This is a genomic window from Rosenbergiella gaditana, assembly GCF_018494065.1.
In the GTDB taxonomy this organism is placed as follows: Bacteria; Pseudomonadota; Gammaproteobacteria; order Enterobacterales; family Enterobacteriaceae; genus Rosenbergiella; species Rosenbergiella gaditana.
This window is the reverse complement of sequence record NZ_JABBFR010000004.1, coordinates 57119-113607: the sequence shown is the minus strand read 5'-3', so window position 1 is coordinate 113607 and position 56489 is coordinate 57119. Positions and strand designations below refer to the sequence as shown.

The window sequence follows — 56489 nt, the reverse complement described above, 5'->3', positions numbered from 1 at the left end:
AATAACGGTTACGGTTAATAGTGTTGCCAAAGGCTGGCGCAGCATATCCGCCAGCATTCCTCGCCATGCATAATGTAACTGCTCTTGCCAACCGCCACGTAATGCTCGCTGCTTAGACACTTTCTTTTGTTTAGGTGCTCCCGGTTTTTTCAGGCGCTTATTTGACTTATTAACCGCTTTCATTCCTCGCCCCTGTATAACCGGCCTTGATTAAGATTCATTACATCATAGTTACGTCGTGCAATCAGAGAAATATCGTGCGTCGCCATTAACACCGTCACGCCAACTCGGTTAAATTCTTCGAATAGCCGTAAGATATCTTCAGAGAGCGCATGATCTAAGTTACCGGTTGGTTCATCCGCAAGCAGTAATGCAGGTTTATTTACCACCGCCCGGGCGATGCCTACACGTTGCTGTTCCCCTCCTGAGAGTTGGATCGGAAAGTTTCGCGCTTTATCCAATAGCCCGACTTTATCAAGGGCCGCAGAGACTCTGCGTCGAATATCTTCTTCACTAGCCCCAGAGATGATAAGTGGAATAGCAATATTGTCATACACCGTCCGATCCATCAGCAGATGGTGATCCTGAAAGATCATGCCGATTTGTCGGCGTAAGAACGGTATTTCACTATTTTTAAGGCGCGTAATATTGTGCCCACTAAACCATATTTGCCCGGCACTAGGTCGCTCAATTCCACAAATCAACTTCAGTAATGTACTTTTACCCGCACCAGAATGCCCGGTTAGGAATGCCATTTCTCCTTGGCGTAAATGAAAATCCACGCCCTGAAGGGCCTGACGTCCTCCTAAATAAGCTTTACTGACCTCTTCAAAGCGAATCATTCCATTATTCCTCTCGGGCGAATAGCGCCTCTATAAAATCTTCAGCCTGGAATGGCCGTAAGTCATCAATTCCTTCACCTACACCAATGTAGCGAATTGGAATACCAAATTGGTCAGCAATACTAAAAATTACTCCACCTTTCGCCGTGCCATCAAGTTTCGTTAAGGTAATACCGGTCAATCCAACCGCTTCATTAAATAATTTAGCTTGGCTGATGGCATTTTGTCCGGTACTGGCATCAAGCGTAAGCATCACCTCATGCGGCGCGTTTTCATCTAAACGGCCCATCACACGTGTGATTTTCTTTAGCTCTTCCATTAAGTGCGATTTATTCTGCAAACGTCCAGCAGTGTCAGCAATCAGTATATCTACGCCACGGGATTTTGCCGCCTGAATAGCGTCAAAAATTACGGAAGCAGAATCAGCACCAGTATGTTGTGCAATAACAGGGATGTTATTACGCTCACCCCAGACTTGTAGCTGCTCAACTGCCGCTGCACGGAACGTATCCCCTGCCGCTAACATTACCGATTTGCCCTCAGACTGATACTGCTTAGCCAGCTTACCGATGGTCGTGGTTTTCCCCACACCGTTGACACCAACCATTAGAATAACAAATGGATTTTTCCCTTCAACAGACAATGGCTGTTCAACTTTGTGCAAGATGGAGGCCATTTCTTCTTTAAGGATGCCATACAACGCTTCAGCATCTTTCAACTGTTTACGATTAGCTTGAGTAGTTAACGAACGAATAATTTTTTGGGTGGTATCCATCCCTACATCAGCGATAAGTAGTTGTTCTTCAAGCTCTTCGAACAACTCATCATCAATTTTTTTACCGCGGAAGAGCCCAACGAAGCCACTCCCTAAGTTCTGACGAGTTTTAACTAAACTGCGCTTAAGACGAGCGAAAAAGCCTTCTTTCGTTGGCCGTTCTTGCTCTTTAACCGGTACTATCGGGGCTAATTCAGTCACATCTTCCAGACTATTCTGAGGCTCTGACGTAGCGGTACCAAGAACGTCACTATTATCAATCTCGTCAATATCTTGAAGAGATTCAGTGACGTCAGCGGAAAGCTCTGGCTCTGGCTCTGGCTCTGGCTCTGGCTCTGGCTCTGGCTCTGGCTCTGTAGGAAGAGACGACTGTTCCATCGACACATTGTCAACAACGGGTTGGCCTTCCGGCTGCTCGGTTAATGCTTCTGGTGTTGAAGGTTCTGGATGCTGAGCGGAATACTCCTGCTCTAATGCTGTCGGCGTGACATTATCGTGTTGCGCCTCACTATGCTCACTTTCGTTAGGCGTGCCGCTTTTTTCTGACTCTAGTGTCTGAGTCTCGTCCTTAGCAGGCTGTTTCTCTTCGTCTTTGCCGAAACCTAACCAGGAAAAAAAGCCACGTTTTTTTTCTTTTGCCATTGTTAGACAATACTCCTTGCCAAGGCCGCCCAGAACAGTCCGCTGGAACAATAGCCATTAAAAATTATTTGTATCAGTCAGTAATTAACTACTGTCATACTGCGACACTAATGAGATAATCATTTATTCTACCATTTAACCCATACTGCATCACAGTTTCGTTTCTGCGTTTATTCAACGGACAGCAGTAAAATTCAGTAATAAATTATTGTAAGTATAAACTATGAGCAAATCGGCAGGAAAAATTGGTCAGATACGGATCATTGGGGGTCAGTGGCGTGGCCGTAAATTATCAGTGCTTGATAGCGAAGGGTTGAGACCGACTACCGATCGTGTGCGGGAAACCCTTTTTAATTGGTTAGCTCCTTGGTTACCCCAGGCCAACTGTTTGGATTGCTATGCAGGGAGTGGAGCACTAGGCATTGAGGCGCTTTCGCGCTACGCGGCACAAGTGACCCTGATCGAGAAAGAGACTCATGTTGCTCGACAGCTCCAAAAAAATATCCAATCGCTTAATACTTCGCAGCTAACTTTACACCGTGCTGACACCTTACAATTTCTTACCCAATCACGCCCGGTTGCCCCTTTTAACATCGTATTTATCGATCCTCCTTTCCGTTGTGGGCTATTGGAACACACTATCCAGTTGCTTGAATCGAATCATTGGTTAGCGGAAGATGCCGTGATTTACACTGAAAATGAAGTGGAACAAGGTATACCGACTGTCCCGGCTAACTGGATACTGCATAGAGAGAAAATTGCAGGTCAGGTGTGCTATCGTCTCTATCGTCGTCAATGATTAAGGATATGAGTAATGTTGATTAACTGTGGGCGAGTGTTAATGCTATTCATTTGGGTCGTTCTATTACTTAACTTGGTTCACCCCGCCACAAAACCGTTAAAATATTTTATCGATGTCGCATTAATATTTATGGTTGTAATGCATGGTTTACAGTTAGTGTTGTTGAAAGCCACACAAACGAGTAATGGGCCAACAATGACGAAGAAAGAAGAAATTAAATTATTTATTTTTGGCGTCTTCGAATTACTTTCATGGCAAAAAAAGCATTTCCCTAAAAAATAAAAAAACTAAAAGAGAGTGTAATCTCTCTTTTAGGATTTATTAACTTAATGACATGTGACGGTAAGACGCAATACAGTGATTAGCTTTGTTATAACCGACAATACCGCTGCTAGCTGCTGAGGCCATTAGCCCCGCTAATTAAGCAATATCGCCGATTAATCACGCCCCCGCACTAGAGACTGTAGTCATCTCTATTAGTGAAGTTTCTTTCAAATTTTGAATTATCAATAGTAGTTAATAAGCTTTAAAATTCTATTTAATAGATAAGAGTTGAATTTTTTAATACAACAAAAAGATATAAAAACTCTTTATTATTTATATTTTAAACTGACTTTAATATGGAGGTAAATCATAGCAACTACTTATCGATAATAATTTTAAGCCATGCAACTATTACTCGCTAATGGGTAATCGACGAGAAAGATAACGCTCGTACATCTATCAGTCAGTCGCATTATGCCTACTTGACCTTGAAGAACACGACTCCTGATTCTCACCATAAATATAGAGTCTGAACAAAGAGAGGGAAAAGGGATGAAACACGCCAACTCAAATAATCGATCAGTGGCGATAGAGACCGACTTAACACCCCTTTTTAACGAAAAATACGTAAGGTATTTCAGTGAGTTGTGCGCTAAGTAAAGTATGCTCCATAAACTCACAAAATCCTGGAATGTCACGCTTTGTGGCCGGATCATCGGCAATTATTTTTACGACTTCACCCTCTTTCATGCTACGAACCATTTTTCTAACCAGCATGACGGGCTCTGGACAACGCAAACCACAGGTATCCAATAAATGATCGTAATTTTCTAACTGGGTATTCATCATACATCTCTCGGGGATAAAAATATCGCAGTGTACTCCGCCTTGGCACCACAGACAATTTTTGCCGCACAAGTGGTATAACGCAGACTCAGGCAATCGTTCCTTGCATAATTGTCGTATCTCAGTAAGATGCAGGCCATCGTTTTATTAACCGTACTATTTTTAAACAATTGGGTTCCCTCACCCCATTCCACTAAAAAGGCTACAAATGAACAGTTTCACAGAAAAACAGCGTAAAAGGCTGTTATTACTATTAGCTATTTTTCACCTTATTGTCATTACCTCCAGTAATTACTTGGTCCAACTCCCGGTAAGTGTGTTTGGGTTTACCACTACTTGGGGAGCATTCAGTTTTCCCTTTATCTTCCTCGCGACTGACCTCACTGTACGAATATTTGGCGCACCATTGGCTCGGAAAATTATTTTTTCGGCGATGATCCCAGCATTATTACTCTCGTTTATTATCTCGAGTCTCTTCTACCAAGCCTCTTGGCAAGGTTGGCAAGCGCTAAGCAGCCTCAACACTGTCGTGATTCGGATTGCTATCGCAAGTTTTGTCGCTTATGCACTGGGACAGTTATTGGATATTTCTGTTTTTAATCGCTTGAGAAAGGCAAAACAGTGGTGGCTGGCCCCCGTAACCGCGATGTTTTTTGGGAACCTCAGTGATACCTTCGCCTTTTTCTCAATTGCTTTCCTTCACAGCAGTGACCCTTTTATGGCTGCCCACTGGCAAGAAATTGCTCTGGTTGACTATAGTTATAAGGTTTTGATCTGTCTTATCTTTTTTATTCCTGTTTATGGTCTACTTTTAAATACCATTATTAAGCGCTTGCTTGGCGAAACACGGTTTTATTCTCTTAACACTGATAAGCGTTAACCGTTTTAAGACGAAATGTGAAACACAATACTGTTTGCAATACCGAACTATTTCCGCTTTGATAACGATATAAATTGTAAGGAAGGGATTACTATGCGACATATTACACAATACATGGGTATCTTATTAGTAGTACTCGGTCTAGCGGCTTGCGATCAAAAGAAAGATGATCCGCAAACTCAGCAAGAAAACCAAAGTGCTTCTCAAAGTCAGCATCAGAATATCTCGTTACTAGAGGGCAAACTGACCTTTAGCCTGCCACAAGGAATGAGTGACCAAACAGGTAAACTCGGTACCGAGTCAAACAATATGCATGTCTATGCGAATAACAGTGGTCAACAAGCGGTGATTGTTATCATTGGTGATGAAACAGCATTGACCTTGCCGCAACTCTCTCAAAAACTACAAGATCAACAACGAAACCGTGATCCCCAACTTCAAGTTGTTGCGGATAAGTCTATTACCTTAGGTCATACTCCTGGTCAACAATTGGACAGCGTCGTGTCCACGAACAACCATAGTAATTGGTCTACAGTGGTTCTTGCTAAACTCAATAATCAACTGATCACCTTACAGATCTCTCTGCCGGCCGATAACCAATCTCAATCACAAAGTATCGCTTCACAGATTGTACAATCTATCGTTATTCATTAATTTAGTTGAGGCCGTTATCAAGAATAGCGGCCTAATTATCTGCCCTTTTTCTTCATCTCAGCTCTGCCCAATCTTATGTATTCTGAAAGCTCGTCCTTGGTCAGAAAACAATCCGAATGTGACTTCCATCACAGATATACAGTATACTTAGCCGCTTATTGGTATAATTACGCTGATAATTGTTGAAGGTAGATTGCTTCAAAATTCACAATTTCTCATGTAATTTTACTACCAATCTACACGTGCTTTTAAACGACTGCTTAGCAAATTTCCGTCACATTATAGGTAAATTTATGAAATTACGTAGGAAGCGTATTAAACCCATCGGAATTAATGACGTTACGATCATTGACGATGCTCGTTTACGTAAAGCAATCACTGCTGCTTCATTAGGAAATGCAATGGAGTGGTTCGACTTTGGGGTTTACGGGTTTGTCGCTTATGCTCTGGGTAAAATCTTCTTCCCCTCAGCAACGCCTGGTATTCAGATGATTGCCGCTTTGGCAACCTTCTCCGTTCCCTTCTTAATTCGTCCTCTGGGTGGACTCTTTTTTGGTATGCTTGGTGATAAATACGGCCGCCAAAAAATACTTTCTGTCACTATCGTTATTATGTCGATCAGTACTTTCTGTATCGGGCTTATCCCTTCCTATGCTTCAATTGGTATCTGGGCGCCGATCCTCCTACTGATTGCAAAAATGGCTCAAGGTTTCTCCGTGGGTGGAGAATATACCGGCGCCTCAATCTTCGTAGCAGAATACTCGCCTGACCGTAAGCGTGGCTTTATGGGTAGCTGGTTGGACTTCGGTTCAATTGTCGGATTCGTGCTGGGTGCTGGAATAGTCGTTCTGATTTCAACCATCATCGGTGAAGCACGCTTTATGGAGTGGGGTTGGCGTCTGCCGTTCTTCTTAGCATTACCTTTAGGGATTGTCGGTCTTTACCTACGTCATGCCTTGGAAGAAACCCCTGCATTCCAGCAGCACGTAGATAAACTAGAGCAAGGCGACCGCGAAGGACTTCAAAACGGTCCTAAAGTCTCATTCAAAGATATCGCGACCAAACACTGGAAAAGCTTGTTAGCCTGTATCGGTTTAGTGATCGCCACTAACGTTACTTATTACATGCTACTTACCTACATGCCGAGCTATCTTTCACATAATCTTCATTACTCAGAAGATCACGGTGTATTGATTATTATCGCCATTATGATTGGTATGCTGTTTATTCAACCGGTCATGGGTATGCTCAGTGACCGATTCGGCCGCCGCCCATTTGTTATCATCGGGAGTATTGCCCTGTTCTTCACCGCTATCCCAGCCTTTATGTTAATCACCAGTAATGTACTCGGTTTGATTTTTGCTGGCTTACTCATCTTAGCCGTAGTGTTGAACTGTTTTACCGGGGTAATGGCATCGTCACTACCGGCAATGTTTCCGACCAATATCCGTTACAGTGCATTAGCCAGTGCGTTCAACATCTCCATTTTGATCGCTGGCCTGACTCCAACCCTCATCGCATGGTTGGTCGAAGCTTCGAATAACCTTTTCATGCCAGCTTACTACCTGATGGTCGTTGCCGTTATTGGACTGATCACCGGTATCTGCATGAAAGAGACCGCGAATAAACCACTGATCGGCGCAACGCCTGCGGCTTCTGACTTAGATGAAGCACGTGAGATTTTACAAGAGCATCACGATAATATCGGTCAAAAAATTGACGATATCGATGAAGAGATCCAACGACTAGAACAAAAACGTAGCCGTTTGGTTGACCAACATCCTGATATTAAAGAGTGAGTTAAATGCCCCCTGCAGGGGGCATTTTGGCACACAAAGCTATGTTCTTCCCTTCTTAAAGGCGTAAGCTTTTACTTCCACAATCTGTACGAGAGTGTCCATGTCTGAATTTATTCTCCCCAACCGTCCAAGAAGACTCCGTAAAACTGCATCGATGCGCGAACTTTTCAAAGAACAATCGCTGAGCCTGAATGACCTAATCCTGCCTATTTTTGTCGAAGAAGGGGCAGAGGATTATCAGCCAATCAATGCAATGCCAGGTGTCGTACGTATCCCTGAAAAACGCCTCGCGCATGAAATAGAGCGCTTCGCCAAAGCGGGTATTCGCTCTGTCATGACATTCGGAATCTCTCATCATCTTGATGAAACCGGCAGTGATGCGTGGGCTGAGAATGGATTAGTTTCTAGAATGTCTCGTATTTGTAAAGAGACAGTGCCTGAGATGGTTGTGATGTCTGACACTTGCTTTTGCGAGTATACCTCACATGGGCATTGCGGGATTTTATGTGCTAACGGCGAAGTCCATAACGACCAAACATTAGTTAATCTGGGTAAACAAGCCATCGCGGCAGCGCGTGCTGGCGCTGACTTTATTGCCCCTTCCGCCGCGATGGATGGGCAGGTAAAGGCGATTCGCCAAGCCCTTGATCAAGCCGGATTCTACAACACGCCAATCATGGCTTATTCGACAAAATTTGCCTCTTCGTTTTACGGTCCTTTCCGCGAAGCGGCGGGAACCGCTTTAAAAGGCGACCGTAAAACCTACCAAATGGACCCGATGAATCGTCGTGAAGCAATCCGCGAGTCGCTGCTTGACGAAGCCGAGGGTGCTGATGTACTGATGGTTAAACCGGCAGGTGCGTACCTCGATATCATTCGCGATATTCGTGAGCGCAGTGATCTGCCTTTGGCCGCCTACCAAGTCAGCGGCGAATACGCGATGATTAAGTTTGCCGCTCAAGCTGGCGCGATTGACGAAACTAACGTTGTATTGGAAAGCTTAGGAGCGATCAAAAGAGCCGGTGCGGATACCATTCTCTCTTACTTTGCTTTAGAACTTGCTGAGAAGAAAATTCTGACTGCTTAATTTTGATAATCCGCCCGCAAAGGGCGGCTTGTCAGATGTCGAGAAGACGCTTCTACGACTCTTTACTGTCTGCTTCGTAATACTGCACACCAATCTGAATGCGCTCACGGCCAGTGGCAACACGGTGACGGTTAGTATCACGCAATGAATAGATACATCCACAATATTCTTGTTGATAGAAGCGCTCACGTTTGCTGATATCAATCATCCGCTTAGAACCGCCACCTTTACGCCAGTTAAATTCCCAATACATCATATCGGGATACCGCGATGCCGCTCTTACGCCGCAATCGTTGATCTGCTCCATATTTTTCCAACGAGAGATACCTAAACACGATGTGATCACTGGAAAGCCATTTTCGTGTGCATAAAGGGCCGTTCGTTCAAAACGCATATCGAAACACATTGTGCAGCGCTCACCCCGTTCCGGCTCCCATTCCATACCTTTGGCTCGTTCGAACCAGTTATCCCGGTCATAATCGGCATCAATAAAAGGGATCCCATATTTTTCTGCAAAACGAATATTCTCTTCTTTACGTAACTCGTACTCTTTTAAAGGATGGATATTCGGGTTATAGAAAAAAATGGTGTATTCAATTCCCGAGGCTAACATTGCCTCCATCACTTCTCCTGAACAAGGCGCACAACAAGAGTGAAGCAGAACTTTATTATGTCCCCCAGGTAAGGGTAACGATTTGCGCTCTAAAGAGTCAGACATACTCATATTCCAAATAAATCTCATAACAATAACGCCGCGGTAGCTAAGCGTAGACAGGTATCACCCATCAGGGTGATTCGATACGCCGTTATAAATCTAACCGCGTATCGAGTAAAATGTTACATGGAGTAACCCGGTTTTTTTATCAAAAATTCCGGTTGGCCGATAATTTCTGGTTCATAGACCGTTTCCCGCCACGCATCAGGTGAAACGTGCTGCAGAGATACGCTTACTGAATCCGTTTTCGAGGCGAAACGTCTAACGATGACTTCTGTAATATCATCCGCCAGCGCTTGTTTTTCCTCATCAGTAAATTCACGAGGAAAACTTTTTATATCAACATGAGGCATATATTCTCCTAATCGGTTAGCAGGGATTCTAGTTAATTTTAGTACTCATTGCCCATTACGCGATCGCGATAGCTTTCCCAATCAAATCTTACCCATAAGCTATTTCCGAGTCGCATACGATCCATTACCCGCTCACCCAGTAACGAATTCATCCCTTCGTGGTTTAAATTGGAGAGCATGCCGGTAGGACGCTTAGATGAAGATCGGCGATCGACGATTTGATTGATAATGACCTTTTCGTAGCGTGACTCGGTTTGCATCCCAATCTCATCAATAACCAGCAAATCAACGGTACTGAGGTCATGCAGTAAACGTTCTTCGGTCATCGAACTGCCGCCACTAAACGTCCCTTTCATGGTCGACATGACATCAGCCACTGTCATAATTAATACGCTCTTACCTTGCAGGATCAGACTGTTACCAATCGCCGCAGCCAAGTGGTTTTTACCCGTTCCTGGACGTCCAGAAAAGACGAAGCTGGCAATACTTTGACCAAATTGATCAGCGTATTCACGCGCCGCTACCAAGGCTTTTCGCTGGCCTTCACTTTCAACCCGATAATTATCGAATGAGCAGTTCAAATGGAGTTCTCTTATTCCAGAACGCCCCATAATCCGTTGCATTTTCATTGCCCTGTTCTCTCGGACAATAGCTTCAGAGCGTAAGCGGCCCTGCTCTTGATTCCACGCGAGGAGATCTTTACCTTCAGTAAACTTAGGGGTAATACCTTCAGGCATGAATTTCTTTAGCCTAACAAACAAATTTTCAGGTGTTTTCATTACTCACCTCTAAAACCATTGGGAATATGGTAGTCCGGCTCTGCCACTTGTGTGATATCGCGTTTTGGTGTTGAGTGCGGAGCGCCACGGCTAACCTGTAAATGGCGCGCCAACTTCTGTTGCCATTGCACTTGATGAAAAATACGGCCTTCTGCTTGCCAGTATGCAATAAACGCCGCGAGTTCTTCTGCCGTGACCGGTTCATGCAAGGCTATTCCCCAAAGTGCTGCTTGACGTAAAAAATCGGTATCAGGTTGCCATCCAGCATATAATGCGAATTTTCCAGCCGGAACTTTGACCACTGGGGCCGGCTCATCAAAAAAATCAGCCTCTAATGCTACAGCGATTTGATTCTGTAATTGTGCTTCGGCCATTAATAACTGATTGAGACGAGCTGGCGATAAACCATAGAAAATAGGTTGGTTGTTATCGAACACGGCCACCGTTTGCTGTTCGGCATGCTCAATAGCCTTAGCCGGAGCTTGGCAAAACTGTTCTAATCCGATGATTGAAGAAGATAAAATCTTTACCGACATGTGATAACTCGACCCTCAATATTTTTATATGCTAACTTCGTGAAGGGCATGACCGCTGCCTAACCGCTATAGTGTATCAATTTTGCTTCGACTGATCGCGCAAAGCTGTGCTTTTCATGCTGATGAATAAATAAACAGGAGTAATCTATGACTAAACCTCGCTGTGGATGGGTGACTAATGACCCCGATTACCTTGCTTATCATGATTACGAATGGGGTGTTCCGTGTTTTGATCGACAACGTCTCTTTGAGATGCTCTGTTTGGAGGGACAACAAGCTGGGTTGTCGTGGATTACTGTATTAAAGAAACGTGAAGCCTATCGAAAAGCCTTCTATCAATTTGAGCCAGAAAAAGTGGCCGAGATCAGTGCAGAGACGATAAGTACTTTGCTGCAATCGCCGGAGTTGATTCGTAATAAATTAAAAATTAACTCAATCATTAATAATGCACAGGCATTACTCGCGATGGAAGCGAAGGGTGAAAATTTCGTTAATTTTATCTGGCAAACCGTCTCCCATCAGCCAATTCTTCAATCTTTTGACGATTATCGCCTAGCGCCAGTCAGTAGCCCACATTCCCTATATTTATCTAACGCATTGAAAAAAAGAGGATTTAAATTTATTGGCCCTGTTATTTGCCAAGCTTACATGCAAGCCTGCGGACTTATTATTGATCATCAAGTGAACTGTTTTAAATATTCAGAGACAAATAATAGCCTCTGATAATACGTAATTTAAGGCGCAATATTGCTTAAGCCTTGGTATATTTAATAAATAATTATAATGCATTGGGAGATTTGATGAGCACCAAGTCAACAAGAGCAACAATCAGTGATGTTGCTAAAGCGGCTAAAACCGGTAAAACGAGCGTATCGCGCTACCTCAATGGTGAGCATCAATTGCTTTCTGATGATTTAAAATATCGAATTAAAGAAGCAATCAGCGACCTAAATTATAGCCCTAGCCAAATGGCCAGAAGTTTGAAACATGGCCGCACCAAGCTAATTGGTCTTTTAATCGCTGATATTACCAATCCTTATTCGATTGAAGTTATGGGCGGTGTAGAGACCGCTTGTCGAGATAACGGTTTTACATTGCTGATGTGCAATACCAATAATACACCCCATCTCGAACAGCATTACTTACAGCTCCTAAGTAGTTATCAAGTTGAAGGCATTATTGTGAATGCCGCCAACATGCAAGAAACTGCTTTTGACTGTATCCAGCATGCCTCAATCCCACTCACGCTTATTGACCGAAAAGTCAGTAATTATGATTACGATGTGGTCGGCCTAGATAATTTCCAAGGATCGGTCGATATCACTGAACATTTGATCGATAACCACTATCGTTCACTCCTTTTCATTAGTGAGCCCATTTCACAGGTCAATACCCGTAAAGAGCGTTTAGAAGGGTTTATGAGCGTTGTATCACAACATCAAGGGATAACCGCTGAACACGCTGAAGTCGCGTTAGATAATCCTGAGCTATTACAGAAAACTATTACTGAATTTGTTACCCGTCACGCAGATCAGACTTCTGCAATCATTACCGCTAACGGCGCATTAATGTTACTGGTAACTAAACTACTGCATGCAATGGAGTTAATCTGGGGAAAGGATATCGGCTTAGCAAGCTTTGACGAAATGAATTGGTCTTCGATTGCTGGCTGCGGTATTACAACGTTGCAGCAACCTACCCATCAAATTGGCTACAGTGCATTTCAGAATATCTTAACTAGACTTAAGCATTCAGAAAATCCCGCACAGGAAACTCGCTTTGAAGGCAGATTAATCGTTCGCCCATCGAGTCAGGCGTTACCGAGCAAAGAATAAATATTAATAATGTGCGTATTGTGATGTTTTTCCCTCTTCCCTATGGAACCGATACCATTTATTCTATAGCGTAATGAGTACTGAGAGGTGATGATGGAAAGAAAAATTATTGTGGTAACGGCCGCCTTTGGCGCCGAGGTTGTTCAGCAAGCAGGTGGACAACAATATTTTATTCCTATCATCGCTCAGTCAGGCGCTGATGGCGTTGAAATACGTCGAGAACTCCTCTCCTCTGCTGCTGAAGAGGAGTTAGTCAATCTCAAGTTAATCATTGAAGATAAAGGCCTTTTTTCTTATTACTCTGTCCCTGAATATTTATTTACTGCCCCTGGTACGCTGAATCCGCGCCTCAAGCAATTTCAACATGAAGCGGCCTTACTCAATGCGCAAGTAATTAAGTTTGCCTTAGGGGCGGGTGCCGGATCTTACTCTCCAGAACAGCTAGCCAAACAGCTTTCTGACTGCACAATTCCGCTACTTATTGAAAATGACCAGACAGCTACCGGAAAGATCCAACCCATGTTGGACTATTTCAACCACTTTCACCCTCTGACTGTCGTACAAGGTATGACGTTCGATATGGCCAATTGGTTATGGGTCGATGAGTCTCCTAGTAAGGCGGCAGAGCAGCTAGCGCCTTATGTCTCATATTGTCATGTCAAAGCCGCCATAAAGAGGGATGCGTCTTGGCATGCTATCAATTTGGATCAATCACAGGGCGAGTGGCGATCACTACTCAGCATGATGCCTGAAGGGATACCGCTAGGTATCGAATTTCCATTGGAAGGTCATGACATCGCCGAATGCGTCCATTATTACGTAGGGCTACTTCGTTCTGCATGAAGTGCTTTATTCTTAAATATCCTTAAGAGAGGTTCGAATGAAACCCACAATTATCCAATTTATGCCGCTACCCAATGATCTGGTCAGTAAACTCACGGATCACTTCGAGGTGGTAGAGGTGGATAACCTTGACCAAGAAACGGTTAATCAGCACCCTGAAGCATTCAAAAACGCGCAAGGCCTAATTGGCTCTGGTGGTAAAGTCAATGAAGCATTGCTTGCACAAATGCCAGCGTTAAAAGTCTGTTCTACCGTCTCTGCAGGCTATGACTCTTACGATGTGGGGGCGTTAACCCAACATAACGCTATTCTCACCAATACTCCGGGAGCCCTCACGGAAACCGTTGCCGATGCCATGATGGCGTTAGTGCTTTGCGCCGCCAGAAATATTCCGGCCATGGATCAGTGGGTCAAAACCGGGGGATGGGATGCAGCTCCTGAGAAATTACCTCTCGCAATCGATGTCCATCATAAGAAGATGGGGATCATTGGTATGGGCCGTATCGGTTTAGCGTTGGCGAAGCGTGCGCACCATGGATTTGGTATGGATATTATCTACAATGCCCGCAAGCCACATAAAAACGCTGAGCAAGAAGTTAATGCCCAGTATGCCAGCGTTGACGAACTTCTCGCCAATGCTGATTTCGTCTGTGTCGTATTGCCTCTTACTGACGAAACACATCACTTGATCAGTCATGCGCAATTTGACCAAATGAAAGAGAGTGCAATTTTAATCAACGCAGGACGTGGACCTGTGGTGGATGAAGCAGCCCTAATTGCCGCCTTGAAAGCGAAGAAAATTTATGGTGCCGGCTTAGATGTTTTCGAAAAAGAACCCTTAGTGGCCAGTTCTGAATTAACTTCACTCCCTAATGTCGTCACTTTACCGCATATCGGTTCAGCTACTCATGAAACACGCTATGCCATGAAGCGTGATGGTGTTGAAAATCTGATTTTAGGGCTACAAGGCAAATTGGCAGAAAATATTATCAACCCTGAAGCATTGAAGCCATAGTTTCCGGTTGTTAGGGCATCGTTAAGATGCCCCTCTATCGCCATTCAATCAGGGAATGATTATGTTGATAAAAGATACGGGTCTCCGTTTCACTTTTGTTGCCTTCCCTGCTTGTTTACTCGTTTCCAAACCAAGCGTCCCTTTGTATCTTACTATCGCCTAGGGACTGAGTATCAGCTTGTTTAATGTATTGACGATATGTTACTTGCCGATTCCTTGCACTGTCGTGGCTTACACTGTTGGATAAGACCTTGACCGTCCAACAAAGCCTGTCAGTTTTGTTGAGTAGCTCAAGCCCTATCGTGAACAGTTTGCCCCGAGGAGAGTCAGTTACCTACTTCTTTTTAAAAGATAGACACAGAGCAGGGGATATTCCCTGTTCTATAAACTTGACGAGTAAATAGGTCGATCATTAACCGTTATAAATCACAATTTTTTCCTTAAATGGAAGGAATTTGAAAGGAATGTTTTAGAATTTGTCATACACTGAAAGGCATACTTTATAAGCAGCAAGAGTAGGCCAGCCTATCAGACGTTGCTTACCCCTGCTTGGCCATGGATGGAATGAGGAGTTACACATGCTCAGATACAAAGCTCTACCTAAATTTGTTATGATCTCGAGCTGCCTGCTAAGCCTTACAGCATGTTCTAGCATCATGTCACACACTGGGGATAATCGTGGCTATTACCTTGGTACACAAGCCAATAACGAAATCATTGGCAGTAATGAAACGACATGGGGAATAAAATCCTTAGCCGTGCTCGATTACCCTTTTTCCGCGATCACCGATACGTTGATTTTGCCTTGGGATTATTATCGCAATTGTAGCAGCAACGCTTCTTCACTTAGAGATCGTGTCGCTGCCAGTGAAAGATTGAATCACACAGATGAAGCCTTGGCGCAAGCTAACACCAATATGATTCAGTAGTCGTCACCGTATATATCTGTCTAAAGCCTTCAATATCGCGCATAAAGGCTATTTTATTGCCTTTAGGTGACCAGACTACCGCTTCGGAACAAGGTGCAGCAGAGGTTTTCGTGGTGAGTGGGACTAAGGCGTCCGACGCCAAATCGTAAACAACAATCTGGTTATTATAAACAAAGGTTATCCCCTTACCTAGAGGATGCCAGGTAAATGCTGACTGCACATCTTGGACACCCTTTGTTAATTGTTGCGGTGATCCGCCATTAGGCGAAATGACCCAAAGTTGAATAACGCCGCCTGGATCGGCCATTAGAAAAGCGATCATACTCCCATCAGGTGAGCTTCTTAACCAATGTCGAGGTTGTAAAGCAACCCCTACCCCTTCACTGAAGGTTATTCGGCGCTGTTTAATGCTAGCGGGTGGTGCTGGTAAGCATTGTTCGGTGCCCTCAATCGGGCTATCGCCAGCAATCTTATAGTCACTCAGGTCTTCTGGAAGATCGACGACAAAAATTTCTGGGACTTTGTGTCCTTCAAGGGACACCGTTTCACCGATAAAGGCTAATGCCCAGCGCTGTCGAGCTCCTGACAGGGTTATATAGCCTTGGTGACCAATCCACCCCTCCTCGAATGCACGTGATATCTGATCACTACCAGGCTGCGGAGTGAGAGTCGTCTCGCTTACCACGACACAAAAATGAGAACCATCGTGCTCTCGATAAGTCTTATTCAAAATAGAAACAGGTTGATGTGGGAGGGCAATCGCCACATTACGTTGATCTTCCTCAAGCGAACGTTGACGCATCACATGATCGTTATAAGTGAAACTTATCCTATCTCCTTCATAACTGAACATATGCACGTGGCTGCCGCCGCGTAATGCCCCAGCGGTAAAAGGTGGCGTAATATCACAAGCATCTATTGTCTCGACCTCTCCCGCTGAGAGAATAACGCCACGTCGATGATGGACATCATAATGCCAATCAGCATCTGGTAATTCTGGGCCATGGATACAAACAAAGCGTTCGTTAACTTGGGGATGTGCGGTAATCACACCCACATGTGCCCCCTGTGATGCCCGATAAATCTCGGTAATCTGTCCAGTTTCAACGTCAATCTTTTCCACACTCTCGCTGGTAAAAAGATGCTGAGCCGGCCGTAGGTCGTAGACGAGACTTTGACCATCTGCACTCCAAACTTGTGCATTCGTCAGTTGATGATGTTGCAGGCGAGTCGTGACTTGTACTTCATCCATACAGATTCCTAAGGCATCAACGCTAAAATCGCACTATGCCGCAATCCTTGGACAGCGTCTAGGCAAAAAAAAGCTGCCTTTCGGCAGCCATTCAGGGAATACAACACTCTTATTATAATTACTTATTAGACAACTTGCTCACAGTACTAATTTTTTGCCACTACGGGATTACGAGTAATGACTGAGTAAGTTAATAATAACTCTGGTTACTATTTTGTGATTACCCAAAAATGCGGTTTTAGTCACTATTTTGATCACCACCCAATACTCTTACAGAGCCCACCGGTGAATTGCCTTAGCAACACCGTCTTCTCGATTAGAGCTCGTATGATAAGCCGCTTGTTCTTTCACCGCATCAATAGCATTGCCCATTGCCACCCCATAGCCAGCCCAAGCCAGCATCGTTAGGTCATTTTCATGATCGCCAACAGCTAAGACCTCTTCAGCACTTATCCCTAACTTTTCGGCAAGGTGGCGCACGCTATTTCCTTTACTCACTCGCTTGTCCAAAATCTCAAAATAGTGGTTAGCACTTTTTACTAAGGTGTAGCGATCATACAAATCAGCCGGTAGCTGGCTGATCGCCTTATCTAACTGTTCAGGATTATCCACCATCATGAGTTTCGGAAAGCGTAGATCGGCATCCATCGCGTCAACACTACGATAACGTAACGGAATTCCCGTAATCTCAGATTCGTGGACTGTGTAGCGACTAATATCTTGGTTAGGTGTATAGAGGTGCTGTTTATCTAGCGCTTGGAAATGAACCCCTAACTGTTGAGCTAGCTGCTCGAAAAAGTGGTAATCGTCCATTCCTAGGGTTGTTTCAAGAATCGGCTTTCCATCTTCGGCTTGCTGCACTAAGCCGCCATTATAACTAATACAATATTGACCTGGGGTATTGAGTCCTAGCTCGGCAATATACTTTTGCATACCAATGTAAGGGCGCCCTGAGGCGAGCACGACAAGTATTCCTTTTGCTTTAGCCTGCTCTATAGCTGACTTTACCTCTGCCGTGATTTCATGTTGCGGGTTAAGTAAGGTGCCATCCATATCTAGTGCAATCATTTTTACTGTCATGTGTATCCCTCTGCAAAAATAAAAAAACACCGCTGCGATTCGCTAGCGGTGTTTTCAGAGTAGCTCAGTTATAGTATTCCGGCTACCGTTAAAGCATGCTCACGCACCTTAACCTTAAATATCGATATTTGCCGCTTTTAAGGCATTATCTTCAATAAAGGCTCGGCGAGGTTCAACCGCATCACCCATCAGCGTGGTGAAGAGTTGGTCCGCAGCGATAGCATCTTTGATCGTAACGCGTAACATACGACGGCTTTCAGGATCCATGGTAGTTTCCCATAGCTGATCTGGATTCATTTCACCCAGTCCCTTATACCGTTGAATAGAAAGACCACGACGAGATTCTTTAATTAGCCATTCAACCGCTTGAGCAAAAGTGGCGACTGGCTGACGACGCTCGCCACGTTCTACGTAAGCATCTTCTTCAAGTAAGCCATTTAGCGCTTGGCCTAGCTGTGATAGTTTACGGTACTCAGGCCCCTCAATAAAGTCACGGTCTAAGGTGTAATCGGTATCCACGCCATGAGTTCGAACGCGAATAACGGGTTCATGCATATTCAGCTCGCGGTTCTCACGAATAATTGCTGAATAGCTGCTACCGTGGGCTTCGTTCTCGGTTAAGTACGTCACTAAGCCATTCACCCAATTCTGCGTATGCGTACTGTCAGACAGCTCAACGAGCGCTGGGTTGTAAACTAAGCTGTTTAATAAAGCACTAGGATAATGGCGCTCCATACGCTTAATCATTTTGCCGGTACTGATAAAGGAAGCGACTAACTGCTCAAGGGCTTCACCCTGTAAGGCCGGCGCACTAGCGTTGGTATAAAGCGCGGCACCCTCTAGGGCAATCGCGATGTTATATTGGTCCATCGCATCGCCATCTTTAATATATTGCTCTTGCTTACCTTTTTTCACTTTGAATAAAGGCGGCTGTGCAATATAGACGTGACCACGCTCGATAAGCTCAGGCATTTGGCGATAGAAAAACGTCAGCAGTAATGTACGAATATGTGAACCATCCACATCCGCATCGGTCATGATGATAATGCTATGGTAACGCAGCTTATCTGGATTGTATTCATCACGCCCAATACCACAGCCAAGTGCGGTGATAAGAGTCGCGACTTCCTGTGAAGAGAGCATTTTGTCGAAACGAGCTTTCTCTACGTTCAGGATTTTACCTTTCAGCGGAAGAATAGCTTGGTTTTTACGGTTACGCCCTTGCTTCGCAGATCCCCCTGCGGAGTCTCCCTCCACCAAGTAGATCTCAGAGTGAGCGGGATCTCTTTCTTGGCAATCTGCTAATTTACCGGGAAGGCCGGCTAGATCCAGCGCACCTTTACGACGCGTCATTTCACGCGCACGACGTGCGGCTTCACGCGCACGGGCTGCATCAATAATCTTACCGACAACGATTTTTGCATCACCCGGATTTTCCAGAAGATACTCGGCCAGTAATTCATTCATTTGCTGCTCGACCGCCGATTTTACTTCGGACGAGACAAGCTTATCTTTGGTTTGTGAAGAGAATTTTGGATCGGGAACTTTTACCGATACAACGGCAATCAGTCCTTCACGAGCATCATCACCAGTTGCGCTGACTTTCGCTTTTTTGCTGTACCCTTCTTTATCCATGTACGCGTTAAGCGTCCGCGTCATTGCCGCACGGAAACCGGCTAAGTGTGTACCACCATCGCGCTGTGGAATATTATTAGTGAAGCAATAAATATTCTCTTGGAATCCATCATTCCATTGCAGAGCGACTTCGACACCAATACCGTCTTTTTCTGTAGAAAAATAGAAAACATTAGGATGGATTGGTGTTTTATTTTTATTCAGGTACTCAACAAATGCTTTGATACCGCCTTCATAGTGGTAATGATCAGATTTATCATCACGCTTGTCTTCAAGACGAATTGAGACACCAGAGTTTAGAAATGAGAGCTCGCGAAGGCGCTTGGCTAAAATTTCATATTCAAAAACAATGACATTGGTGAAGGTTTCGTAACTTGGCCAAAAACGCACTTGCGTGCCCGTGGCATCAGTCTCACCAACAGCCGTTAACGAGGCCTGCGGCACACCATGTACGTAGGTTTGCTGATGCACTTTGTTATCGCGACGGATAGTCAGCTCTAATTTCGCTGACAAGGCGTTTACCACCGAAACGCCCACACCATGTAACCCCCCAGAAACCTTATAGGAGTTATCATCAAATTTTCCACCCGCATGCAGGACAGTCATGATAACTTCTGCTGCCGAGACGCCTTCCTCTGGGTGAATCCCCGTTGGAATCCCCCGTCCGTCATCTTGTACCGATACGGAGTTGTCAGCATGAATGGTGACTGTAATTTCACTACAGTGACCCGCAAGGGCTTCGTCGATGGCGTTATCCACAACCTCGAATACCATGTGATGCAACCCAGTACCGTCATCAGTATCACCAATGTACATGCCTGGGCGTTTACGTACCGCATCAAGTCCTTTTAAGACTTTAATACTTGAGGAGTCATAAGAATTCGACATCAACGTTTCTCACTCATTTTTCTGAAGATTGAACGGTTATTTTACCCTTTTCTACGCTGAACATCTTGCCCTTTTCGTCATTCATGTCGATTACATGATCAAAATTAATTGCGCTAACGAAAACTTGAGCTTGTGTGGCTTTTAAACGCTCGGCTAAGAGTTGCCGACGCGAGTCATCGAGTTCGGAGGCAAAATCATCAATCAAGTAAATACAACGACGACCACTTTGCTGGGTAAGGAATTCACCTTGGGCTAACCGCAGTGCACACATAAGTAATTTTAACTGACCGCGTGATAACAGATCTTCGACAGGCGTTGCTTGCGCACGGATTCTAAAATCCGCTTTATGCGGTCCCGACGAGGTATAGGTTAACCCACGATCACGTTCGAACTGCCGTTCGAGTAGTTCTGCATAGTCGCTTTCTTTATCCCAACCTCGCAGATAGGAGAACTGTAAAGCAAACTCAGGTAAGAATTGCTGACACGTTTTCTGGATCTCTTGCGCGATATGTTGGCTATATTCAGCACGCCAAGCACTAATCTGCTCAGCTAAGGGCACCATCAGCTGGTCCCAAGGGCGTAATTGCTGATAGCGGGTAACTTGTCTAAGGGCTGCATTGCGCTGTTTAATCAACCGCCGATAATCATTCCATGCGGTAAAAAAACCTGGATAGCGATGAAAACAGCCCCAATCAATATATGCCCGCCGAAATTTAGGACCGCCAGTCAACAAAGTAAAGCCTTCTGGGGTGATCAGCTGCATAGGCAATAGTTGCGCGAGATCGGCAACACGATGGCCATCGGTGCCATCAACCCTGACCTTAGTGGTTCCGGCCCGATCCTTACTTAACCCCAACGTCTGCTGGTGCTGCTCACCGTCTAACCGGCCATGTAATACAAATTCAGGCATTTCATGGCGGATAACTCTCGCGGTCTGGATGCTGCGAAACGCACGGCCATGACCCAGAGTATAAATGGCCTCTAAGACGCTCGTTTTACCGCTTCCATTTTCGCCAATCAAATAATTAAACCCCAAAGCCGGAGTAAGTTCCGCATACTCGATATTACGGAAATCTTTAATAATCAAACGATTAATTGACATAGGGGTAACCGGTGATAAGGAAATAATCCCTGATTAGCCCCATCTACAGTCGCATTGGCATAACGACATAGGCTGCATGCGGACTCGCAACGTCTTCAATCTGTACACTGGAGACTGAATCGGTCAGTAATAGCCGCACATTTTCACATTTCAGCGCATTTAACACGTCTAAGACGTAACTAACGTTAAAACCAATCTCAAGATCACTGCCTTGATAATCAACGTCTAAAATCTCTTCGGCTTCTTCCTGCTCAGGGTTATTCGCCGTGATACGCAATTGATTTTGAGTAATAAATAAGCGTACACCACGGAATTTCTCGTTAGAGAGAATTGCTGCCCGCGCAAATGCCTGTTTTAGGACATCGCAGCCTGACTGTAATGTCTTGTCCGGGTTTTTAGGTAGCACTCGGCGGTAATCAGGGAAACGGCCGTCCACTAATTTGGACGTAAAGATATAGTCGCCGACATGAGCACGAATATTGTTACTTCCGATCTGGATCTGTAATGGAGTTTCACTACCATCTAATAAACGCACGAGCTCAGTCACGCCCTTACGGGGAACAATCACTGAGTGGTGTGGTAACGCTTGACCTACTGACATCGCACAGACGGCGAGTCGGTGACCATCGGTTGAGACAGTACGGAGTTCTTCACCTTCCGTTTCAAACAACATACCATTTAGATAATAACGCACATCCTGATGAGCCATTGAGAACTGGGTGGCATCGATTAAGCGTTTTAAGGTGGCATGCGGTAATGTAAATTCCACATCACTTTGCCAGTCGTCGAGATTTGGAAAATCTCCCGCAGGCAACGTTGAAAGTGAGAAACGACTACGTCCAGAGCGTACCAAAATACGATCACCATCGAGGGTGACATGTATCTCGGCGCCTTCTGGCAGCCCACGACAAATATCGAGAAACTTACGAGCAGGCACAGTTGTCGCACCGACTTCATGCGCTTGTATTAATCCGACACGCGCAATCATCTCCATTTCGAGATCAGTACCGGTCAGAGATAAACAATTCTCTGTCACTTGCAGTAAAATATTCCCTAAAATAGGTAAGGTAGGTCTACCACCTAAAGGGCTGCTGACTTGCTGTAATGGTTTGAGCAGGTGCTCACGTTCTACAATAAATTTCATAGCATCAAGAGGATAATGTTCTGATTAAATTAGAAAAGTCTTCTTTGATATCATGACTTTCTTCACGTAACTGTTCGATCTTACGACAAGCATGTAATACCGTTGTATGATCGCGCCCACCAAAAGCATCCCCGATTTCAGGTAAGCTGTGGTTAGTTAATTCTTTTGCCATCGCCATCGCCATTTGACGTGGTCTTGCCACTGAGCGCGATCGACGCTTAGACAGCAAATCGGCAACTTTAATTTTATAATATTCAGCCACTGTTTTCTGAATATTATCGATCGTGACTAACTTCTCTTGCAGCGCCAACAAATCACGCAATGCTTCACGAACGAAGTCAATCGTGATCGCCCGTCCGGTAAAATTCGCATTGGCGATCACACGATTTAATGCCCCTTCCAATTCGCGCACGTTGGAACGCAGACGTTTCGCAATAAAGAAAGCGACTTCGCCAGGGAGGCGAATATTATTTTCATCCGCTTTTTTCATCAAAATAGCGACACGAGTTTCAAGCTCTGGAGGTTCAATGGCGACCGTCAATCCCCAGCCAAAACGTGATTTTAAACGATCTTCAACACCATTAATTTCTTTAGGGTATCGGTCTGAAGTTAGAATAATTTGCTGATTACCTTCTAATAACGCATTGAAGGTATGAAAAAACTCTTCTTGAGAGCGCTCTTTGTTAGCAAAAAATTGAATATCATCGATTAATAATGCATCAACAGAACGATAATAGCGTTTAAATTCTTCAATCGCATTATTCTGTAGCGCTTTTACCATGTCTTGTACAAACCGTTCGGAGTGCATGTAGACCACTTTTGCGTTGGGCTTGTGGGCCATGATGCCATTACCTACCGCGTGCAAGAGGTGCGTTTTACCTAAACCTGTTCCCCCATAAAGAAATAAGGGGTTATAAGCACCACCGGGATTGTCTGCGACTTGACGCGCGGCAGCACGAGCGAGTTGGTTTGATTTACCTTCAACAAAGTTGTCAAAATTATGACGATTATTAACGTTCGAGCGGTATGCCACTTCGACTGGTGCAGGCACACTGTCCCAACTTGGGCGTCGGTTATCGTTCGTCACAACTGGCGGTGCAGCCACCGTAGCCGCCGGAATTTTTGCAGCAGCGGGAACCGTATTAAACGTCTGAGTACTTACAGGTCGAGTGCCCACTTCAAAACGTAATTGTGGGACATTGGCGCCACAAAATTCATTCAGTAGAGCATTAATATTATTGATGTACTTATCGCGCACCCAATCTAAAACAAAGCGGTTGGGGGCATACAGAGCCAAAATGTTGTCGCTTAACTCAGCTTGAAGAGGTCTGATCCACATACTGAACTCAGTGGCAGGAAGCTCATCCTGTAAACGGGTAAGGCACTGTTGCCAAAGCGTAAGTGACACGGCGGACTCCACTCATACAAAAAGTAAGACAAGAAATGGCGCTAAGATATTGATAAATGTGTTTTATATATTTAAGCGTAGATACGTCAGCAGCGATGTTTTCCCCGAGTAACGTCATGTATACGACAAAGGATCGCTTGCGGAACAGTGGATCATAACGCAAAGTGAGCCAGAGATCTTGCTTTTCTACACCGATTTTACCCATTTTATCCACAGCCTTTTCTAATAATTGTGTTGCGTGTAATAAAAATGAACGTAACGCACCGAATATATCTCTACAGAGGATCCAGAACGATCCTTGCGCTTTAGCGGGAAGCAAGTATAATCTTGCCGATTCTATTTAGGGGTATTGCGTTTTTACTGACGTAAAAAACTTCTCCAATAGAGAATAGGCGTATGATAATCAGCGAAGTAAATTGACTCCGGGCTGTACAATTATTACAATCCCGCCTCTTTGATAAAATATACCGAGGCGTTGGTCGCTTTACTGGCCTTATAACGCATCACCAAGTGAACATTTTCAAGTTTAGGTAGAAATCGCCATGAAACGCACTTTTCAACCATCTGTACTGAAGCGTAACCGTTCTCACGGCTTCCGTGCTCGTATGGCTACTAAAAATGGTCGTCAGGTTCTAGCACGTCGTCGTGCTAAAGGCCGTTCTCGTCTGACCGTTTCTAAGTAATAAAGCTAGCCCTCGTGGTTAAGCTCGCATTTCCTAGGGAGTTACGTTTGTTAACTCCCGCTCATTTCACTTTCGTCTTCCAGCAACCACAACGGGCTGGCATGCCGCAAATCACTATACTCGGCCGCCAAAATTCGCTGGGGCATCCCCGCATCGGTCTCACAGTCGCGAAAAAACATGTTAAACGTGCTCATGAACGTAACCGAATTAAACGCTTAACTCGGGAAAGTTTTCGTTTGCGTCAACATGAATTACCCGCGATGGATTTTGTGATCGTAGCAAAAAAAGGGATTGCGGAGCTGGATAATCAGTCATTTACGGAAGTGTTGGAGAAATTATGGCGTCGTCATTGTCGCCTAGCACGCGGCTCCTGATTGCTTTAATACGTGTTTATCAGCGGTTAATTAGCCCACTTCTTGGGCCACATTGCCGCTTTACTCCCAGTTGTTCTCATTACGGTATCGAAGCACTCCGCCGTTTTGGAGTAGCAAAAGGGTGTTGGTTAACGATTAAACGCGTATTAAAATGCCATCCTTTACATCCGGGTGGTGACGACCCTGTGCCGCCGAAAAACACTGAAACCAGAGAAAACTAACGATGGATTCGCAACGCAATCTTTTTTTCATCGCTTTTCTGTTCGTCTCCTTTATGGTCTGGCAAACGTGGCATACGGATCACGATCCGCAGCCTCAAGCACAACAGACAACGCAGAATTCGAACACCCCTGCGGGTGATGCCGCAAATCAAGCTAACAATAGTGGGCAAGGTAAAACCATTACCGTTACCACCGATGTGTTATCGCTACAGATCAATACACGTGGTGGGGATATTGAACAAGCCAAACTGCTGGCGTACCCTGATAAGCTAGGCTCAACTACGCCATTCCAATTACTAGAAACTACCCCTGACTTTGTTTATCAAGCCCAAAGTGGATTGATTGGACACAATGCACCGGATAGTAATGCGACTCGCCCTCTTTTTAACGCAACTCAGGATAACTACACGTTAGCCGATGGTCAGTCTGAACTGCGTGTGCCTATGACTTGGACGGCGGCCGATGGGGTTGTCTATACCAAGACATTCGTATTCAAGCGTGGCGGATATGCGGTGAATGTTGACTACAACGTCAATAACGTTACACAACAGCCTCTATCGTTAGCAATGTTTGGTCAACTTAAGCAAACCATTACCCTACCTAAAGCACGTGATACCGGTAGCAGTAATTTTGCGTTACATACTTTCCGTGGTGCAGCGTATTCCACCAATGATGAGAAGTATGAGAAATATAAGTTCGATACTATTGCTGAAGACAAGAATTTGAACACCACAACCAGTAATGGTTGGGTGGCAATGCTACAGCAATACTTTGCGACCGCATGGATCCCACACACTTCGGGTAACAATACTTTCTATACCACGAAGTTAAGCGACAACTTAGCGGCAGTAGGGTATAAATCTACGCCAGTCACTGTCGCAGCAGGTCAGCAGCAAGACTTGAAAGCAACGCTTTGGGTCGGTCCTGAAATTCAAGATCAGATGGCAGCCGCCGCACCACACTTAGACTTAACCGTTGATTACGGTTGGTTGTGGTTTATCTCTCAGCCGCTGTTTAAACTGCTGAAATTCTTGCATAGCTTTATCGGTAACTGGGGCTTCTCCATTATCGTTATTACGTTCATTGTTCGCGGTATTATGTATCCATTGACGAAAGCACAATACACGTCAATGGCTAAAATGCGTATGCTGCAACCAAAAATTCAAGCAATGCGTGAGCGTCACGGTGAAGATAAGCAACGAGTAAGCCAAGAAATGATGGCGTTGTACAAAGCAGAGAAAGTTAACCCTCTGGGTGGATGCCTTCCTCTGGTCATTCAGATGCCAATCTTCTTAGCACTCTACTATATGCTAATGGGATCGATTGAATTACGTCATGCACCTTTTGCATTATGGATTCATGACTTAAGTGCACAAGACCCGTACTATATTCTGCCGATTCTGATGGGTGTAACGATGTTCTTCATTCAGAAGATGTCACCTACCACCGTTACTGATCCAATGCAGCAGAAGATTATGACGTTTATGCCTGTCATCTTTACCGTCTTCTTCTTATGGTTCCCATCAGGTCTGGTACTGTACTACATCGTCAGTAACCTAGTGACGATCCTGCAACAACAGCTGATTTATCGTGGATTAGAGAAGCGTGGATTACATAGCCGTAAGAAAAAAGGCTAATCCCGTATTACGCTAAATCGCGTTATACTTAGGCGGTCATTATGACCGCCTTTTTTATTGCTAGAGAGAATAACATGAGCCACAACGATACGATCGTCGCCCAAGCAACCCCTCCCGGCCGTGGTGGTGTTGGGATATTGAGAATATCAGGCCCAGCAGCAGCTGACGTTGCACAGGGTTTATTAGGGAAATTGCCTAAACCTCGGACCGCAGAATATCTTGCTTTTAAAGATGCAGAGGGCGCAGTGCTTGATCAAGGCATCGCCTTATGGTTTCCGAATCCCCACTCCTTTACCGGCGAGGATGTGTTGGAGCTTCAAGGCCATGGCGGACCGGTTATTCTCGACCTACTGCTTAAACGTATTATTGCCATCGCCGCGGTACGTATTGCAAAACCTGGTGAGTTCTCAGAGCGCGCATTTCTTAATGATAAACTCGATTTAGCCCAAGCAGAGGCTATCGCTGATCTTATCGATGCAAGTTCGGAGCAAGCAGCCCGCTCTGCAGTTAACTCCTTACAAGGTGCTTTCTCAGCCCGCGTCAATCATCTTGTGGAAGCACTTACTCACCTACGAATTTATGTCGAAGCGGCGATTGATTTTCCCGATGAAGAGATCGATTTTCTCTCTGATGGAAAAATTGAAGCGCAGCTTAATACCGTAATCGGCGACTTAGATGCCGTCCGCCAGGAGGCACGTCAGGGCAGTTTACTGCGTGAAGGAATGAAGGTTGTTATTGCTGGTCGCCCCAATGCAGGAAAATCAAGCTTACTGAATGCACTGGCTGGCAGGGAAGCTGCGATCGTTACCGATATAGCAGGGACAACGCGCGATGTTTTACGTGAACATATTCATATTGATGGAATGCCATTACATATTATCGATACCGCAGGCTTACGCGAAGCCAGTGATGAAGTAGAACGTATTGGTATTGAACGCGCATGGCAAGAGATTAATCAAGCTGATTGCGTCTTATTTATGGTGGACAGTACTACCACCAAAGCAACTGATGCGGCAGAGATTTGGCCTGATTTTATCGCTCGTCTCCCGACTTCTATCCCTGTGATTGTCGTAAGAAATAAAGCTGATATCACCGGTGAAGTAGCCGGTCTTTTTGAAGAAAAGGGTAACCTTCTTATTCGTCTTTCGGCACGGGAAGGTACGGGGATTGATTCATTACGAGAACATCTTAAAAAGAGCATGGGCTTTTCAGGGAATACTGAAGGTGGATTTATTGCAAGAAGACGGCATTTGGAAGCTTTAGAGTTAGCGGGCACTCACCTACTACAAGGTAAATCCCAACTACTGGATGCCCGTGCCGGAGAGCTTTTAGCAGAAGAACTTCGTGTCGCGCAAAGCGCGTTGAGCGAAATTACCGGTGAATTTACTTCCGATGATCTGCTGGGAAGGATTTTTTCCAGTTTTTGTATTGGGAAATAGTGACAGATGGGCACAGTACTCCTGTGCCCACGGTATTAGTGAGTTTTCGTTTCTTGGCTAATACCCATCAATACGCCTGCATTCAGTAAGCCACCGACTGATTGCGCAAGATCAGCAGGAATAGCAACGACTTTGCTGTTATCGCTTGCCGCTAATTTCGATAATGACATTACATAGTTATTCGCCAGCTGGAAGGTCATTGCCTTCTCTCCACCCTCTTCGGCTAGGGCTTGTGAAAGCTGTGAGGTGGCTTTACGCTGACCCGCGGCTAACGTCTCTAACGCCTCTGCCTCTCTTCTTGACGACTCTAATTTCGCTTCAGCATCTAAGATCATCGCTTGCTTTTTCCCTTCAGCTTCACGAATAGCCGCATTCTTATTACCTTCCGCTCGGGTTTCCGTCGCCTTACGCTCACGTTCGGCAGCCGCTTGTTGCTCCATCGACTTACGCATTGACTCCGAAGGGGTAATATCTTGGATATCCACTGCTTTAAGAATGAGTCCCCAATCACTCATCTGCTCTTCCATATTAGCGCGCAGAGTAATCGCTAATTGGTCCCGATTGGATAAGGTATCATCAAGGTTCATCCCACCCACCGCATTACGAATAGTGGTCATCACTAAGTTCTGTACAGCTGCGCTATAGCTGTCGACACCATAAGCCGCTTTGGCTGGGTCTGCGATACGGATAAAACAAATGGCATTTACCCCTACTGTTGCATTATCACGAGTAATACCTTCAATACCTTTCACTTCAAACATCTGATCTTTAGCTGACATGCGATAGGCCACCGCATCAATAAAAGGGATCAGAATATTAAGGCCTGGATTTAGCGTGGTATGGTATTTCCCCAAACGTTCAACAATCCACTGATCAGCTTGAGGAACAATTCGAACACATTTTAAAAAGGTCACTATTACCAGTACAACAAGCAACATAGCGACAATAATTCCTGGTGTAATGATCATTTGACTCCCTCTTTTAATAAGGAACTGGCTTGTACTTTCACGACATCGTTTTCGGTTATTGCAATGGTAGTGACACGGGTTTGCCTTGCCAAAGTGTGATCGCTACAACACACCCACTCTTGCTTTCCCTGTATTGGCCGACTGAGGAGTAACGTCCCAAGTTGGCCTGGTTGTAAGGCCTCTGCAAGGATACCTTCACTACCAATGAGAGCACTCTCAACGTGAACAACAGGTTTACTTCTAATCCATTTTACCCAGATAAAGGCACAACTTAACGAAGATAACGCCCAAATTAATAATTGCATTACCACAGAGAGATGAGGACAAAGATAGGAGATTATTGCAGGTACTAAGGCTGCAATTGCCATCCATAGCCCGAAGAAGGTCACGGTACAAAATTCAATTATCGCAAATATTGCTGCAACACCGAGCCATATCCAATAGAAGCCCATCGACAAGTCCTTATAAATGATAATTTATCGAATCATACCTTTTATTCCAATAGACAGGCGAACACCCATACAAAATTTACATTCAACCTACCTAGATTTGCGGGCTTAAATCAATCACGCGATCTGCAGAAGCAATAGTCAAAGGTCGGTGAGCAATAAAGATCCGAGTAATATTTAGTGAACGAATAGCAGCATTCACTGCAGCTTGATTCTCTAAATCTACATGACTCGTCGCTTCATCTAAAAAGAGGATCGCTGGTCTTCGGTATAGAGCACGTGCAATCAGTAAGCGTTGTTTTTGTCCGCCAGATAAGCTGCCGACCAGTTCACTGACTAAGGTTTCAGATCCCATCGAAATCCCGTAATATTTTCAGCGATGGATCCAGCAAATAATTTATCTTCTTGTAATACACAAGTAATGACTGCTCTAAAGTTATTCAGGCCCACTTGTTGAATATTTAGTCCATTGAAGCGGATCTATCCGGTATCAATAAGCCACACATCAACTTCATCAAGGTAGTTTTAACTATTCCGGACGGCCCCACAATAGCGACACTTTCCCCGAGCTTAATAGTAAATGAACGATCGGAAAGTACCGGTGGGGTTAATTTATCGTACTGGTAAGACAAATCGTCAACCTCAAATCTTGCAGCCTGAGTGTCTTCACATAATCGTTGTGAACTCTGATGAGATTCAGGTTCTTGATAAACAATATCAGCCACCCTTTCATTGTGCAGGCTAAGCATTCTCAGTTGTAACAGCATATCGACGATCGCCGACGCGCGATCAGAAAATTGACCACGGTAAGCATTAAAAGCCACGAACATTCCCAATGTCATATGGTCATCGATTACCATTAATGCCCCCAACCAAAGGATCAATATCTGATCAAAGAGTTAACACCACCGAATAACATACCTAAACGTGTCATTCGAATAACGGTATTGGTGGTTTCAATAATGAGATTAAGCCAATAACGTGAACGGGTTTTATTCAAACCTAAGACTTTCAGCGTAGCGATACACTACAAGGTTTCCATAAAGTGTGAACTTGCACGAGCATCTTTTACTATTTGTTTTTCCTGAGCTTGACGGTAACGATGATAAGTCGCCAGCCGTAAGGCAACATAGAGCAGAGTAAATCCTAGGATAACGAAGTATAACCCTCCACCATACATAAACATCATTACTAAAACACTTATTACCATCAGTAAATCTATCGTTCCAGAAACGACGCTTGAGGTCAGCGTTTCACGTATGATCGCAAGAGGACCAAAACGAGACTGGATATCCCCTAACTTACGTTTCTTAAAATAACTCAGTGGTAAACGTAGAAGATGATCCATCAGCCCCGTCTTCCATTGGATATCTATTAACGACTGCATGACCAGTGTTGTCCAACTCCGCAACATACTAATAAACGTCCGGAATAAGATAAACGTCACGAATCCTAGACAGATCAACGTTAAAAGCTCCTGATCCTTAGCAATAATGACATGATCCATAACCAATTGCGTTCCAATAGGAATCGCAATGTTCACAGCTTCAACGAGGATCGTTAGGGAAAATATTAATAAAAATCAGTCTAGACCTTTTATCTACACTGAATTTTATATTCTCGGTTTATTTTAATTATTTTTTGTAAGGAATTTTTCTAACTTATCACCATCAAGATGACGAATATCTTGCCCTTTAACAAAGTAAAAAATAATTTCACAAATATTTTGGCAACGATCGCCTATTCGCTCAATCGAGCGAGCACAGAATAAGGCGGTTAACACATTAGGAATAGTTCGAGGATCCTCCATCATATAGGTCATTAGCTGACGTATGATCCCTTCGTACTCTTGATCCAGCTTCTTATCCGCTCGATAAATATCAATCGCGGCCTCTAGATCCATACGAGCGAAGGCATCCAGTACCTCATGCAACATCTCAACGGAGTGCTGCCCAAAAGACTCCAAACTAATTAATAACGGTTGATGCTGTTGGCTAAACTTCTCTAAGGCTGTACGGCTGATTTTTTCAGCCACATCTCCAATACGTTCAAGTTCAGAAATCGTTTTGGTAATGGCCATAACCAGACGTAAATCACTGGCTGTGGGTTGCCTTTTCGCGATAATTTTAACGCAGTGTTCATCGATCTCCACTTCCATGCGATTCACTTTTTGGTCGTCGGCAATCACTCGACGTGCTAACTCACTGTCCATGTTATGTAATGCGGTAATCGCATCGGTGAGCTGTTGTTCAACCAACCCGCCCATAATCATCACTTGAGTTCGGATGTGCTCAAGTTCGGCATTGAACTGGGCCGAAATATGTTTATTAAGATTCAAAGTATCCATATCACTCTCCACGCACTGAAATAGATTAATTAAGGTTTACGCTCTCGATATCAGCCATAGCGCCCAGTAATATAATCTTCAGTTTGTTTTTTAGCTGGTGTTGTAAACAGCGTATCAGTATCACTAAACTCGACCAACTCGCCCAAATACATAAACGCAGTATGATCGGAGCAACGCGCGGCTTGTTGCATATTATGCGTGACGATAACCAAGGTATAATCTTGTTTTAATTCGGTTATCAGTTCTTCAATCCTACCGGTTGAGATAGGATCCAGCGCTGAACAAGGCTCATCAAGTAACAGAATTTCTGGTCTAATAGCAATACCTCTTGCAATACAGAGGCGTTGCTGCTGCCCGCCAGAAAGGCTGTATCCACTTTGATGAAGTTTATCTTTAGTTTCTGTCCATAACGCGGCCTTAGTTAATGCCCACTGCACACGTTCATCCATTTCTGAGCGAGAGAGCTTTTCAAACAAGCGTACGCCGAAAGCAATGTTATCGTAAATCGACATAGGAAACGGCGTAGGTTTCTGGAAAACCATTCCGATTTTCGCCCGTAATAAAGCAATATCTTGCGAAGATTGTAAGATATTTTCGCCATCAAGCAGGATTTCACCCTCTGCTCGCTGCTCGGGGTAGAGCTGAAACATTTTATTAAAGGTTCTTAAGAGTGTCGATTTCCCACACCCTGAAGGCCCAATAAAGGAGGTCACTTGATTACGGGCAATCTCTAAATTGATATTTTTGAGTGCATGGAATTTTCCATAGTAAAAATTTAAATCACGCACTTCTAATTTACTTGGTGCAAGGTTCACTTTCGCCATAGTCATAATTATCTCTCTTTCACTTATTACTTACGCTTGACGAAAATCATGCGTGCTAAAATATTGAGGACGAGTACACATAAGGTAATGACCAGTACCCCCGCCCAAGCAAGGCTTTGCCATTGTGCGAAAGGACTCATGGCAAATTTAAAAATAGTGACCGGTAAGTTTGCCAACGGCTGGCTCATATCGTTACTCCAAAACTGATTCGATAATGCGGTGAAAAGCAGCGGAGCCGTTTCTCCAGCAATACGGGCAATAGCCAGTAATACACCGGTCATAATGCCGGAAAGCGAGGCTTTTAATGTGATGGATAAAATCATCCGCCACTTTGGTGTCCCCAGTGCATAAGCTGCTTCACGCAGACTATCGGGAACCAGTTTAATCATATTTTCTGTCGTACGAATCACGATCGGGATTTGTAATAGTGCTAGAGCTAATACTCCCGCCCAACCTGAAAAGTGCTGCATACGGCTTACCACGAGGGTATAGACGAATAAACCGATCACTATCGAGGGAGCTGAAAGTAAAATATCGTTAATAAAACGAATCACTTCAGCTAACCATGTTTTTCGCCCATATTCAGCCAGGTAAATACCTGCCAAGATCCCTAAGGGGGTTCCCAACACCGTTGACCATAAAATCAATAAACCACTGCCCGCTAATGCGTTTGCCAGTCCACCACCATCCGTATTTGGCGGCGGGGTATCTTGCGTGAAGAGATCCCACGACAGTCCATCAATACCTTTACTGACAGTAGTCCATAAAATCCACAGCAACCAAAATAAGCCAAAAGCCATGGTTAAAAGCGATAACGTTAATGCAATGTAGTTTTTAACTCGACGTCTTGACTGACGCTTTGTACGTTCGGCAATTTCGTGAGCGGTATAACTCGGTAAGTAATCACTCATCCGCGTGCCCCTTCTTTTTTAGTAAGGCGCATAACCATAAAGCGCGAAATCGCTAACACGATAAATGTGATGACGAAGAGAATTAAGCCAAGCTCCATCAATGCAGAAATATGTAGGCCAGATCCCGCCTCAGCAAATTCATTTGCCAAAGCAGAGGTGATGCTATTACCTGGCATATAGAGTGATGCGCTATCGAGCTGATAAGTATTACCAATAATAAAGGTAACGGCCATCGTTTCGCCTAATGCACGGCCAAGGCCTAACATCACACCACCGATAACTCCATTCTTAGTAAAAGGTAAGACAATCCGCCAAATCACTTCCCAAGTAGTACACCCAATACCATAAGCAGACTCTTTCATCATAACGGGTGTCTGTTCAAATACATCACGCATCACAGAAGCAATGTAAGGGATGATCATGACGGCTAAAATAATACCGGCCGCTAATAGCCCAATACCAAATGCTGGTCCAGAAAATAAGCTCCCTAAGATAGGAATACTTGAGAGTAAGTCGCCGACTGGCGTTTGGAAATATTCTGCAAATAACGGCGCGAACACAAATAATCCCCACATGCCATAGACAATACTGGGAATCGCTGCCAGTAGCTCAATGGCCGTACCGAGTGGTCGTCTTAACCATGTAGGTGAAAGTTCAGTAAGAAACAACGCAATCCCAAAGCTGACCGGCACGGCAATGAGTAATGCTATCGCTGAGGTGACTAACGTGCCGTAGATGGGGACTAATGCACCAAATTGCTCGTTCGGTGCATCCCAAGTTTTGGTCCATAAAAATGAAAAACCAAACTGATGGATGCTGGGCCATGATGAAATAATCAAGGAAAGAATTATACCACCTAGCATAAGGAGGACAATTAAGGCGGCGACTTTCACTAGCAGGCTAAATATCACATCGCCGTATTTACTGGGAGCCTTAAAGGACGACCGGTGTTGTGCCATAACATTCTCAAGTAGATAGATGACAGGGCAGCAAGCTGCCCTGAAAATGAATAAGTGTAGCGTGACGAGAATTAAGGATAAATTGCCTTTCCTGCCTCAGTCGTAATATTCTTTTTCCATGCATCACGCACTAACGTTACCACCGATTCAGGCAGTGCTGCGTAATCCAAGCTATTAGCGGTTTTCGAACCTTGTTGGTAACCATAATCAAAAAACTGCAAGATAGCTTTAGCTTTATCAGCGTTCGCTGGTTTTTTGTAAACCAAAACGTAAGTGGTTGATGAAATTGGCCAAGCATTATCTCCTGCTTGATAGGTTAGATCTTGTGCAAAACTTTGCTGCCAATTCGCACCTTTCGCTGCATCGCTGAACGATTGCTCGTTCGGGCTAATCGCTTTTCCTGCAGCATCGACTAATTTGGTATAGGTAAGGTTATTTTGTTTAGCATAAGCATACTCAACATAACCAATAGAGCCGGGCAAACGTTGTACAAAGGCTGCCACACCATCATTACCTTTGCCCCCCAGACCGATTGGCCAATTAACGGTATTCCCTTTACCAATCTTGCTATTCCACTCTTGGTTAACTTTTGCTAAGTAACTAGTGAACACAAAAGAGGTACCTGAGCCGTCTGCACGACGAACGACGTTAATATTCGTCGCGGGCAGTTTTAAGTCTGGGTTTAATGCTGCAATCTCAGGATCGTTCCAGCGAGTGATTTTACCTAAGTAAATATCACCTGTTGTTTTACCATCTAAAATCAGTTGACCCGATTTAATACCTGGTAGGTTGACGCCGAGTACTACACCACCAATAACAGTTGGAAATTGAAAAAGGCCATTTTTCTCTAAGTCGGCAGCGCTCATTGGTGCATCAGACGCGCCAAAATCGACGGTTTTTGCGATTATCTGTTTAACCCCTCCCGATGAGCCAATTCCTTGGTAGTTCACTTTACTACCATTAGCCTTATAGTAATCGGCCGCCCAACGAGAATACACTGGTGCAGGGAAAGTACCACCAGCGCCAGTAAGGTCTGTCGCGGCAAAAGCCGAAAAGGTAGTCAGTGCTAGGGTCACTGCTGTGAGGTGAGTTGCCATCTTACGCTTTAATTTCATACTCTCTCCAAAAGACCGATTCAATTACAACCTAAGGTGTGTTGCCGCTACATTAGGCCCATTGAATGACACGTAGATGTCACTTTTATGACAGAAATATTACAGTCATCTTTTATGAGAGTATTGAGGGGTAATTTCGAATATATATCGTAATGAATAGGATATCGGTTCAGAATACATATATTAGAGGGAGTAATTCTCCACAATAAGAGTACTCCACGAAGGCTAAAATCGAGAGACCACATTAACTGGATAAAAAAAACCCCGCATCATGCGGGGGAAGACAGGGATGGTGAAGAAATCCAGTCTGTAACACAATGGAATATAAAGGATTTATTATAATCTTCGTCTACATGTTGACTACACTTCGATCACAAGGCTGGGCTTAACGCTCAGCTCATCCCTTACTTTGGTATAAAAACTAACGTCTAGCCAAACTCTTGTCATCTATCCTGATGGACGACTTCTCTGATAACCTTTTTTTTAAAGGAGTAACAAGCTATAGGAGTATTGGCGACCTGCTTTCAGGGCTGAAGAATAAAGCAACCACTGCCTATAATTCTGCCCGTAATACGCTGTCAGGTCCTTTATGACGACAGGTTGCCATTACAAGGTGAGTGGTATTTAATACTTTCAGGATATCACTACACAGGATTTAGTAATGGTAGCTTTTAATCAGATGGACCTGAACGAGCCAGGTCAGTACTACAATTTCAGAACGGTACTGCCGCAAGGCGAATATTTTGCAATCACACCATATCATCAGCTTCCACGTAACGCCCAACCCATAGTTGAAGATCAAACAGGTATTTGCATTGGCTACTCTGTGGCTCAGGCCCCTGGTCTGTGGCAAATTTATGATGCTGATGGACGATTCGCTATGTTGGAAGAGGCACCTATAGAAACGCCTCTGATTGATCCTACTGATATAGCTTTATTTCTGTTTGGTGCTTTTCGGCTATTTCGCACTGGAGTTTCGCTGTTTGAAGCTGCGACCAGTAACCGGATAAAGGCTGCATTGAGCGGAGCGACACTCAATGTGCTGAGGGGGCGTTTGAAATCAGGACTGTCAGCAGTAAACCTGAAGTTCACCCGAACAACAGCCGCACGCATGGCTGATCCTGGTAGGTATATCCCCGTTCATATTATCGAAAAAGCGATCAGGTTTGGAAGGCGGAGGCCTGATCCAGACAAGGTAGCCGGGCAATTCGAATACCTAATCGGTATGACTCGGCTGACCAAAAAAACAGTAGGAAACGCGATCGTTTATTCGCCAAATAAATATACTCTGCACGTCATCGTAAGAGAACGTGACTGGACCATCATGCATTTTCATATAAAGGCGATCCAATAATGTTTGAGATTATGAACGAAAGCGCCCTATTTCGCCTTTCTTTCATCGAAAGGCTGGAAGAACCTGAAGATCGTCGACTGGATTTAATTATATGCTGGCTGGAAATCGAGGAATCTTGCATAAAATTACAATGCCAGTGTGAGTTAACGCTGTTTGATCTTAAAAACCTCCGGGATATGCTTGAGCGTTTTCACGAAAATATCGAGCAGAATATCGAAACGCCTCCAGAATCATTCGTACCAAGAATAGAGACATTTACATGTGAAGTGCGGCAGGTGGAAGGCGCTGATTTTATCGGCTTTAACTTCACAGCCAGCCCGCATGAAGATGAAGGTTGGATGCTCAAAGGCGGGATAGCGATAGACCAGTCCTATTTCCCTGGACTCATTCGTGGCATTGAGTCCATCTTGTCTAACTAATCGTAACTTGTAATAGACTCAGCAAAACATAAAAAATCAATCACCACCTCCCTAGGAGGTGGTTTAGGGGTGACAACTAAAGCGGGCAAATGCCCGCTTTATCTTCCGTAACACACAGCTATAACTGATAGTGCTGCAGCAGCGTTAAGCATGACCGTACTCAATACACATACCCAGCATGGTTAAAATCAGCCATACGAGCCGGCATATAAACTTATTCCGGCTTATACGGCAAGGTGATATCCGGCGCGGTTGCTATATTTACGCGACTCAGTAACACCCGGTATCTGCGCCATTCGGTATAACGCTTTGATTCCTCATCTGTCGCGATGTCTAAATCTACCCCATCCTGAATTGGTGCCATCACAGCGTTAGCCGCCGTGTTCAATGCGGACTTTTCAACCTCTGCTGCGGCAATTAACTCCTCCGGTGTTGGTTCGCCGATATAACATCCCGCCCCGGCTTCGATATAGCCCTGCGACTGAAGAGAAAGAGACAGGCCAGTCAGGTGGCGGCTTGGCGTCGTCAATGAGGCGCTCAATCTCAAGATAGGTTTCATCCGTAATCCCCTGCTCCTGAATACCGATTTCAAGCTTGAATGTTCCCGGCTCTTCGCCGCTCTGCTAAATCACCAGCGTGCGAAATTCCTTAAGACCAAAAACGGGAAAAAACGCACCGTTCCGATATCGGAAGAACTGGAGAAAGAAATTAAGGCCAGCGACACCGGGTCACTGTTCAAAGTTGATTATAAAAACTTCTGCGAACGACTCAAACAGGTTAAGCCCGATTTACCACGCGGGCAGGCCACGCTTGTACTTCGGCATACGTTCGCAAGCTGGTTCATGATGAACGGGGGCAATATTATTGCGCTGCAGCAGATTCTTGGACACGCGAGCATTCAGCAGACGATGGCCTATGCGCACCTTGCGCCTGATTACCTGCAAAACGCAGTAGCGTTAAACCCTCTCGGCGGTGGGCTGGCGGTGTGACAATGTTGTCTACATCTTGTCTACACCCGTAACGCTATATCCTTCTTGTAGCTGCTTATGCCTGTTGCAAGGAGGATTGATTTATAAGGGATTTTTTCTAAGTTCCTGATAAAAAAAACCCCGCATCATGCGGGGGAAGACAGGGATGGTGTCTATGGCAAGGAAAATGGTATGACTTACTACTGGTACTACCATACAGCTAACACAGGGTAATTACTGTAATTCTTTGATATCGCATAATTTATCAATACGATATTCATAATTCTGTTGAACTTTCTTTTTCTGACTTGGCGTTAATAATCCGTAAACTTGGTTACGTACATGGGCCATCTCAACTTGAAATTTTACTTGCTGATCAGCTATTTTTTGCGCTTGGTTACGGACTGCTACCTCATCAAAATCAGGAGATAACGTTAGCTTTTGCATCGCTTTCATATCAGCGATATCCGTGATTGAGTGACGAAAACGGAACTGGTCCGTCAAATCTCGCATTCTTTGCCGCTGCGATTCACTAAGTTCGATACCATCAAACATATGTGATTGGATTCGTTGTGTAAGGCTGTCGTTCACTGTGCAAGGCTGGTTAATCTTGTCTTTAAGTGGTGTTTCTAAGGTTTGGGCATATCCCATAGGAACAATCAATAAAGAGGATATCGCGAGAGCACATAAATGACGCATTTCACTGTTCCTCGTAGCAGTTGTTGTTTGAAGCATTGGGGGGTAGTCTAGGCGAGTTGCTGCAAATATCCGTCAGGGGGTGTAAAACTAAGTAAAGTGATAAACACGTTACTATGGAACAAGGTATTTTTGCTGCCGAAGAGGAGAGAACATGAATAAAATTTTACTCGTTGATGATGACCGTGAACTGACTTCACTGTTAAAAGAACTACTAGAAATGGAAGGTTTTGATGTAACCGTCGCGGGTGATGGCGAGCAAGCATTATCGTTGATGGACAGCAGCATCGATCTCTTACTTTTGGACGTCATGATGCCTAAGAAAAATGGCCTTGATACGCTAAAAGAGCTACGCCAACAACATCAGACGCCGGTCATTATGCTTACGGCTAGGGGTAGCGAACTCGATCGCGTTCTTGGATTAGAGCTTGGGGCCGATGACTACCTACCAAAACCCTTTAACGACCGTGAATTAGTCGCTCGAATTCGAGCCATATTGCGTCGTTCAAATTGGAGTGAGCAGCAACAAGTTCAAGAAAATAATTCCCCTACCCTCAAAGTGGATGAATTGCGTCTGAATCCTGGCCGCCAAGAGGCGAGTTTTGATAATGAGTCGCTGGAATTAACCGGCACCGAATTCACATTACTCTACCTACTAGCGCAACATTTAGGTCAAGTCGTTTCTCGCGAACATCTTAGCCAAGAAGTGCTTGGTAAACGCTTAACGCCTTTTGACCGTGCCATCGATATGCATATCTCCAATCTACGTAGAAAGCTACCTGAACGACGTGATGGGCACCCATGGTTTAAGACTCTCCGAGGCCGTGGCTATTTAATGGTCTCCGCAACATGATTGCCAGTCTGACTACCCGTATATTTGCGATTTTCTGGTTAACGTTGGCCCTTGTGCTAATGCTCGTCCTTATGGTTCCCAAACTCGACTCACGACAAATGACCTCTTTACTCCCGAGCGAATATCGTGAGGGGACAATGGTTGAGCAGCATATTGAGGCAGAGTTACGACAAGATCCCCCCAATGACCTCATGTGGTGGCGACGTCTTTATCGAGCAATCGATAAGTGGGCTCCTCCTGGTCAGCACCTACTCCTGGTCACGTCTGAGGGGCGAGTCATTGGTGCACGCCATAATGAAATGCAAATTATTCGGAATTTTATCGGGCAGTCAGACAATGCCGATCACCCTCAAAAGAAAAAATATGGTCGGCAAGAGATGGCTGGCCCTTTCTCTATCGAGGATGGGGAAGATAATTATCAGTTGTATATGATCCGTCCAGCCAGTAGTTCACAGCTCGATTTCGTTAACTTACTGTTTGATCGGCCTTGGTTGCTCCTACTTGTTACCATGTTAATCAGCACTCCTTTACTGCTATGGTTAGCGTGGAGTCTCGCAAAACCTGCGCGTAAGCTCAAATATGCTGCCGATGAAGTCGCTAGTGGTAACCTTCGTCAGCATCCAGAACTTGAATCTGGCCCACAAGAGTTTTTAGCGGCCGGTGCGAGCTTTAATCAGATGGTGAGCGCACTTGAGCGTCTCATTAAAGGGCAACATCGTTTACTGTCAGATATCAGCCATGAGTTACGTACTCCTCTAACACGATTACAACTCTCTACGGCATTGTTGCGCCGTCGCGCTGGGGAAAGTAAAGAATTAGAGCGTATTGAAATTGAAGCACAGCGCTTAGATGGAATGATCAATGATCTCCTCGACCTTTCGCGTACTCAGCATAAAAATGCCTTAGTTAGCGAAGTTTTACGTGCCAATCACTTATGGAAAGACGTGATTGAAGATGCACGCTTTGAAGCTGAACAAATGGGTAAGAAGATGGACATTCCTTACCCGCCAGGAGCCTGGCCTTTGTATGGTAATCCACACGCTTTAGAAAGTGCTGTCGAGAATATCATCCGCAATGCGCTGCGCTACTCTCACTCAGCAATCAGTATCAGTTTTTCTGTCGATAGAACGGGGATAACCTTACACGTTGATGATGATGGGCCAGGGGTTGATCCGCAAGATCGTGAACAAATATTCCGTCCCTTCTACCGAACGGATGAAGCCCGTGACCGTGCTTCCGGGGGAACTGGTCTTGGCTTGGCAATCGTCGACACGATTATTCAACAGCACCACGGGCATGTTAAAGCAGAAGACAGTCCGCTGGGTGGCTTACGATTAACTATCTGGCTGCCGTTGTACTCAGCGAAACAATAATTTGCTATGCTGCGGCTCTCGAAAAGGGAGCCGCCATGATTAATATTGTTTTATTCGAACCAGAAATCCCACCCAATACAGGGAATATCATTCGCCTCTGTGCGAATACAGGGTTTTCCTTGCACATTATCGAACCTTTAGGCTTTGCTTGGGACGATAAGCGTTTGCGCCGTGCAGGATTGGATTACCACGAATTTACTGCCGTAAAAAAACATGCTAATTACGACGCTTTTCTCGCCACTGAACAGCCCGCGAGACTTTTTGCACTGACGACCAAAGGTACTCCGGCTCATAGTGCGGTAAATTGGCAAGCGGGTGACTATCTTATGTTTGGACCCGAAAGCCGTGGTTTGCCAGCAGCCATTCTTGATAGCTTACCGCCCCAGCAGAAGATCCGTATTCCCATGGTAGAGAATAGTCGCAGTATGAATCTCTCAAACTCAGTAGCGGTCGTCGTGTTCGAAGCATGGCGCCAACTGGACTACTCTGGCGCGTTGTTAAAAGAATAAGCGCAAAGGAAATAATGAGCGTTATATTCCATCGCCATATTCAAATCCCATCGCGCCAGTAAAATGTTGATCCATTTCCATTGAGGGTTTTTGACTGCTCGGGCGGCCTACAATTCTTGCGGGGATTCCGGCCACGGTGGTATGCGGTGGGACAGCCATCAGTACCACCGACCCTGCCCCAATTTTTGCCCCTTCGCCAATTTCAATGTTACCTAAAACCTTCGCTCCTGCACCAATCAATACCCCCTCACGAATTTTAGGGTGACGGTCGCCAGAAGTTTTACCTGTCCCCCCTAAAGTGACAGACTGAAGTATTGAAACATCGTCACTGACCACTGCCGTTTCACCAATCACAATGCCGGTGGCATGGTCGAGCATTATGCCACAACCAATTTTTGCAGCCGGATGAATATCAACGCCAAAAGAGACGGATATCTCATTCTGTAAATAGACGGCTAGCGAACGCCTGCCTTGACGCCATAACCAATGACCAATCCGGTAGGCCTGAAGCGCGTGGAATCCTTTGAGATAGAGTAAAGGAGTTGAGTATTTATCAACAGCCGGATCACGCTGACTCACCGCCGTAATGTCGCGTACAGCAGACATAATCATCCCTGGATCTTGGCGGTAAGCTTCTTCGACAATATCGCGAATAGCAATGGCAGGCATATTGGCATTAGCGAGCTTATTCGCCAACATGTAGCTTAACGCACTGCCCAGATTATCGTGCTTTAATAGCGTGGCGTGGAAAAAGCTCGCAAGCATGGGTTCGCCGGACGCCAACTCACGCGCTTCAGCTAGAATAGCTTCCCAAATTTGCTCAAGCTCTTCCGAAGACATGACATGCTCCTGATAAAAAACGCCCAAACGGGCGTAATAATAAGAAAATGGAGTAAAATGAATTACTGACGTATTTCGTCTTTACGTTCCCGTCCCAGCAAGGCAATGGCAGCATCACTAGTGGGTTTTCCACAATAGAGCACTTGATATATTTGCTCAACGATAGGCATTTCTACACCAACACTCGCCGCCAGTAGGTAGACCTCTTTAGTATTGCGGTAGCCTTCTACAACCTGACTAATCGTTTCTTGCGCTTTTTTAACCGACGTACCTTGGCCTAAAAGCATTCCAAATCGACGGTTACGAGATTGGTTATCCGTGCAGGTTAATACTAGATCGCCTAAACCCGCCATGCCAGTGAAGGTATCGGCTTGCGCACCTAAAGCCAACCCTAAACGAGACATTTCAGCTAAGCCGCGAGTAATCAATGCCGTCCGAGCATTTGCGCCAAACCCCATGCCATCAGATATACCTGCGCCGATTGCAATGACGTTTTTCACAGCGCCACCTAATTGTACTCCGGTCATATCACTATTACTGTAGACACGGAAACTTTTACCGCAATGAAGTTTAGTCTGTAAGTCCGTCGCAAATTGCGCGTTCTTAGACGCTAAAGCAATCGCTGTAGGCATTCCTGCAGCGAGTTCCTTCGCAAAGGTTGGCCCAGAAATCACGGCGAGGGGAATATCAGGTCCCAAAATTTCTCTCGCAACGACTTCAAGTAAACGCCCCGTCTCAACCTCTAATCCTTTCGTTGCCCAAACGATGCGTGTGTCAGGGAGTAACATCGGTGCTAATTGCTTTAATACCTCACCAAAAACATGGCTTGGCACGACAATTAACAGATCACGGCTTAGCGCGACGGCTTCGTCAAGTCGAGAAGTTAATGCGAGATTATCAGGGAAGGGGACGTCGGAAAGGAACTCCGCATTACAACGTTGTTCACTCAATCGGGCGATATGTTGTGGGTTATGCCCCCATAACATGACAGGATAACCATTACGGGCCAAGGTTATCGCTAGAGCGGTGCCGTATGAACCGGCACCGATAACGCTTACGCTTGCTTCACGCATCGTGATTAAGCATCCTGCGCGGCTTCACCACCTTCTTGCTGCTGAAGGTAGTTCATGAAAAGCGCGTCAAAGTTGACTGGCGCTAAGTTCAATTGTGGGAAAGTTCCACGTGATACCAGTGCCGAGATACATTCACGTGCATAAGGGAACAGGATGTTAGGGCAGTAAGCACCTAAGCAATGAGCCATTTGAGAGCCTTCGATTCCTGCAATCGTGAAAATACCGCCTTGCTGAACTTCACATAGGAAGGCAGTTTCTTCGTCAACAGTTGCTGTCACGGTCACACGAAGTACCACTTCATAGATCCCTTCCGACAGTTGGGTCGATGCAGTATCGAGATCCAACTTCACATCAGGTACCCACTCTTTTTGGAAAATTTGTGGAGCATTAGGGGCTTCAAAAGAAATATCTTTTGTATAAACGCGCTGGATCTGGAAAGTCATTTCACTTGGGTTCTGTTCAGACATGGTACTCAATCCTTTCAAACAAAATAGCGCCTATCGTTAGGCATTCAGTAATGGGTCTAATTGTGCACGCTGTTCCAATGCAAACAAATCATCGCACCCCCCAACATGGAGCTGATCGATGAAAATTTGCGGCACCGTCGTACGCTGACTACGATCTATCATTTCTGCCCGTTTTTCGCTGTCATTATCGATAGCAATTTCGTGGTATTTCACACCTTTTTGATCCAACAGCGCTTTTGCACGATGGCAAAAAGGGCAGGTTTGTTTAGTGTAGATATCAATGGATGCCATAAAAGCCTCTTTAGAATCTATTTGCCACGGACTAATGGGAGGTTTTCACCGCTCCAACCACTAATACCCTCTTTTAATACAGATACTTTTTCGAAACCTGCTGCATTGAGTTGAGCAGCAGCATCACCTGCACTCTGTCCCGTTGCGCAAACAACGATAATAGGTTGAGATTTGTACTTTTCTAGCTCAGTGAAATTGCCTTTCTTAATTTCATCGCTGCTCACTTGTAGTGCGCCAGAGATATGACCACGACGGAAATCATCGCGCCCACGCACATCAACTACCACAGCATTTTCTTTGTTAATGAGATGGGTGGCTTCTCCGCGTCCAATCAATTTAACTTTAGAAAATAGGCCTTTAAAAGTAGTGAAAATCACTAATACCAGTAAAACCACCCAAGCAAGGCTTAAGATAAGGTGATTGTGTACGAATTCCATAATTTCTTGCATAAGAAAAACAACTCCGAGAACGATCCAATATAAATATATCCGCGCAGCAACAATACACTGCGTAGTCGGGACAACACGGCAAAATGGGAATTATCTACTGTAATAACCGTAGAAGCCCCCTTCCACACTGCCGAATTCTTACCTATTATCTGATTATGCCATTATTATAGGCTGTACACTATAAAACCCGAGCGTTACTCTGGTAACCTGTGAAACATCATGGAATAATCTCAGCCTTATGACGGAAAAAAAGCGTTTCACTCTATCTTTTTCAGCTCGGCATAATACGATGTTGTCTACACAATTTCGCCTTTTACCGCTGACGTCCAGCCTGCTCCTCTGTGCGGGCTTGCTGACCTTACCTATTTTTAGCCATGCTGACGATAATCAATCGGCGCTCCGCTCAATTCAACAAGATATTGCGGCCAAAGAGCGCAGTGTTCAAGCACAAAAACAGCAACGTGACGAATTATTGGGTAAATTAAAGAGCCAAGAGAAACTTATTGCTCAAGCCAGTCGGCAATTACGTGAGACGCAACTCAATTTAAATAGCATTAATAGCGATATTCAAGAATTGACTGACTCTATTCAGGAGCTCATTCGTTCGCAAGCTCACGAGGAAAATGTTCTCGCCGCTCAGCTTGATGCCGCTTTCCGTCAGGGACAACACAGCGGCTTAGAACTCCTTCTCAGTGGTGAAGATGGCCAACGTAGTGACCGGATGCTGACTTACTTCCGTTATTTAAATACTGCACGGCAAGAAAATATCGAGTCACTGAAACAGACCCGTGCTGACCTAGCAGATAAAAAGTCGCAGTTAGAAATTCGCCAACAGCAGCAGCAAGCGCTATTTGCCCAACAAAAAGCGCAGCAGGACCAATTGCAATCAGCCCAGAGTGCACGGCAAAAAACCCTACAACAGCTGAACGCATCGTTACAAAGAGACCAAGCCGATCTCGCTGAAATGCGTCAAAACGAAAACCGTTTACAAAACCAAATCGCCCGAGCTGCGCAAGAAGCCAAAGCTCGAGCTGCCCGTGAAGTACGGGCAGCGGAACAAGTCAAACAGCGCCAAGCACAAGCACAAGCCAAAGGCTCCACCTACCGCCCTACCGAAGGTGAAAAAGAGCTAATTGCCCGAACTGGGGGCTTAGGCCGAGCCAATGGGCAATATCCTTGGCCAATCCATGGACGCCTAATTCATCGCTTCGGTGATACTTTACAAGGTGAATTACGTTGGAAAGGGTTAGTCATTGGTGCATCTGAAGGGACTGATGTCCGTGCGATTGCTGATGGTCGAGTCTTAATGGCAGATTGGTTACAAGGTTATGGCTTGGTCGTTGTGATAGAACATGGTAAAGGTGATATGAGTCTTTATGGTTATAATCAGAGCGCGTTGGTGAACGTTGGCCAACAAGTGAGAGCCGGACAACCTATCGCGCTAGTAGGTAGCAGCGGCGGACAAGGAGCCCCCGCGCTCTACTTTGAAATTCGACGCCAAGGACAAGCGGTTAACCCCTTAAGCTGGTTAGGAAAATAATGTGCGAAAATTGTTTAACTCTCTTATTACTTTTGGTTTTCTGGCGTTCGCCTGTTCTACCTATGCCGGACAATTAGCCCTTGTCATCGATGATTTCGGTTATCGGCCAACTGAAGAACATAAAGTTATCGCTCTTCCTAATACTATCTCTATTGCAGTATTACCTGATGCCCCGCATTCCCGCTCAATGGCCACCCTCGCCCATCAGGCTGGCCATGAAGTTCTGATTCATCTACCTATGGCACCGATGAGCAAACAGCCCCTTGAAGTTAATACGTTAACACCGGAAATGAGCCTCAGTCAGGTGCAAAGTATTATTGAGCATGCCATCCGCCAAGTCCCTTATGCCGTGGGCTTGAATAACCACATGGGCAGCCGGATGACATCCAGCTTACCTGCGATGCAAAAAGTAATGAGCGTTCTCAATCATCATCAACTCTATTTTCTAGATAGCGTCACTATTGGCAATACGCAAGCAGTGAATGCTGCACGGGGAACATCGGTTAACGTCCTGAAGAGAAACGTCTTCTTAGATGATACACAGAACGAAGCGGATATTCGCTACCAATTTCAACGTGCGATTAAGTTGGCACAGCGTAATGGTTCTGCTATCGCCATTGGCCACCCTCACCCCACAACGGTAAAAGTTTTACAGCAACTCCTCCCTACCTTGCCAGCAGATATTAAATTGGTGAAATTGAGTCAGTTACTCAATCACTCAGCGGCCACTACGGCGACACACTCGTCGCCAAAACCTATATTAACCGCACACTGCCCACGCACTCGGCCTTTACGCCCACTGAAGCCTGCAAAGGGCGCTATGATGATTTATACGTCAGTGCGTGACAGCCAATTTATAAACAATATCAAAGCCCTATTCTAATTTATGCCGCCAATTTGGCGGCGTACTGCCATCCTCCAGTTAAGATGGTATGATTTGGGGTAGTTAACTCGAATATTTATCGAGTCTCGTCTTAGTCGAAAGGTGATTTATGATTATTGTAACTGGTGGTGCCGGCATGATCGGCAGTAATATCGTTAAAGCGTTAAACGATCGCGGCTATAACGATATTTTGGTGGTAGATAACCTCAAAGATGGCACTAAGTTCATTAATCTCGCTGATCTGAACATCAGCGATTACATGGATAAAGAAGAATTTTTGATGAGTGTGGTGGCCGGTGATGAACTAGGGCCTATTGAAGCCGTTTTCCACGAGGGCGCATGCTCTGCGACAACCGAGTGGGACGGTAAATATATGATGGACAATAATTACCAATATTCTAAAGAGCTACTTCACTTTTGTTTAGAACGGCAAATCCCCTTCTTGTACGCATCTTCTGCGGCCACTTACGGTGGACGGGATAGTGATTTTATTGAAGAACGCCAATATGAATCACCGCTCAATGTTTATGGCTACTCTAAAATGCTCTTCGACCATTATGTGAGAAGCATTCTTCCAGAAGCTGATTCACCGGTATGCGGATTCCGCTATTTCAATGTCTATGGTCCCCGTGAAGGCCATAAAGGCAGCATGGCCAGTGTGGCCTTTCATCTAAATAATCAAATTAACCAAGGTGAAAATCCCAAGCTCTTTGCGGGTAGCGAGCAATTCAAACGTGACTTTATCTATGTCGAAGATGTCGCTGACGTCAATCTCTGGTGCTGGGAAAATGGCGTTTCAGGGATTTTTAACTGTGGTACAGGTCATGCAGAGTCTTTCCAAGTCGTTGCTGACGCGGTATTGGCCCATCACCAACAAGGTGAAGTCGAATATATTCCTTTCCCAGAGAAGCTTAAAGGCCGTTACCAAGCCTATACGCAAGCCGACCTGACTCGCCTTAGACACGCAGGTTATACCAAAGCCTTCAAAACCGTTACTGAAGGCGTGAGCGCCTATATGCGTTGGTTAAATAAGCCTTAAGAAAGTGGAAGCCTTATCGATGAAAATATTAGTGATTGCACCATCGTGGGTGGGTGACATGATGATGTCACAAAGCCTGTATCAAACGCTAAAAGCACAATGGCCACAGGCGACGATTGATGTGATGGCCCCCGCATGGTGCAGACCACTGCTGGCGAGAATGCCAGAAGTTAATCAAGCGATAGCAATGCCGATTGGTCATGGAAGCTTAGCCCTGGGCGATCGATATCAACTCGGTAAGGCGTTACGTGATAATCATTACGACCACGCTTATGTATTACCCAATTCATTTAAATCCGCTCTTATTCCGTGGTTTGCGGGGATAAAACGACGTACTGGTTGGTTAGGTGAGATGAGATATGGTTTATTAAACGATCATCGCCGCTTAGATAAAACCGCGTTTCCTTTAATGGTTGAACGCTATATCGCTTTAGCTTATGAGAAAAGCAAAGTGACCGGCGCCGCAGACCTGCCGACACCGCTTGCTCGTCCAGCGCTGATCGTTTCAGAGCGAGAAAAACTCGAAACTGCCGCACTGTTTAGCCTCCATGCCGATCGCCCGCTTATCGGCTTTTGTCCAGGGGCGGAGTTTGGACCCGCTAAACGTTGGCCTGACTATCATTATGCAGAACTCGCTAAACAGCTTATCGCAAAAGGTTACCAAATTGCGCTTTTTGGCTCGGCTAAAGACAACGAAGCGGGCGCGGAGATTGTCGCGCGATTAACCACAGACGAGGCGGCACACTGCACAAATCTTGCCGGGAAAACCGAACTGGATCAGGCTGTTATTTTACTCGCGCAATGTCATGCTGTGGTCACAAATGACTCAGGATTAATGCACATTGCCGCCGCTCTAGGACGACCATTGGTCGCCCTTTATGGGCCGAGTAGCCCAGACTTCACACCACCTTTAACCGATAACGCCCGCATCATCCGCTTAATCACGGGCTACCATAAAATCCGTAAGGGAGAGGCCGACCAGGGATATCACCAAAGCCTAATTGATATAACTCCGACTCAGGTCTTCACTGAGCTTGAAGCGCTATTGGCCACGGTCCGGGAGCATGAATGCGCGTCTTAATCGTTAAGACTTCATCAATGGGCGACGTTATTCATACGCTGCCTGCGCTAACTGATGCGCTGAAGCAGATCCCGACCATTCGTTTCGATTGGGTCGTCGAAGAGGGATTTAGCCAAATTCCAACTTGGCATCAAGCAGTAGATCGTGTGATTCCAGTAGCGATTCGTCGTTGGCGAAAGAATTGGTTCCGTCGGGATATCCGAGAAGAGCGTCAGCGCTTTTACCAGCAACTTAACAGTGTCCACTATGATGCCGTCATTGATGCCCAGGGGCTGATCAAGAGCTCAGCCTTAATTACTCGAAAATCCCGTGGCACTAAACATGGTCTGGACTGGCATAGTGCCCGCGAGCCGCTTGCGAGTTGCTGGTACGACCGTTGTTACCGGATGAGTAAGCAGCAGCATGCAGTTGAGAAAATCAGGGCGCTATTTTCTGCGAGTCTTGGATATCAGCAACCCGAAACGCAGGGTGATTATGCCATCGCCCAACATTTTGTTAGCGCCCTTCCCGCGGATGCCAATCACTATCTCGTATTTTTACATGCGACAACACGTGACGATAAACATTGGCCAGAAAGCGCTTGGGAAACCTTGATCGACTTAGTGATAGCACGGGGGCTAAAAGTGAAATTACCTTGGGGTTCGTCGCTAGAACAGCAACGTGCTATACGACTGGCAGAAGGCCGTCCTCAGGTAGAAGTGTTACCGAAACTTTCACTCAGTGAAGTCGCAACACAACTAGCCGGTGCAAAAGGCGTTGTCTCGGTCGATACCGGACTGAGTCATCTAACCGCAGCGTTAGACCGTCCTAATATAACCTTATATGGCCCAACAGACCCGTTACTGATCGGCGGGTATGGAAAGAACCAACACGTGATAAAAGGTCAACCTACGGGGAAAATGAGCGAAATTCAGCCCAAAGATGTCCTTGATAAACTCACTGCCATTGGCTGTATTGAATAAATTAAGCATCCAGATAATGGCCTTATTACCTGGATGCTAAAAATAGATTAATGCTTATTTCGTAATGCCCGTTGAGAACTCAAAAACATTCCCATCAAAAATGCCGATGCTATTGCCGTTTGGAAAATAAAGGTTTCTTCGACCCAGCCTCTCACAAAAAAATCGGCAAACATCATTAAGAATATCGAGCTGTAACAATACTTAATAATATGTTCAGAGCGTCGATATCCCTTAAACGCCGTCACCAAAATAGCTAGCACCACACTGACTGACGTAAACAATCCCAATATTCCGCCGGCAAACCAGTTAGATAAAAAGAAGTTATGCGGACCAATAGGCGCACGGAAGTACCATTGTGGGTGATGCGGTAAGTTATCCGCATAGGCTTTAAGGTAGACCTTATCGCCAATACCCGAACCTTTTACAGGATGCTGCATAATCATATCCCATGCCGCACCTTGTGTACCATTTCCAAAGCGATGGCTACTTGAGGTCTGTCCCAGTTTATAAGTGAGCACTGATAAGCGATCATGGAAGTTCATAAATACTCCCATACCACTGACCGCTACAACGAGCGCAACAATCAGAGGTAATTTCCACTCACGATTAAACAGGCACCAAAGGAGTGAGAATACTAATATCGCCAGCCATGCCCCACGCTGTAACAGGCCAAGCATAAGAAAACCATACAAGGAACCCACCACAATAAAAGCCAGTTTGGCTTTTACGCCTTTAGTTCTCCAAAGTAATAAAATACAGGATAGAGAGAAGATGAGCGCTTCAGCAATAAACCGATGATTATAATTTGAAAATGGATAGATCCCTTGGCGATACTCTACATAATAAGAATAAAACTCTTTTCCACCAGAAATTAAAAACATTAACCCCATGCCGGCCAGTAAAGACCAACAGATTTTTCGATGAGTTAATTGACTGATAACGAGTGAGAACACAATGGGTGTCAGAACCGTCTTTTCTATGATCGTATTAAAAAAATACTTAAAACTCATTGAGTTATCTATAGAAACAGATGAAGAGTATACACCCGTAATTAATAGTAGAATTAAAAATTTAACGATATTACTTTTTATAAGTTCTTTTAATATCTGCCTTTCTTTATAAACAATACATAAAGAAGTAATTATTGCGCAATACAATACAAGATGCTTATATCGGGTAATACCATCCACAAAAAAAAGCCCGATGAACATAATAAAAAGAAATGAGCACCACTTCTCCATCCCCACTAACCGGCTAAAAACTGCCTTCAACTCATTAATCATATCGTTACCTAACTCAATCTTAGTCTAATAATTTACTGATTATTACGACTGTAAGAGATCACGCTGATGAAACATTCGGCGTGAGCTTGCCCTGCTCTTTTGGCAGCTTACTATAGAGTAAAAATTCAGGGGATTCAAAAGGTCGGTGTAGCGGTGGACAAACCGAGTTATTCTGCCTCGCCACCCTCTTGTTCAATTAGTGGGATGATTTCATAAGGAATAGCTGTCGTAGTCGATAGAGTGTAGAGCGGCGGATTGATTCTCTCTTTCATAAACCGTAACACCGCGATAATTTTCTGAGTATCTTGACTGATCTCCGACGGCATTGTCGCCTCACCTTGGCGCTCATAAAATCGTTGCCCACCCGGCGTTAAATCGAAACCAGCGCAAATCATTTTACGATATGTCAAAGAGTAGGCTAACTGTATGGCGGCATAAGCGACCGTTTTACAATTACAATAGCCAAGTGTGATATCTTTAGAGAACCCCTTCAACCTTTTCTTTCTTGAGAAAGGTACGTTCATAATGACACTTGGGTTCCGAGCACAAAATAGCGAATACTTTAGTTTTTTTAATGGGCCTGATTTCTCTCTTTTGTAGAGTTCTTTTAAGATAAAACAGTGTTCTGCTAGCCAACTTTGTAAGTCAGCCGGCGCTGAGTCGAAGACTTCTTGATTGATAAAGGTAAAGCAGCTCTCAGCCACATGCCGCTGGAACTCCTCAAGACATTGTAGAGGGAATCGTCCATCAGTGACCAGATAGATAAAGGGCTGGATACCGTTGTTGAGCAAATAGCGCGCCGATCCGTTGACCGCGATAATATCGGTGGACCGTAATTGGGACATAGAGACCTGTGAGGCTGAAGGTCCCGAGAGGAAAATAAGACAGGTTGAATGTCTTCTTTGCTCACGTAAATGGGCAAGCTGCGCCGATGAGAAAAATGAGATCATAACCGCTTACACTGAGCGCCCAATCAAGCGTCCTTTAAATACCTTGAATTTTTTGCGAAATTGCGACTTACGTTTGACCCACTGATAAGAGAAACCACGATGAAAATTACTGATTCCGAAGTGTCTTTCAAGGTCGATAAAATCCTTGGCGGCACGAAAACGAGAGTAGTTTTTACCCGATAAATCAATGACTCGTACTTTCCCATTAGATAGCATAAAGTTTTGCTTATGAGCATCATCAAAAATAACGTGATGTTGATGTAAGACTTTAACGCTTTCTAATACCTCAGACTTGATTTGATCGGTTAATTCGCCTTTTGCAGCCAAAATATCCATTTCTACGCCAGGAATATATTCGATAATCATGATGAATCGACTCGCGAAGTTGAAGATTTTGGTCTCTGCAAGTAGATGAAAATCATTGGGAAATGTCACATTCCGCTCACGCAGCATCGCAGTTTGCTTGAACAAGGTTAAGTAATAATCACCGCGGAAGAAGGACTTTAAAAAACGCTCGTTACGTTTTTCCTTGGGCGTAAACACTTTCAAGACAAAAAGTTTTCCGTCTTTTTCAACAAGACTCACTTTAGTATCAGGGATACTTCGAAATACTTTCAGCGTCGCTAAGCGTGAATGAAGAAAATCATCCAACATATTAATAAAAAATTGATCATCACCTTTCGTGTAAACGGTGTAGCCTGCAAGTTTGGATTCATTAACCATAGCTATCTATTTATCGCCGAGAAAGTAGTTTACGAAGTAAATACCTAACAAAATATCCATATCCTTTTAGTGTGTTTTTCTGATGAATCAAATGCTTGTAACAGTAACGATATTGATACGTTGACCGGGGTAACTGTAAAGGCTCCGCCTTCCAAGGGGAGTTTGCCTTTACCTGTTGAAATGCCTGAGCACTGGGGTACTGTGCCCACAGATGCCAAGGCTTAGTCGGTCCAATAAAATGCATAAAAATGCAGGAGGAACTGGCGCTTTTACGCTTCGCCTCATTGAGCTCATAGTTAAGGCTATATTGCGTATTATATACGTTATTCAAAAATATTTTTTTATCAACAAGCGCTAAATTCAGTAAATCTTGATCGTAAAACGTTAGTGTAGCTTGAAGGTGTGGGTTTGCTGCCAAACGTAAAATATGCTCGAACACCGCTTCCGAACGCCACGCATCGAGGTTAATTAGCATCACGCCAGAATTAAAATAGCCTTGTGCCAGTGCCTTGCAATCCAGAACTTCTGCTTGATGCGCCCACCATGTCGCATCCCGTTCTGGAACAGCCGCTACCACACTATTTTTAAAATCCAATTCGAGTAATGCACTTATATCGCCTTGGCACACAACATCAGCATCAAGATAGAGCATTGTAGAGGTTGTTTGAGAGAGGATTTCAGCCATTATAAAACGGTAGTAGATCGCTGATGACCATAACCTATTGGTAGGAAGCTGGGCGAAATAGTCGTTATCAAGAGTATAGAGCGTGATCTTCAAAGCATACTGCTGAGCAAGATCAACTAATTTTTGCTGATCAAGTTGTGGAATATTATTGCTAAACAGATGGAAATGAAAACGTATCGACAGATTATTACAGGCAACCGAGGCCATAGAGATCTCACTTCCCAGTAAGAAGTCACTATCGGCTCCCCATCCAACGTGAAGCTGAACTTCAGCTTCCTTCACGGCACAAGGGTTAATCGTAATCTGTTGTTTGATCGCCTTGTCACATGCCAATAATGACAGGATGGCTAACGTTTTTTCAGCGGTCATAAATGGCCCCTCGCTCCGTTAAAGGTTCTTTCTCAGCGTACGCTGTTTAATTTTCTCAGCTTTTTTCTGAGCATGCCGTATCAACTGACTCTCTTGCCGAAAAATCTCCCGTACCGAGCAAGAAAAGTATTCAGCCAAGAAATAGCAATAGTCTCGTAGAGATAGTCCCAACGGAAAACTTGAGTAATAGAGTGCGATAAGGTCTTTATCCCGCCAACGAACTGGCATTTTTTTCCATATTTGTGCGCGATGCAGATCAATCACCGAGAGGGTCGGGCTATCTTGATGTGTATCGTAAGGAAGCGCTAAGAGGAAATGGCAAATATAGCAATCACGGTGGTTAAGTCCCGAGCGGTGCATCGTGGCAACTGTACGAGCTAATTGCTTGATAAGCGCTCTTTTTACGCGATAAGCAGGCGGTTGAGTCGCCCAATTCGCACAATAGTCTTCAAGGCTTATTGCCGGATTTAAATCTTTAGTGATAATAAAAGATTCACGCTGTAATGGATTCCAATGACGCTGGCCATAACCAAAACAGGTCATTGTTGAGACCTTGACCCTCTGTAGATGCTGAATGGCTTCCCACTCATTTTTCGCACCCAGCACAGGCAAACGTAACGTAATGAGATTTTTCAGTACCTCTGTTAATGCCGTGCCGCGGTGATATTTTACAAAGTAGCTGTCGCCAGCAAAATCAAAACGCATCGTCTTTCTGGCTTCTACTTGCCGGAAAGTTTCACCTTGCAGCGCCAAAATCTCTGAATACGGGTCACTGTGCGCCCACGCTTGCTTAAAAGGCTGTTCGAGTTGCAACATCTTTCACTCTCTTTTCAATAATATCTGCCGCCTGCTCTGGCAAACGATAAACATCCTGTTGTTTACAGTAACGTAGCGCTGCCTGTGACCATAATTCTAATTGTTCGGGGTCTTGTAGAGATACCGCCAGAGCCTGATTCAATTTATCTTGGCTAAAAGGCTCAGCGATCACCACCCCATTTCCCGCGGCGGAGATATAAGGTGCATTACCACAGATCTCAGTGCAAATAACGGGAAGCCCTGACGCCAACGCTTCAATTAAGACGATGCCAGCAGCTTCTTGATGTGCTGGATGGAGCAGTAAATCGGCAGCGGCCATTAATTGGGGAATATCCTCTCTTCCTTGATGAAAATCGACCTGCGCTGATACGCCTAGTTTTTCTGCATATTTCCGGTAGCTGGCCGAATTATCAGCACCTACAACCCAAAACGTTACCTTATCCTTAAGCTGGGAAGGTAAAGCGGCAATGGCTTCGATACTCCGTTTTACGCCTTTACGTCGGAAATCCGATCCCACTTGTAATAGGAAAAAACCTCCGTCAGTCAGGCCAAGTACCTGGCGCGTTTCCACTCGATATTTTTCACGTTGTTGTGATGAAAATAAGTGTGGGTCGATGCCTGGTGAAAGCAAATGGAAGCGTTCAGAAGGTGTTTGATAAAACTGAATAAAATCGGTTTGTTGTTGAGGCGTTAATACTAATATTTCAGTATGCGAGTCAGTTGAAAAGACCGCGTTCTCAGCCTGACAATAACTACGGTAGCGTGGCGTCAGCTTATAAAAGAACCCTTTTTCTTGTGCCGTTTTAGCTGCATAACAAACATCTGCGGCGAAAT

Annotated in this window: 61 protein-coding genes and 3 pseudogenes (2 of these 64 running past the window's edge); 27 read left to right on the top strand and 37 right to left on the bottom strand. The window is 44.8% G+C overall.

Annotated features, from left to right (window positions below; genetic code table 11):
- The 3 genes in view from ftsX to ftsY are tightly spaced (at most 4 nt apart) and all read right to left on the bottom strand, a layout consistent with a single transcriptional unit that may run on beyond the window.
- Positions 1–183, bottom strand: the 5' portion of a protein-coding gene (gene ftsX, locus HH682_RS04530) for a permease-like cell division protein FtsX (protein ID WP_214236427.1). 816 nt of this gene lie to the left of the window's left edge; only the first 183 of its 999 coding nucleotides appear in the window; it begins with the start codon at positions 181–183; its stop codon lies off the left edge, out of view.
- The gene (gene ftsE / locus HH682_RS04525) at positions 180–842 is read right to left on the bottom strand and encodes a cell division ATP-binding protein FtsE (RefSeq protein WP_214236426.1); all 663 of its coding nucleotides are present in this window, start codon (positions 840–842) and stop codon (positions 180–182) included. Before ftsE ends, ftsX begins: the two co-directional genes overlap by 4 nt.
- 4 nt (positions 843–846) lie before the next feature.
- Positions 847–2259 (bottom strand): signal recognition particle-docking protein FtsY, encoded by a 1413-nt coding sequence (gene ftsY / locus HH682_RS04520; protein ID WP_214236425.1) that lies wholly within the window; start codon positions 2257–2259, stop codon positions 847–849.
- A 223-nt stretch (positions 2260–2482) separates the two neighbouring features.
- Between ftsY and rsmD the strand changes: the two genes are divergently transcribed.
- Both rsmD and HH682_RS04510 read left to right on the top strand, forming a co-directional pair.
- Complete coding sequence (rsmD, locus tag HH682_RS04515; protein ID WP_214236424.1) at positions 2483–3058, top strand: 16S rRNA (guanine(966)-N(2))-methyltransferase; 576 nt, start codon at positions 2483–2485, stop codon at positions 3056–3058.
- A gap of 15 nt (positions 3059–3073) precedes the next feature.
- Entirely contained in the window at positions 3074–3343 is a 270-nt protein-coding gene (locus HH682_RS04510) for a DUF1145 family protein (protein ID WP_214236423.1), read from the top strand.
- A 582-nt stretch (positions 3344–3925) separates the two neighbouring features.
- Here HH682_RS04510 and tusA read toward each other — a convergent pair.
- Entirely contained in the window at positions 3926–4171 is a 246-nt protein-coding gene (gene tusA, locus HH682_RS04505; protein ID WP_250318560.1) for a sulfurtransferase TusA, read from the bottom strand.
- A 208-nt stretch (positions 4172–4379) separates the two neighbouring features.
- On the opposite strand from tusA, the gene HH682_RS04500 reads away from it, so the two are divergent.
- The 4 genes from HH682_RS04500 to hemB all read left to right on the top strand — a co-directional run bounded on the left by HH682_RS04500 (position 4380) and on the right by hemB (position 8591).
- Entirely contained in the window at positions 4380–5051 is a 672-nt protein-coding gene (locus HH682_RS04500; protein ID WP_214236421.1) for a 7-cyano-7-deazaguanine/7-aminomethyl-7-deazaguanine transporter, read from the top strand.
- Between the two features lie 93 nt (positions 5052–5144).
- The gene (locus tag HH682_RS04495; protein WP_214236420.1) at positions 5145–5705 is read left to right on the top strand and encodes a DcrB family lipoprotein; all 561 of its coding nucleotides are present in this window, start codon (positions 5145–5147) and stop codon (positions 5703–5705) included.
- Between the two features lie 293 nt (positions 5706–5998).
- Positions 5999–7504 (top strand): glycine betaine/L-proline transporter ProP, encoded by a 1506-nt coding sequence (proP, locus tag HH682_RS04490; RefSeq protein WP_214236419.1) that lies wholly within the window; start codon positions 5999–6001, stop codon positions 7502–7504.
- Positions 7505–7604: 100 nt separating this feature from the next.
- Complete coding sequence (gene hemB / locus HH682_RS04485) at positions 7605–8591, top strand: porphobilinogen synthase (RefSeq protein WP_214236418.1); 987 nt, start codon at positions 7605–7607, stop codon at positions 8589–8591.
- A 52-nt stretch (positions 8592–8643) separates the two neighbouring features.
- Here the strand turns inward: hemB and HH682_RS04480 are convergent, their stop codons facing one another.
- The 4 genes from HH682_RS04480 to dnaT all read right to left on the bottom strand — a co-directional run bounded on the left by HH682_RS04480 (position 8644) and on the right by dnaT (position 10974).
- A complete protein-coding gene (locus tag HH682_RS04480; RefSeq protein ID WP_214236417.1) occupies positions 8644–9309 on the bottom strand; it encodes an epoxyqueuosine reductase QueH in 666 nt (221 codons plus the stop codon).
- Between the two features lie 119 nt (positions 9310–9428).
- Positions 9429–9659 carry a tautomerase PptA gene (pptA, locus tag HH682_RS04475; protein WP_214236416.1) on the bottom strand — a complete coding sequence of 77 codons (231 nt, stop codon included), beginning with the start codon at positions 9657–9659 and terminating at the stop codon, positions 9429–9431.
- A gap of 38 nt (positions 9660–9697) precedes the next feature.
- On the bottom strand, positions 9698–10438 hold the full coding sequence (gene dnaC, locus HH682_RS04470) for a replicative helicase loader DnaC (RefSeq protein ID WP_214236415.1): 741 nt from the start codon (positions 10436–10438) through the stop codon (positions 9698–9700).
- The gene (gene dnaT, locus HH682_RS04465; RefSeq protein ID WP_214236414.1) at positions 10438–10974 is read right to left on the bottom strand and encodes a primosomal protein DnaT; all 537 of its coding nucleotides are present in this window, start codon (positions 10972–10974) and stop codon (positions 10438–10440) included. The genes dnaC and dnaT overlap by 1 nt, the downstream gene beginning before the upstream one ends.
- Before the next feature lie 147 nt (positions 10975–11121).
- Between dnaT and HH682_RS04460 the strand changes: the two genes are divergently transcribed.
- From HH682_RS04460 to HH682_RS04440, 5 genes are all read left to right on the top strand, one after another.
- Positions 11122–11697 carry a DNA-3-methyladenine glycosylase I gene (locus HH682_RS04460; RefSeq protein WP_214236413.1) on the top strand — a complete coding sequence of 192 codons (576 nt, stop codon included), beginning with the start codon at positions 11122–11124 and terminating at the stop codon, positions 11695–11697.
- A gap of 77 nt (positions 11698–11774) precedes the next feature.
- Entirely contained in the window at positions 11775–12809 is a 1035-nt protein-coding gene (locus tag HH682_RS04455) for a LacI family DNA-binding transcriptional regulator (protein ID WP_214236412.1), read from the top strand.
- A 90-nt stretch (positions 12810–12899) separates the two neighbouring features.
- Positions 12900–13652, top strand: coding sequence for a sugar phosphate isomerase/epimerase family protein (locus tag HH682_RS04450; protein ID WP_250318553.1), 753 nt, complete (start codon positions 12900–12902; stop codon positions 13650–13652).
- Between the two features lie 37 nt (positions 13653–13689).
- The gene (locus HH682_RS04445; protein ID WP_214236411.1) at positions 13690–14667 is read left to right on the top strand and encodes an NAD(P)-dependent oxidoreductase; all 978 of its coding nucleotides are present in this window, start codon (positions 13690–13692) and stop codon (positions 14665–14667) included.
- A 578-nt stretch (positions 14668–15245) separates the two neighbouring features.
- Positions 15246–15596, top strand: coding sequence for a YceK/YidQ family lipoprotein (locus HH682_RS04440; RefSeq protein ID WP_250318552.1), 351 nt, complete (start codon positions 15246–15248; stop codon positions 15594–15596).
- Here the strand turns inward: HH682_RS04440 and HH682_RS04435 are convergent.
- The 7 genes from HH682_RS04435 to HH682_RS04405 form a co-directional block, all read right to left on the bottom strand.
- The gene (locus HH682_RS04435; RefSeq protein WP_214236410.1) at positions 15574–16848 is read right to left on the bottom strand and encodes a DUF3748 domain-containing protein; all 1275 of its coding nucleotides are present in this window, start codon (positions 16846–16848) and stop codon (positions 15574–15576) included. The two genes, HH682_RS04440 and HH682_RS04435, sit on opposite strands and share 23 nt — an antisense overlap.
- Before the next feature lie 270 nt (positions 16849–17118).
- Complete coding sequence (yidA, locus tag HH682_RS04430) at positions 17119–17928, bottom strand: sugar-phosphatase (protein ID WP_214236409.1); 810 nt, start codon at positions 17926–17928, stop codon at positions 17119–17121.
- Positions 17929–18042: 114 nt separating this feature from the next.
- On the bottom strand, positions 18043–20451 hold the full coding sequence (gyrB, locus tag HH682_RS04425; RefSeq protein ID WP_214236408.1) for a DNA topoisomerase (ATP-hydrolyzing) subunit B: 2409 nt from the start codon (positions 20449–20451) through the stop codon (positions 18043–18045).
- Positions 20452–20464: 13 nt separating this feature from the next.
- Complete coding sequence (recF, locus tag HH682_RS04420; RefSeq protein ID WP_214236407.1) at positions 20465–21553, bottom strand: DNA replication/repair protein RecF; 1089 nt, start codon at positions 21551–21553, stop codon at positions 20465–20467.
- Positions 21554–21596: 43 nt separating this feature from the next.
- Positions 21597–22697, bottom strand: a complete 1101-nt coding sequence (gene dnaN / locus HH682_RS04415; RefSeq protein ID WP_214236406.1) for a DNA polymerase III subunit beta — start codon at positions 22695–22697, stop codon at positions 21597–21599.
- A gap of 4 nt (positions 22698–22701) precedes the next feature.
- Positions 22702–24105, bottom strand: coding sequence for a chromosomal replication initiator protein DnaA (gene dnaA / locus HH682_RS04410; protein ID WP_214236405.1), 1404 nt, complete (start codon positions 24103–24105; stop codon positions 22702–22704).
- Positions 24059–24424: a hypothetical protein gene (locus HH682_RS04405; RefSeq protein WP_214236404.1), complete on the bottom strand. Its 366-nt coding sequence runs from the start codon at positions 24422–24424 to the stop codon at positions 24059–24061. Before HH682_RS04405 ends, dnaA begins: the two co-directional genes overlap by 47 nt.
- A 223-nt stretch (positions 24425–24647) precedes the next feature.
- Here HH682_RS04405 and rpmH point away from each other — a divergent pair, with 223 nt between their 5' ends.
- From rpmH to mnmE, 5 genes are all read left to right on the top strand, one after another.
- Complete coding sequence (rpmH, locus tag HH682_RS04400) at positions 24648–24788, top strand: 50S ribosomal protein L34 (protein WP_003849659.1); 141 nt, start codon at positions 24648–24650, stop codon at positions 24786–24788.
- A gap of 14 nt (positions 24789–24802) precedes the next feature.
- On the top strand, positions 24803–25162 hold the full coding sequence (gene rnpA / locus HH682_RS04395; RefSeq protein WP_092677275.1) for a ribonuclease P protein component: 360 nt from the start codon (positions 24803–24805) through the stop codon (positions 25160–25162).
- Positions 25126–25383, top strand: coding sequence for a membrane protein insertion efficiency factor YidD (gene yidD / locus HH682_RS04390; RefSeq protein ID WP_214236403.1), 258 nt, complete (start codon positions 25126–25128; stop codon positions 25381–25383). The genes rnpA and yidD overlap by 37 nt, the downstream gene beginning before the upstream one ends.
- Positions 25384–25385: 2 nt before the next feature.
- A complete protein-coding gene (gene yidC / locus HH682_RS04385; RefSeq protein ID WP_214236402.1) occupies positions 25386–27020 on the top strand; it encodes a membrane protein insertase YidC in 1635 nt (544 codons plus the stop codon).
- A 74-nt stretch (positions 27021–27094) separates the two neighbouring features.
- Positions 27095–28459 carry a tRNA uridine-5-carboxymethylaminomethyl(34) synthesis GTPase MnmE gene (gene mnmE, locus HH682_RS04380; RefSeq protein ID WP_214236487.1) on the top strand — a complete coding sequence of 455 codons (1365 nt, stop codon included), beginning with the start codon at positions 27095–27097 and terminating at the stop codon, positions 28457–28459.
- 35 nt (positions 28460–28494) lie between these two features.
- On the opposite strand, the gene HH682_RS04375 is transcribed toward mnmE, so the two are convergent.
- From HH682_RS04375 to pstS, 8 genes and pseudogenes are all read right to left on the bottom strand, one after another.
- Positions 28495–29427 (bottom strand): SPFH domain-containing protein, encoded by a 933-nt coding sequence (locus tag HH682_RS04375; protein ID WP_214236401.1) that lies wholly within the window; start codon positions 29425–29427, stop codon positions 28495–28497.
- Positions 29424–29879, bottom strand: coding sequence for an NfeD family protein (locus HH682_RS04370; RefSeq protein WP_214236400.1), 456 nt, complete (start codon positions 29877–29879; stop codon positions 29424–29426). The genes HH682_RS04375 and HH682_RS04370 overlap by 4 nt, the downstream gene beginning before the upstream one ends.
- Positions 29880–29970: 91 nt before the next feature.
- A pseudogene (locus HH682_RS16015) lies at positions 29971–31449 on the bottom strand (peptidase domain-containing ABC transporter); the annotation flags it as partial.
- 57 nt (positions 31450–31506) lie between these two features.
- Entirely contained in the window at positions 31507–32223 is a 717-nt protein-coding gene (gene phoU / locus HH682_RS04360; RefSeq protein WP_214236399.1) for a phosphate signaling complex protein PhoU, read from the bottom strand.
- A 50-nt stretch (positions 32224–32273) separates the two neighbouring features.
- A complete protein-coding gene (gene pstB / locus HH682_RS04355; RefSeq protein WP_214236486.1) occupies positions 32274–33047 on the bottom strand; it encodes a phosphate ABC transporter ATP-binding protein PstB in 774 nt (257 codons plus the stop codon).
- A gap of 26 nt (positions 33048–33073) precedes the next feature.
- Positions 33074–33958, bottom strand: a complete 885-nt coding sequence (gene pstA / locus HH682_RS04350; protein ID WP_214236398.1) for a phosphate ABC transporter permease PstA — start codon at positions 33956–33958, stop codon at positions 33074–33076.
- A complete protein-coding gene (gene pstC, locus HH682_RS04345; RefSeq protein WP_214236397.1) occupies positions 33955–34917 on the bottom strand; it encodes a phosphate ABC transporter permease PstC in 963 nt (320 codons plus the stop codon). The genes pstA and pstC overlap by 4 nt, the downstream gene beginning before the upstream one ends.
- Positions 34918–34988: 71 nt before the next feature.
- Positions 34989–36032, bottom strand: a complete 1044-nt coding sequence (gene pstS, locus HH682_RS04340; RefSeq protein ID WP_214236396.1) for a phosphate ABC transporter substrate-binding protein PstS — start codon at positions 36030–36032, stop codon at positions 34989–34991.
- 661 nt (positions 36033–36693) lie between these two features.
- On the opposite strand from pstS, the gene HH682_RS04335 reads away from it, so the two are divergent.
- On the top strand, positions 36694–37386 hold the full coding sequence (locus HH682_RS04335; RefSeq protein ID WP_214236395.1) for a hypothetical protein: 693 nt from the start codon (positions 36694–36696) through the stop codon (positions 37384–37386).
- The gene (locus HH682_RS04330) at positions 37386–37805 is read left to right on the top strand and encodes a hypothetical protein (RefSeq protein WP_214236394.1); all 420 of its coding nucleotides are present in this window, start codon (positions 37386–37388) and stop codon (positions 37803–37805) included. Before HH682_RS04335 ends, HH682_RS04330 begins: the two co-directional genes overlap by 1 nt.
- 214 nt (positions 37806–38019) lie before the next feature.
- Here HH682_RS04330 and HH682_RS15735 read toward each other — a convergent pair whose 3' ends face one another.
- Positions 38020–38250 carry a tail fiber assembly protein gene (locus tag HH682_RS15735; RefSeq protein WP_420826181.1) on the bottom strand — a complete coding sequence of 77 codons (231 nt, stop codon included), beginning with the start codon at positions 38248–38250 and terminating at the stop codon, positions 38020–38022.
- A pseudogene (locus HH682_RS15730) lies at positions 38242–38428 on the bottom strand (phage tail protein); the annotation flags it as partial. The gene HH682_RS15735 and the pseudogene HH682_RS15730, both read right to left, overlap by 9 nt.
- 12 nt (positions 38429–38440) lie before the next feature.
- On the opposite strand from HH682_RS15730, the pseudogene HH682_RS04315 reads away from it, so the two are divergent.
- Positions 38441–38794: pseudogene (locus HH682_RS04315) on the top strand (tyrosine-type recombinase/integrase); the annotation flags it as partial.
- A gap of 213 nt (positions 38795–39007) precedes the next feature.
- On the opposite strand, the gene cpxP reads toward HH682_RS04315, so the two are convergent.
- A complete protein-coding gene (gene cpxP, locus HH682_RS04310; protein ID WP_214236392.1) occupies positions 39008–39472 on the bottom strand; it encodes a cell-envelope stress modulator CpxP in 465 nt (154 codons plus the stop codon).
- Positions 39473–39623: 151 nt separating this feature from the next.
- Here cpxP and cpxR point away from each other — a divergent pair, with 151 nt between their 5' ends.
- The 3 genes from cpxR to trmL are packed head-to-tail and all read left to right on the top strand — an operon-like array spanning position 39624 to position 42204.
- Positions 39624–40322, top strand: coding sequence for an envelope stress response regulator transcription factor CpxR (gene cpxR, locus HH682_RS04305; protein WP_214236391.1), 699 nt, complete (start codon positions 39624–39626; stop codon positions 40320–40322).
- Positions 40319–41695, top strand: coding sequence for an envelope stress sensor histidine kinase CpxA (gene cpxA, locus HH682_RS04300; protein ID WP_214236390.1), 1377 nt, complete (start codon positions 40319–40321; stop codon positions 41693–41695). Before cpxR ends, cpxA begins: the two co-directional genes overlap by 4 nt.
- Positions 41696–41730: 35 nt before the next feature.
- Positions 41731–42204: a tRNA (uridine(34)/cytosine(34)/5-carboxymethylaminomethyluridine(34)-2'-O)-methyltransferase TrmL gene (gene trmL, locus HH682_RS04295; protein WP_214236389.1), complete on the top strand. Its 474-nt coding sequence runs from the start codon at positions 41731–41733 to the stop codon at positions 42202–42204.
- Between the two features lie 21 nt (positions 42205–42225).
- On the opposite strand, the gene cysE is transcribed toward trmL, so the two are convergent.
- The 5 genes from cysE to HH682_RS04270 form a co-directional block, all read right to left on the bottom strand.
- Positions 42226–43044 (bottom strand): serine O-acetyltransferase, encoded by an 819-nt coding sequence (gene cysE / locus HH682_RS04290; protein WP_214236388.1) that lies wholly within the window; start codon positions 43042–43044, stop codon positions 42226–42228.
- A gap of 62 nt (positions 43045–43106) precedes the next feature.
- Positions 43107–44117 carry an NAD(P)H-dependent glycerol-3-phosphate dehydrogenase gene (gpsA, locus tag HH682_RS04285; protein WP_214236387.1) on the bottom strand — a complete coding sequence of 337 codons (1011 nt, stop codon included), beginning with the start codon at positions 44115–44117 and terminating at the stop codon, positions 43107–43109.
- Positions 44118–44122: 5 nt separating this feature from the next.
- Entirely contained in the window at positions 44123–44584 is a 462-nt protein-coding gene (secB, locus tag HH682_RS04280) for a protein-export chaperone SecB (RefSeq protein ID WP_214236386.1), read from the bottom strand.
- Positions 44585–44620: 36 nt separating this feature from the next.
- Positions 44621–44875, bottom strand: coding sequence for a glutaredoxin 3 (gene grxC / locus HH682_RS04275; RefSeq protein ID WP_092677310.1), 255 nt, complete (start codon positions 44873–44875; stop codon positions 44621–44623).
- A 17-nt stretch (positions 44876–44892) separates the two neighbouring features.
- Complete coding sequence (locus HH682_RS04270) at positions 44893–45324, bottom strand: rhodanese-like domain-containing protein (protein WP_214236385.1); 432 nt, start codon at positions 45322–45324, stop codon at positions 44893–44895.
- A 238-nt stretch (positions 45325–45562) separates the two neighbouring features.
- Between HH682_RS04270 and envC the strand changes: the two genes are divergently transcribed.
- The 5 genes from envC (at position 45563) to rfaC (ending at position 50829) form a co-directional block, all read left to right on the top strand.
- On the top strand, positions 45563–46864 hold the full coding sequence (gene envC / locus HH682_RS04265) for a murein hydrolase activator EnvC (RefSeq protein WP_214236384.1): 1302 nt from the start codon (positions 45563–45565) through the stop codon (positions 46862–46864).
- A gap of 10 nt (positions 46865–46874) precedes the next feature.
- Complete coding sequence (locus tag HH682_RS04260; protein ID WP_250318558.1) at positions 46875–47747, top strand: divergent polysaccharide deacetylase family protein; 873 nt, start codon at positions 46875–46877, stop codon at positions 47745–47747.
- 109 nt (positions 47748–47856) lie between these two features.
- Positions 47857–48786 carry an ADP-glyceromanno-heptose 6-epimerase gene (gene rfaD, locus HH682_RS04255; protein WP_214236382.1) on the top strand — a complete coding sequence of 310 codons (930 nt, stop codon included), beginning with the start codon at positions 47857–47859 and terminating at the stop codon, positions 48784–48786.
- A 19-nt stretch (positions 48787–48805) separates the two neighbouring features.
- Positions 48806–49867, top strand: a complete 1062-nt coding sequence (gene rfaF / locus HH682_RS04250; protein WP_214236381.1) for an ADP-heptose--LPS heptosyltransferase RfaF — start codon at positions 48806–48808, stop codon at positions 49865–49867.
- Positions 49855–50829, top strand: a complete 975-nt coding sequence (rfaC, locus tag HH682_RS04245; RefSeq protein WP_214236380.1) for a lipopolysaccharide heptosyltransferase RfaC — start codon at positions 49855–49857, stop codon at positions 50827–50829. The genes rfaF and rfaC overlap by 13 nt, the downstream gene beginning before the upstream one ends.
- Before the next feature lie 47 nt (positions 50830–50876).
- Here rfaC and rfaL read toward each other — a convergent pair whose 3' ends face one another.
- From rfaL to HH682_RS04215, 6 genes are all read right to left on the bottom strand, one after another.
- Entirely contained in the window at positions 50877–52112 is a 1236-nt protein-coding gene (rfaL, locus tag HH682_RS04240) for an O-antigen ligase RfaL (protein WP_214236379.1), read from the bottom strand.
- Between the two features lie 167 nt (positions 52113–52279).
- Positions 52280–53062 carry a 3-deoxy-D-manno-oct-2-ulosonate III transferase WaaZ gene (waaZ, locus tag HH682_RS04235; RefSeq protein ID WP_214236378.1) on the bottom strand — a complete coding sequence of 261 codons (783 nt, stop codon included), beginning with the start codon at positions 53060–53062 and terminating at the stop codon, positions 52280–52282.
- Positions 53063–53068: 6 nt separating this feature from the next.
- Positions 53069–53785: a lipopolysaccharide core heptose(II) kinase RfaY gene (gene rfaY / locus HH682_RS04230; protein ID WP_214236377.1), complete on the bottom strand. Its 717-nt coding sequence runs from the start codon at positions 53783–53785 to the stop codon at positions 53069–53071.
- Between the two features lie 10 nt (positions 53786–53795).
- Positions 53796–54839: a glycosyltransferase gene (locus HH682_RS04225; RefSeq protein ID WP_214236376.1), complete on the bottom strand. Its 1044-nt coding sequence runs from the start codon at positions 54837–54839 to the stop codon at positions 53796–53798.
- An 18-nt stretch (positions 54840–54857) separates the two neighbouring features.
- Entirely contained in the window at positions 54858–55655 is a 798-nt protein-coding gene (gene rfaP, locus HH682_RS04220; RefSeq protein WP_214236375.1) for a lipopolysaccharide core heptose(I) kinase RfaP, read from the bottom strand.
- Positions 55630–56489 carry the 3' portion of a glycosyltransferase family 4 protein gene (locus tag HH682_RS04215; protein WP_214236374.1) on the bottom strand. It continues 286 nt past the right edge of the window, so only the last 860 of its 1146 coding nucleotides appear in the window; the start codon falls outside the window, past its right edge — the gene reads right to left on this strand; it ends in the stop codon at positions 55630–55632. The genes rfaP and HH682_RS04215 overlap by 26 nt, the downstream gene beginning before the upstream one ends.

What these genes read in the sequence shown, in the direction of transcription:
- tusA (WP_250318560.1), bottom strand. Translation starts at nt 4,171, where the DNA reads ATGAATACCCAGTTAGAAAATTACGATCATTTATTGGATACCTGTGGT.
- HH682_RS04225 (WP_214236376.1), bottom strand. Translation starts at nt 54,839, where the DNA reads ATGACCGCTGAAAAAACGTTAGCCATCCTGTCATTATTGGCATGTGAC.
- pstA (WP_214236398.1), bottom strand. Translation starts at nt 33,958, where the DNA reads ATGAGTGATTACTTACCGAGTTATACCGCTCACGAAATTGCCGAACGT.
- phoU (WP_214236399.1), bottom strand. Translation starts at nt 32,223, where the DNA reads ATGGATACTTTGAATCTTAATAAACATATTTCGGCCCAGTTCAATGCC.
- gyrB (WP_214236408.1), bottom strand. Translation starts at nt 20,451, where the DNA reads ATGTCGAATTCTTATGACTCCTCAAGTATTAAAGTCTTAAAAGGACTT.
- cysE (WP_214236388.1), bottom strand. Translation starts at nt 43,044, where the DNA reads ATGTCTTCGGAAGAGCTTGAGCAAATTTGGGAAGCTATTCTAGCTGAA.
- rfaL (WP_214236379.1), bottom strand. Translation starts at nt 52,112, where the DNA reads ATGATTAATGAGTTGAAGGCAGTTTTTAGCCGGTTAGTGGGGATGGAG.
- HH682_RS04375 (WP_214236401.1), bottom strand. Translation starts at nt 29,427, where the DNA reads ATGATCATTACACCAGGAATTATTGTCGCTATGTTGCTTGTTGTACTG.
- yidA (WP_214236409.1), bottom strand. Translation starts at nt 17,928, where the DNA reads ATGACAGTAAAAATGATTGCACTAGATATGGATGGCACCTTACTTAAC.
- secB (WP_214236386.1), bottom strand. Translation starts at nt 44,584, where the DNA reads ATGTCTGAACAGAACCCAAGTGAAATGACTTTCCAGATCCAGCGCGTT.
- HH682_RS04330 (WP_214236394.1), top strand. Translation starts at nt 37,386, where the DNA reads ATGTTTGAGATTATGAACGAAAGCGCCCTATTTCGCCTTTCTTTCATC.
- HH682_RS04480 (WP_214236417.1), bottom strand. Translation starts at nt 9,309, where the DNA reads ATGTCTGACTCTTTAGAGCGCAAATCGTTACCCTTACCTGGGGGACAT.
- HH682_RS04450 (WP_250318553.1), top strand. Translation starts at nt 12,900, where the DNA reads ATGATGGAAAGAAAAATTATTGTGGTAACGGCCGCCTTTGGCGCCGAG.
- ftsE (WP_214236426.1), bottom strand. Translation starts at nt 842, where the DNA reads ATGATTCGCTTTGAAGAGGTCAGTAAAGCTTATTTAGGAGGACGTCAG.
- rfaP (WP_214236375.1), bottom strand. Translation starts at nt 55,655, where the DNA reads ATGTTGCAACTCGAACAGCCTTTTAAGCAAGCGTGGGCGCACAGTGAC.
- grxC (WP_092677310.1), bottom strand. Translation starts at nt 44,875, where the DNA reads ATGGCATCCATTGATATCTACACTAAACAAACCTGCCCTTTTTGCCAT.
- gpsA (WP_214236387.1), bottom strand. Translation starts at nt 44,117, where the DNA reads ATGCGTGAAGCAAGCGTAAGCGTTATCGGTGCCGGTTCATACGGCACC.
- envC (WP_214236384.1), top strand. Translation starts at nt 45,563, where the DNA reads ATGACGGAAAAAAAGCGTTTCACTCTATCTTTTTCAGCTCGGCATAAT.
- rfaF (WP_214236381.1), top strand. Translation starts at nt 48,806, where the DNA reads ATGAAAATATTAGTGATTGCACCATCGTGGGTGGGTGACATGATGATG.
- dnaT (WP_214236414.1), bottom strand. Translation starts at nt 10,974, where the DNA reads ATGTCGGTAAAGATTTTATCTTCTTCAATCATCGGATTAGAACAGTTT.
- rpmH (WP_003849659.1), top strand. Translation starts at nt 24,648, where the DNA reads ATGAAACGCACTTTTCAACCATCTGTACTGAAGCGTAACCGTTCTCAC.
- proP (WP_214236419.1), top strand. Translation starts at nt 5,999, where the DNA reads ATGAAATTACGTAGGAAGCGTATTAAACCCATCGGAATTAATGACGTT.
- dnaN (WP_214236406.1), bottom strand. Translation starts at nt 22,697, where the DNA reads ATGAAATTTATTGTAGAACGTGAGCACCTGCTCAAACCATTACAGCAA.
- HH682_RS04510 (WP_214236423.1), top strand. Translation starts at nt 3,074, where the DNA reads ATGTTGATTAACTGTGGGCGAGTGTTAATGCTATTCATTTGGGTCGTT.
- HH682_RS04455 (WP_214236412.1), top strand. Translation starts at nt 11,775, where the DNA reads ATGAGCACCAAGTCAACAAGAGCAACAATCAGTGATGTTGCTAAAGCG.
- HH682_RS04495 (WP_214236420.1), top strand. Translation starts at nt 5,145, where the DNA reads ATGCGACATATTACACAATACATGGGTATCTTATTAGTAGTACTCGGT.
- dnaC (WP_214236415.1), bottom strand. Translation starts at nt 10,438, where the DNA reads ATGAAAACACCTGAAAATTTGTTTGTTAGGCTAAAGAAATTCATGCCT.
- HH682_RS04270 (WP_214236385.1), bottom strand. Translation starts at nt 45,324, where the DNA reads ATGCAAGAAATTATGGAATTCGTACACAATCACCTTATCTTAAGCCTT.
- HH682_RS04435 (WP_214236410.1), bottom strand. Translation starts at nt 16,848, where the DNA reads ATGGATGAAGTACAAGTCACGACTCGCCTGCAACATCATCAACTGACG.
- rfaC (WP_214236380.1), top strand. Translation starts at nt 49,855, where the DNA reads ATGCGCGTCTTAATCGTTAAGACTTCATCAATGGGCGACGTTATTCAT.
- HH682_RS04500 (WP_214236421.1), top strand. Translation starts at nt 4,380, where the DNA reads ATGAACAGTTTCACAGAAAAACAGCGTAAAAGGCTGTTATTACTATTA.
- rfaD (WP_214236382.1), top strand. Translation starts at nt 47,857, where the DNA reads ATGATTATTGTAACTGGTGGTGCCGGCATGATCGGCAGTAATATCGTT.
- HH682_RS04440 (WP_250318552.1), top strand. Translation starts at nt 15,246, where the DNA reads ATGCTCAGATACAAAGCTCTACCTAAATTTGTTATGATCTCGAGCTGC.
- pstS (WP_214236396.1), bottom strand. Translation starts at nt 36,032, where the DNA reads ATGAAATTAAAGCGTAAGATGGCAACTCACCTCACAGCAGTGACCCTA.
- cpxA (WP_214236390.1), top strand. Translation starts at nt 40,319, where the DNA reads ATGATTGCCAGTCTGACTACCCGTATATTTGCGATTTTCTGGTTAACG.
- cpxP (WP_214236392.1), bottom strand. Translation starts at nt 39,472, where the DNA reads ATGCGTCATTTATGTGCTCTCGCGATATCCTCTTTATTGATTGTTCCT.
- trmL (WP_214236389.1), top strand. Translation starts at nt 41,731, where the DNA reads ATGATTAATATTGTTTTATTCGAACCAGAAATCCCACCCAATACAGGG.
- mnmE (WP_214236487.1), top strand. Translation starts at nt 27,095, where the DNA reads ATGAGCCACAACGATACGATCGTCGCCCAAGCAACCCCTCCCGGCCGT.
- pstC (WP_214236397.1), bottom strand. Translation starts at nt 34,917, where the DNA reads ATGGCACAACACCGGTCGTCCTTTAAGGCTCCCAGTAAATACGGCGAT.
- ftsY (WP_214236425.1), bottom strand. Translation starts at nt 2,259, where the DNA reads ATGGCAAAAGAAAAAAAACGTGGCTTTTTTTCCTGGTTAGGTTTCGGC.
- cpxR (WP_214236391.1), top strand. Translation starts at nt 39,624, where the DNA reads ATGAATAAAATTTTACTCGTTGATGATGACCGTGAACTGACTTCACTG.
- HH682_RS04335 (WP_214236395.1), top strand. Translation starts at nt 36,694, where the DNA reads ATGGTAGCTTTTAATCAGATGGACCTGAACGAGCCAGGTCAGTACTAC.
- hemB (WP_214236418.1), top strand. Translation starts at nt 7,605, where the DNA reads ATGTCTGAATTTATTCTCCCCAACCGTCCAAGAAGACTCCGTAAAACT.
- yidD (WP_214236403.1), top strand. Translation starts at nt 25,126, where the DNA reads ATGGCGTCGTCATTGTCGCCTAGCACGCGGCTCCTGATTGCTTTAATA.
- HH682_RS04370 (WP_214236400.1), bottom strand. Translation starts at nt 29,879, where the DNA reads ATGGGCTTCTATTGGATATGGCTCGGTGTTGCAGCAATATTTGCGATA.
- waaZ (WP_214236378.1), bottom strand. Translation starts at nt 53,062, where the DNA reads ATGATCTCATTTTTCTCATCGGCGCAGCTTGCCCATTTACGTGAGCAA.
- rfaY (WP_214236377.1), bottom strand. Translation starts at nt 53,785, where the DNA reads ATGGTTAATGAATCCAAACTTGCAGGCTACACCGTTTACACGAAAGGT.
- pstB (WP_214236486.1), bottom strand. Translation starts at nt 33,047, where the DNA reads ATGGCGAAAGTGAACCTTGCACCAAGTAAATTAGAAGTGCGTGATTTA.
- rsmD (WP_214236424.1), top strand. Translation starts at nt 2,483, where the DNA reads ATGAGCAAATCGGCAGGAAAAATTGGTCAGATACGGATCATTGGGGGT.
- HH682_RS04445 (WP_214236411.1), top strand. Translation starts at nt 13,690, where the DNA reads ATGAAACCCACAATTATCCAATTTATGCCGCTACCCAATGATCTGGTC.
- pptA (WP_214236416.1), bottom strand. Translation starts at nt 9,659, where the DNA reads ATGCCTCATGTTGATATAAAAAGTTTTCCTCGTGAATTTACTGATGAG.
- yidC (WP_214236402.1), top strand. Translation starts at nt 25,386, where the DNA reads ATGGATTCGCAACGCAATCTTTTTTTCATCGCTTTTCTGTTCGTCTCC.
- HH682_RS04460 (WP_214236413.1), top strand. Translation starts at nt 11,122, where the DNA reads ATGACTAAACCTCGCTGTGGATGGGTGACTAATGACCCCGATTACCTT.
- recF (WP_214236407.1), bottom strand. Translation starts at nt 21,553, where the DNA reads ATGTCAATTAATCGTTTGATTATTAAAGATTTCCGTAATATCGAGTAT.